General features: G+C 70.5%; 49 protein-coding genes and 2 pseudogenes (1 of these 51 cut by a window edge). 27 read left to right on the top strand and 24 right to left on the bottom strand.

The window, feature by feature from the left end; all coding sequences use genetic code 11:
• Positions 1–99: 99 nt before the first annotated feature.
• The 6 genes and pseudogenes from AC3A57_RS21400 to sufT form a co-directional block, all read right to left on the bottom strand.
• A pseudogene (locus AC3A57_RS21400) lies at positions 100–1,404 on the bottom strand (M12 family metallo-peptidase); the annotation flags it as partial.
• A gap of 387 nt (positions 1,405–1,791) precedes the next feature.
• Positions 1,792–2,385, bottom strand: a complete 594-nt coding sequence (locus AC3A57_RS21405; RefSeq protein WP_487580747.1) for a hypothetical protein — start codon at positions 2,383–2,385, stop codon at positions 1,792–1,794.
• A gap of 179 nt (positions 2,386–2,564) precedes the next feature.
• A complete protein-coding gene (locus AC3A57_RS21410) occupies positions 2,565–4,340 on the bottom strand; it encodes a S8 family serine peptidase (protein WP_487580748.1) in 1,776 nt (591 codons plus the stop codon).
• 517 nt (positions 4,341–4,857) lie between these two features.
• Entirely contained in the window at positions 4,858–6,633 is a 1,776-nt protein-coding gene (locus AC3A57_RS21415) for a S8 family peptidase (RefSeq protein ID WP_487580749.1), read from the bottom strand.
• A gap of 503 nt (positions 6,634–7,136) precedes the next feature.
• On the bottom strand, positions 7,137–8,924 hold the full coding sequence (locus AC3A57_RS21420) for a S8 family peptidase (RefSeq protein WP_487580750.1): 1,788 nt from the start codon (positions 8,922–8,924) through the stop codon (positions 7,137–7,139).
• Positions 8,925–9,309: 385 nt separating this feature from the next.
• Positions 9,310–9,861, bottom strand: a complete 552-nt coding sequence (gene sufT, locus AC3A57_RS21425; RefSeq protein ID WP_064750028.1) for a putative Fe-S cluster assembly protein SufT — start codon at positions 9,859–9,861, stop codon at positions 9,310–9,312.
• A gap of 113 nt (positions 9,862–9,974) precedes the next feature.
• On the opposite strand from sufT, the gene AC3A57_RS21430 reads away from it, so the two are divergent.
• Complete coding sequence (locus AC3A57_RS21430; RefSeq protein WP_487580751.1) at positions 9,975–10,415, top strand: hypothetical protein; 441 nt, start codon at positions 9,975–9,977, stop codon at positions 10,413–10,415.
• A 645-nt stretch (positions 10,416–11,060) separates the two neighbouring features.
• Here the strand turns inward: AC3A57_RS21430 and pdxR are convergent.
• Positions 11,061–12,506, bottom strand: a complete 1,446-nt coding sequence (gene pdxR, locus AC3A57_RS21435) for a MocR-like pyridoxine biosynthesis transcription factor PdxR (protein WP_487580752.1) — start codon at positions 12,504–12,506, stop codon at positions 11,061–11,063.
• 284 nt (positions 12,507–12,790) lie between these two features.
• Between pdxR and AC3A57_RS21440 the strand changes: the two genes are divergently transcribed.
• Positions 12,791–13,657: a helix-turn-helix domain-containing protein gene (locus tag AC3A57_RS21440; RefSeq protein ID WP_487580753.1), complete on the top strand. Its 867-nt coding sequence runs from the start codon at positions 12,791–12,793 to the stop codon at positions 13,655–13,657.
• Positions 13,658–13,756: 99 nt separating this feature from the next.
• The gene (locus tag AC3A57_RS21445) at positions 13,757–14,263 is read left to right on the top strand and encodes a hypothetical protein (RefSeq protein WP_487580754.1); all 507 of its coding nucleotides are present in this window, start codon (positions 13,757–13,759) and stop codon (positions 14,261–14,263) included.
• Between the two features lie 84 nt (positions 14,264–14,347).
• Here the strand turns inward: AC3A57_RS21445 and AC3A57_RS21450 are convergent, their stop codons facing one another.
• Both AC3A57_RS21450 and AC3A57_RS21455 read right to left on the bottom strand, forming a co-directional pair.
• A complete protein-coding gene (locus AC3A57_RS21450; RefSeq protein WP_487580755.1) occupies positions 14,348–15,781 on the bottom strand; it encodes an NAD(P)(+) transhydrogenase (Re/Si-specific) subunit beta in 1,434 nt (477 codons plus the stop codon).
• Positions 15,778–16,074, bottom strand: a complete 297-nt coding sequence (locus AC3A57_RS21455) for an NAD(P) transhydrogenase subunit alpha part 2 (RefSeq protein ID WP_221671548.1) — start codon at positions 16,072–16,074, stop codon at positions 15,778–15,780. The genes AC3A57_RS21450 and AC3A57_RS21455 overlap by 4 nt, the downstream gene beginning before the upstream one ends.
• A 224-nt stretch (positions 16,075–16,298) precedes the next feature.
• Between AC3A57_RS21455 and AC3A57_RS21460 the strand changes: the two genes are divergently transcribed.
• From AC3A57_RS21460 to AC3A57_RS21470, 3 genes are read left to right on the top strand one after another with little or no spacing between them, the layout of a single operon-like run.
• Positions 16,299–16,925 carry an RNA polymerase sigma factor gene (locus AC3A57_RS21460; protein WP_487580756.1) on the top strand — a complete coding sequence of 209 codons (627 nt, stop codon included), beginning with the start codon at positions 16,299–16,301 and terminating at the stop codon, positions 16,923–16,925.
• On the top strand, positions 16,922–17,341 hold the full coding sequence (locus AC3A57_RS21465; RefSeq protein WP_487580757.1) for a hypothetical protein: 420 nt from the start codon (positions 16,922–16,924) through the stop codon (positions 17,339–17,341). The genes AC3A57_RS21460 and AC3A57_RS21465 overlap by 4 nt, the downstream gene beginning before the upstream one ends.
• Before the next feature lie 6 nt (positions 17,342–17,347).
• Complete coding sequence (locus AC3A57_RS21470; protein WP_487580758.1) at positions 17,348–17,806, top strand: DUF3106 domain-containing protein; 459 nt, start codon at positions 17,348–17,350, stop codon at positions 17,804–17,806.
• 303 nt (positions 17,807–18,109) lie between these two features.
• Here the strand turns inward: AC3A57_RS21470 and AC3A57_RS21475 are convergent, their stop codons facing one another.
• Both AC3A57_RS21475 and AC3A57_RS21480 read right to left on the bottom strand, forming a co-directional pair.
• Positions 18,110–19,228 carry an NAD(P) transhydrogenase subunit alpha gene (locus AC3A57_RS21475; RefSeq protein WP_487580759.1) on the bottom strand — a complete coding sequence of 373 codons (1,119 nt, stop codon included), beginning with the start codon at positions 19,226–19,228 and terminating at the stop codon, positions 18,110–18,112.
• Positions 19,229–19,441: 213 nt separating this feature from the next.
• The gene (locus AC3A57_RS21480) at positions 19,442–21,688 is read right to left on the bottom strand and encodes a DUF1631 family protein (protein WP_487580760.1); all 2,247 of its coding nucleotides are present in this window, start codon (positions 21,686–21,688) and stop codon (positions 19,442–19,444) included.
• A gap of 180 nt (positions 21,689–21,868) precedes the next feature.
• Here AC3A57_RS21480 and AC3A57_RS21485 point away from each other — a divergent pair, with 180 nt between their 5' ends.
• The 3 genes from AC3A57_RS21485 to AC3A57_RS21495 all read left to right on the top strand — a co-directional run bounded on the left by AC3A57_RS21485 (position 21,869) and on the right by AC3A57_RS21495 (position 24,048).
• Positions 21,869–22,453: a nitroreductase family protein gene (locus tag AC3A57_RS21485; RefSeq protein ID WP_487580761.1), complete on the top strand. Its 585-nt coding sequence runs from the start codon at positions 21,869–21,871 to the stop codon at positions 22,451–22,453.
• 23 nt (positions 22,454–22,476) lie between these two features.
• Positions 22,477–23,406: a 5'-3' exonuclease gene (locus AC3A57_RS21490; protein WP_487580762.1), complete on the top strand. Its 930-nt coding sequence runs from the start codon at positions 22,477–22,479 to the stop codon at positions 23,404–23,406.
• A gap of 144 nt (positions 23,407–23,550) precedes the next feature.
• Positions 23,551–24,048, top strand: coding sequence for an NUDIX hydrolase (locus AC3A57_RS21495; protein WP_487580808.1), 498 nt, complete (start codon positions 23,551–23,553; stop codon positions 24,046–24,048).
• Positions 24,049–24,434: 386 nt separating this feature from the next.
• Here the strand turns inward: AC3A57_RS21495 and pip are convergent, their stop codons facing one another.
• Both pip and prmC read right to left on the bottom strand, forming a co-directional pair.
• Positions 24,435–25,376: a prolyl aminopeptidase gene (gene pip, locus AC3A57_RS21500; protein ID WP_221671541.1), complete on the bottom strand. Its 942-nt coding sequence runs from the start codon at positions 25,374–25,376 to the stop codon at positions 24,435–24,437.
• A 106-nt stretch (positions 25,377–25,482) separates the two neighbouring features.
• The gene (prmC, locus tag AC3A57_RS21505; protein WP_487580763.1) at positions 25,483–26,367 is read right to left on the bottom strand and encodes a peptide chain release factor N(5)-glutamine methyltransferase; all 885 of its coding nucleotides are present in this window, start codon (positions 26,365–26,367) and stop codon (positions 25,483–25,485) included.
• A 411-nt stretch (positions 26,368–26,778) separates the two neighbouring features.
• Between prmC and AC3A57_RS21510 the strand changes: the two genes are divergently transcribed.
• The gene (locus AC3A57_RS21510) at positions 26,779–28,383 is read left to right on the top strand and encodes a PKD domain-containing protein (RefSeq protein ID WP_487580764.1); all 1,605 of its coding nucleotides are present in this window, start codon (positions 26,779–26,781) and stop codon (positions 28,381–28,383) included.
• Between the two features lie 876 nt (positions 28,384–29,259).
• Here the strand turns inward: AC3A57_RS21510 and ahpD are convergent.
• Entirely contained in the window at positions 29,260–29,787 is a 528-nt protein-coding gene (gene ahpD / locus AC3A57_RS21515) for an alkylhydroperoxidase, AhpD family (protein WP_487580765.1), read from the bottom strand.
• Positions 29,788–30,136: 349 nt separating this feature from the next.
• Complete coding sequence (locus AC3A57_RS21520) at positions 30,137–30,676, bottom strand: peroxiredoxin (RefSeq protein ID WP_487580766.1); 540 nt, start codon at positions 30,674–30,676, stop codon at positions 30,137–30,139.
• A 150-nt stretch (positions 30,677–30,826) separates the two neighbouring features.
• On the opposite strand from AC3A57_RS21520, the gene AC3A57_RS21525 reads away from it, so the two are divergent.
• Complete coding sequence (locus tag AC3A57_RS21525; protein WP_487580767.1) at positions 30,827–31,771, top strand: LysR substrate-binding domain-containing protein; 945 nt, start codon at positions 30,827–30,829, stop codon at positions 31,769–31,771.
• Complete coding sequence (locus AC3A57_RS21530; RefSeq protein WP_487580768.1) at positions 31,768–32,412, top strand: hypothetical protein; 645 nt, start codon at positions 31,768–31,770, stop codon at positions 32,410–32,412. The genes AC3A57_RS21525 and AC3A57_RS21530 overlap by 4 nt, the downstream gene beginning before the upstream one ends.
• 77 nt (positions 32,413–32,489) lie before the next feature.
• On the opposite strand, the gene msrA is transcribed toward AC3A57_RS21530, so the two are convergent.
• The 4 genes from msrA to AC3A57_RS21550 form a co-directional block, all read right to left on the bottom strand.
• Positions 32,490–33,140, bottom strand: a complete 651-nt coding sequence (gene msrA / locus AC3A57_RS21535; RefSeq protein ID WP_487580809.1) for a peptide-methionine (S)-S-oxide reductase MsrA — start codon at positions 33,138–33,140, stop codon at positions 32,490–32,492.
• A gap of 183 nt (positions 33,141–33,323) precedes the next feature.
• Positions 33,324–33,854 (bottom strand): adenine phosphoribosyltransferase, encoded by a 531-nt coding sequence (locus tag AC3A57_RS21540; protein ID WP_487580769.1) that lies wholly within the window; start codon positions 33,852–33,854, stop codon positions 33,324–33,326.
• A gap of 27 nt (positions 33,855–33,881) precedes the next feature.
• Positions 33,882–34,826 carry a DMT family transporter gene (locus AC3A57_RS21545; RefSeq protein WP_487580770.1) on the bottom strand — a complete coding sequence of 315 codons (945 nt, stop codon included), beginning with the start codon at positions 34,824–34,826 and terminating at the stop codon, positions 33,882–33,884.
• Between the two features lie 216 nt (positions 34,827–35,042).
• A complete protein-coding gene (locus AC3A57_RS21550; RefSeq protein ID WP_487580771.1) occupies positions 35,043–35,309 on the bottom strand; it encodes a putative signal transducing protein in 267 nt (88 codons plus the stop codon).
• 233 nt (positions 35,310–35,542) lie between these two features.
• On the opposite strand from AC3A57_RS21550, the gene AC3A57_RS21555 reads away from it, so the two are divergent.
• The 6 genes from AC3A57_RS21555 (at position 35,543) to AC3A57_RS21580 (ending at position 42,493) form a co-directional block, all read left to right on the top strand.
• Entirely contained in the window at positions 35,543–37,312 is a 1,770-nt protein-coding gene (locus AC3A57_RS21555; RefSeq protein ID WP_487580772.1) for a glutamine--tRNA ligase/YqeY domain fusion protein, read from the top strand.
• Complete coding sequence (locus AC3A57_RS21560) at positions 37,309–37,884, top strand: nucleoside deaminase (RefSeq protein ID WP_487580773.1); 576 nt, start codon at positions 37,309–37,311, stop codon at positions 37,882–37,884. The genes AC3A57_RS21555 and AC3A57_RS21560 overlap by 4 nt, the downstream gene beginning before the upstream one ends.
• Positions 37,885–38,062: 178 nt before the next feature.
• Positions 38,063–39,133 carry a 23S rRNA (cytidine(2498)-2'-O)-methyltransferase RlmM gene (rlmM, locus tag AC3A57_RS21565; protein ID WP_487580774.1) on the top strand — a complete coding sequence of 357 codons (1,071 nt, stop codon included), beginning with the start codon at positions 38,063–38,065 and terminating at the stop codon, positions 39,131–39,133.
• 46 nt (positions 39,134–39,179) lie between these two features.
• The gene (locus AC3A57_RS21570; RefSeq protein WP_487580775.1) at positions 39,180–39,662 is read left to right on the top strand and encodes a hypothetical protein; all 483 of its coding nucleotides are present in this window, start codon (positions 39,180–39,182) and stop codon (positions 39,660–39,662) included.
• Between the two features lie 206 nt (positions 39,663–39,868).
• Positions 39,869–40,540 (top strand): hypothetical protein, encoded by a 672-nt coding sequence (locus tag AC3A57_RS21575; protein ID WP_487580776.1) that lies wholly within the window; start codon positions 39,869–39,871, stop codon positions 40,538–40,540.
• Between the two features lie 645 nt (positions 40,541–41,185).
• Positions 41,186–42,493, top strand: a complete 1,308-nt coding sequence (locus AC3A57_RS21580) for an MFS transporter (protein WP_487580777.1) — start codon at positions 41,186–41,188, stop codon at positions 42,491–42,493.
• A 28-nt stretch (positions 42,494–42,521) separates the two neighbouring features.
• Here the strand turns inward: AC3A57_RS21580 and AC3A57_RS21585 are convergent, their stop codons facing one another.
• The 4 genes from AC3A57_RS21585 to ubiH all read right to left on the bottom strand — a co-directional run bounded on the left by AC3A57_RS21585 (position 42,522) and on the right by ubiH (position 45,842).
• Entirely contained in the window at positions 42,522–42,872 is a 351-nt protein-coding gene (locus tag AC3A57_RS21585) for a hypothetical protein (protein ID WP_487580778.1), read from the bottom strand.
• A gap of 71 nt (positions 42,873–42,943) precedes the next feature.
• The gene (locus tag AC3A57_RS21590; protein WP_487580779.1) at positions 42,944–43,291 is read right to left on the bottom strand and encodes a hypothetical protein; all 348 of its coding nucleotides are present in this window, start codon (positions 43,289–43,291) and stop codon (positions 42,944–42,946) included.
• Positions 43,292–43,356: 65 nt separating this feature from the next.
• Positions 43,357–44,556: a UbiH/UbiF family hydroxylase gene (locus AC3A57_RS21595; RefSeq protein ID WP_221671524.1), complete on the bottom strand. Its 1,200-nt coding sequence runs from the start codon at positions 44,554–44,556 to the stop codon at positions 43,357–43,359.
• Positions 44,553–45,842, bottom strand: coding sequence for a 2-octaprenyl-6-methoxyphenyl hydroxylase (gene ubiH, locus AC3A57_RS21600; RefSeq protein WP_487580780.1), 1,290 nt, complete (start codon positions 45,840–45,842; stop codon positions 44,553–44,555). Before ubiH ends, AC3A57_RS21595 begins: the two co-directional genes overlap by 4 nt.
• Positions 45,843–46,074: 232 nt before the next feature.
• Between ubiH and AC3A57_RS21605 the strand changes: the two genes are divergently transcribed.
• Genes AC3A57_RS21605 through AC3A57_RS21615 form a run of 3 tightly spaced genes read left to right on the top strand, consistent with a single transcriptional unit; the run spans position 46,075 to position 48,176 of the window.
• The gene (locus AC3A57_RS21605) at positions 46,075–46,668 is read left to right on the top strand and encodes a hypothetical protein (protein WP_487580781.1); all 594 of its coding nucleotides are present in this window, start codon (positions 46,075–46,077) and stop codon (positions 46,666–46,668) included.
• A 13-nt stretch (positions 46,669–46,681) separates the two neighbouring features.
• Positions 46,682–47,236 carry a cob(I)yrinic acid a,c-diamide adenosyltransferase gene (locus tag AC3A57_RS21610; RefSeq protein ID WP_221671521.1) on the top strand — a complete coding sequence of 185 codons (555 nt, stop codon included), beginning with the start codon at positions 46,682–46,684 and terminating at the stop codon, positions 47,234–47,236.
• A 7-nt stretch (positions 47,237–47,243) separates the two neighbouring features.
• Positions 47,244–48,176, top strand: a complete 933-nt coding sequence (locus tag AC3A57_RS21615) for a histone deacetylase family protein (protein WP_487580782.1) — start codon at positions 47,244–47,246, stop codon at positions 48,174–48,176.
• A 263-nt stretch (positions 48,177–48,439) separates the two neighbouring features.
• Here AC3A57_RS21615 and msrB read toward each other — a convergent pair whose 3' ends face one another.
• Positions 48,440–48,865 carry a peptide-methionine (R)-S-oxide reductase MsrB gene (gene msrB / locus AC3A57_RS21620; protein ID WP_487580783.1) on the bottom strand — a complete coding sequence of 142 codons (426 nt, stop codon included), beginning with the start codon at positions 48,863–48,865 and terminating at the stop codon, positions 48,440–48,442.
• Between the two features lie 131 nt (positions 48,866–48,996).
• On the opposite strand from msrB, the gene lptD reads away from it, so the two are divergent.
• The 6 genes and pseudogenes from lptD to AC3A57_RS21650 all read left to right on the top strand — a co-directional run.
• Entirely contained in the window at positions 48,997–51,546 is a 2,550-nt protein-coding gene (gene lptD / locus AC3A57_RS21625) for an LPS assembly protein LptD (RefSeq protein WP_487580784.1), read from the top strand.
• Positions 51,543–52,938 (top strand): annotated as a pseudogene (locus tag AC3A57_RS21630) (peptidylprolyl isomerase); the annotation flags it as partial. The gene lptD and the pseudogene AC3A57_RS21630, both read left to right, overlap by 4 nt.
• Complete coding sequence (gene pdxA / locus AC3A57_RS21635) at positions 52,927–53,916, top strand: 4-hydroxythreonine-4-phosphate dehydrogenase PdxA (protein WP_487580810.1); 990 nt, start codon at positions 52,927–52,929, stop codon at positions 53,914–53,916. The pseudogene AC3A57_RS21630 and the gene pdxA, both read left to right, overlap by 12 nt.
• Positions 53,913–54,752, top strand: a complete 840-nt coding sequence (rsmA, locus tag AC3A57_RS21640; RefSeq protein ID WP_221671515.1) for a 16S rRNA (adenine(1518)-N(6)/adenine(1519)-N(6))-dimethyltransferase RsmA — start codon at positions 53,913–53,915, stop codon at positions 54,750–54,752. The genes pdxA and rsmA overlap by 4 nt, the downstream gene beginning before the upstream one ends.
• 224 nt (positions 54,753–54,976) lie before the next feature.
• A complete protein-coding gene (apaG, locus tag AC3A57_RS21645; RefSeq protein WP_221671514.1) occupies positions 54,977–55,360 on the top strand; it encodes a Co2+/Mg2+ efflux protein ApaG in 384 nt (127 codons plus the stop codon).
• Between the two features lie 13 nt (positions 55,361–55,373).
• A protein-coding gene (locus AC3A57_RS21650; protein WP_221671513.1) for a symmetrical bis(5'-nucleosyl)-tetraphosphatase crosses the window boundary here: on the top strand, positions 55,374–56,023 show its 5' portion. The gene runs 220 nt beyond the window's last position; the window shows 650 of its 870 coding nt (coding positions 1–650); its start codon is at positions 55,374–55,376; its stop codon lies beyond the right edge, outside the window.

Below are 56,023 nucleotides of genomic sequence, written 5' to 3' on the forward strand. Positions count from 1 at the left end.
GCCGTCGCTGTCGGTCGAGCTGTCGGTGAACGCCACGGTCAGGCCGCTGGCCGACGAGCTGAAGTTGGCCACCGGCGCGGCGTTGCCGCCCGGCGCGCCGCGGAACGCGGCCATCGTCGCCTTGGTCTGCACCAGCACGCGCTGGTTGTGGTTGCGGTCGGTGGTGCCCATCGCCGCGCCGTTGTAGGTCACGTCCGGGTTCGACCAGTAATTCAGGCGCGGGCAACCGCCGCTGCAGTTGTAGGCCATGATCGTGCGCCACTTGCTGCCGGTGGCGGGCTCGTAGCGGTAGCCGTGGCCGTAGGCGTAGGGGGTGTTGGTCGGGTCGGCGGCCGGATCGTGGCGGGCCGACAGCAGGTGGCCGATCTCGTGGGCGAAGCTGTAGTAGCCAGTGGCGCAGTCGTAGTGGACGGTGGCGAAGGCGGTGTCGGCGGTCGAGCCGATCGAATGGGCCAGGCCGCAGTTGCCGCCGTCGTCGATGACCAGCACGTTGACGTCGGCGGCGTTGGCGTCGCGGCTGGCGTGGATGTCGTCCATGTAGCCGTCGTTGGGGTCGGCGAAGCGCTCTTCGTCGGTGAAGTGGCCGTCGCCTGCCGAGGTGTACTCGACGGTGCGGTAGTTGGCCAGTTCGAGCTGGATGCCGACGTTGGAGTTGGCGTAGCCCTGGTTGCTTTCGGCCACGGCCAGTTCGACCAGGGCCTGCATGTCGCCGCCGTAAGCGGTAACGGCCTGGTTGGTCGCGACGACCTGCACGCGGATGGTCGCGGTCGCGCCTGGGTCGACCGCGGCCGCGCCGATGCCGCCGGAGGCGCTGCGCGCGGCCGGCGCGGCGTCCATCGCGATCTGCGGCAGGTCCGAATCGAGGAAGCCGCGCGGGTGGTCCGGCGGCATGCGGCTTTCGTCGACCTCGACCACCGCGTGGTTGCCGTCGGCGAGCGGGCGGATCCGGTACAGCTGGCCGTCGATGCGCACGTTGCCGGTGACGCCGTTGCCGCGCCGAACCAGGGCGACCGAGTTGCGTTCGTCGTGGCGCACTTCGCGCGCGTCGCGCGCCGCGGCCTTGGCGGTCTCGCGCACGTGGCCCAGCCACACCGTGCTGCCGCGACCGGTGTCGCGGGCCTGGTCGAGCACCGCATTGACCCGGTGCGCGCCGAGCTGCAGTTCGATCTCGCGGGTCGCGACGCTGACCACGGCGGCGTTGGCGCGCTTGAGCTGCATCGCCGCGGTGGCCGGCGCGGCGGCCAGGCCCTGGGCGCGGGTCAGGCCGGCGCGCGGCGTCGGCGCGTCGCCGACGAACAAGGGCTGGGCGGCGAACGCCGGCGCGGCGGCCAGGGCGGCGGCCAGCGCGGTCAGGCGGACGGCGAGAACGGCGCGCGATGCGCGACGCGGAGAACGAGTGGACATCTGTGTAACCCCCGATGGATGAAGGCCGCGATGGCGGCCGAAGCGGCGAACGCCGGCGCGTCGGCGACGCTTGCTGCGAACGCGCGTCGTCGTGTCCGGGCGATGGCGGCGCGAGTTCGTCGTCTCGGCCGCGATACGACGCTAGCGGCTGCGCGAATCTCCAGGCAACGGCGTTCGCCGCGTTTGATGCGGCGCGTTCGTGACTGTGGTCATGCATCGGAAAACTGCTGCGGCAGGCGACGAACGCGCCATCCCGAACCGGTCCATTCCGAGCGATTGCGCGGAATTTTCCGCCGATTCCCTGCGTCGCCCAGACAACGAAAAACCCCGGCCGGAGCCGGGGTTTCTTGAGATCTCCAACCCGCGCGGTCGCGGGCTGCGGCGCGACTATTTGTCGCTCTTCTCGATCACTTCCGGATTGCGCACGTCGGGCCCCTGAATGGCCGGGCCGCGGATGATCGGATCCAGCGCGATGTGATTGTCGGGTTCGATGAACTGCACGTCCGGATCGGCCGCGAACGCCTGCATCAGCCGCCGCGCGCCCTCGGCGTCGAGCGCGGGCTCGACCGCGAACACATCGGCGTTGATGCCCATGCGATGTTTCCAGGTCAGCTTCAGCGCCTTGCCGGGCAGCGTGCCCGCAGTCCGGTTAAGCCGCGCCTGCACCAGGCCCTGCTGTTTCAGCGGAGCGCTGCTGTCGCGGTACTTGACGATGAACTGGCCGAACGGACCGGCGCCGACAGGCGCGCCGACCTGGGCCGGCGCGCGCTCGGCGGGTGCGGCGTCGGTGGGCGGAGGCGTTCCGGCGGCCATGCAGGCGCTTACCGCGAACGCACTGAACAAGGCCGTGGCCGCCAGCCACGGCGCGCGGGAGGAAATCGGCATACGGGCGTCTCCTGAGGCGAATGGGTCGGGCGATTCATGACAACGCACCAAGCGGGCGAACGGGGTCGGCGGCCGGAGGATGGCGATTCGGACCATCGACTCGATGGCGCCAACGATCTAAGAACCCTGCGCCCCAACCGCGGCTGAAGCGCCCGGGACCGCGGCCTGAGCTTAACCGAGCGCGCGGTCGATGCGGCGCAAAGACAAACCCCGGCCGAAGCCGGGGCTTGGGTCGCGCCGCCGTCCAGGCAGCGGCGCGGTTCGGGCGGTGCGGCTTAGAACGTGATGCTCCAGGTGTCGATGCGGCCGACGTCGCCGCCGGCGTTGTCGTTCACGCGCAGCTTCCAGGTGCCGTTCAGCGCTTCGGTCGACAGGTTCTTGGTGAAGGTGCCGATGACGTTGTCGGTCGAGGAGCCGGTACGGTTGTGGATGTTGTACAGCGAGCCGTCCGGCGCGACCAGGTCCACCTTCAGGTCGCCCTTGTAGGTGTGGTAGATCGTCACCGAGATGCTGGCGGTGCTCGGCGCGTTGCCGCTGCGGCCGGACACGGCGATCGAGCTCTCGACCGTGGCGTTGTCGCGGATGCTGACGTCGGTGCCGTTGGTGTAGGTCTGGGTGCCGCCGCCCGGGGTGCCGCCGCGCACCGCGTCGACCGCGGCCTTGGCGTTGACGATGCCCGAACCGCAACCGCCCGAGCAGGCGCCCGGCAGCGCGCGCGCGGTGCTCTTGAGGATGCTCTCGATCTCGGCCGGCGTCTTAGGCGTGGTCGCCGCCGACTGCATCAGCGCGACCACGCCGGCCACGTGCGGCGAGGCCATCGAGGTGCCGCTCATGTAGACGTACTGCTCGGCGCCCTGGGTGGTGGCGCCGCCGTTGTGGGTCGAGGCGATCTGGTCGCCCGGCGCCGAGACGTCGATGCCGGTGCCGTAGTTGGAGTAGCTGGCCTTGGCGCCGGTCTCGGTGGTCGCGGCGACCGCGATCACGTTGGCGCAGTTGGCCGGGGTCGAGGTCGAGACGTTGGCGCTTTCGTTGCCGGCGGCCACCACCACGGTGGTGCCGCGGCCGACCGCGCCGTTGATCGCGTTCTGATAGCTGCTCGGGCAAGCGCCGCCGCCGCCGAGGCTGAGGTTGATGACCTCGGCCGGGTTGGCGTTGGCCGGCACGCCGGACACGGTGCCGCCGGAGGCCCACACGATCGCGTCGGAGATGTCGGAGTCGTAGCCGCCGCAGCGGCCGAGCACGCGCACCGGAACGACCTTGGCGTTGAACGCGGTGCCGGCCACGCCCTTGGCGTTGTTGGTCACCGCGGCGACGGTGCCGGCGACGTGGGTACCGTGCCAGCTGGAATCGCTGGCGCCGACGTCGTAGCCCGGCTGGTCGCACTCGGTCTCGTTGTTCCAGTCGCCTTCGTCGTTCGGGTTGGAGTCGCGGCCGTTGCCGTCGCGCGAGACGAAGGTGTCGGTGATGAAGTCGTAGCCCGGCAGGATGTTGGCGTTCAGATCGCTGTGCGGGGTGATGCCGGTGTCGAGCACCGCGACCACCGCGCCGGTGCCGGTGGCGACGTCCCAGGCTTGGTCGGCGCGGAGGCCGCCGTTGGCGCCGTTGAAGCCGTACTGGACGCCGTAGTGGGTGTCGTTCGGGGTCAGCAGGCGGTGCCGGCGCACGTCGACTTCGACGAAGTCCACGTTCGGGTCGGCGGCGATCTGGCGCATCAGCGATTCGGCTTCGGCGCGGTCCAGGGCGCGGTCGGCGCGGACCACGTCGGCGCCGATCGCGGTGCGGCGCAGGTGCTTGAGGCCCAGCGCGGCGCCCTTGGCCTTGGCGCCGGAGGCGCTGGCGGCGGTGCTCAGCGCGCGCTGCACGTTGGCGGTGCTTTGGCGCTCGACGCTGCCGTCGCGGTACTTGACGATGAAACGGTCGAACTTGGCGGCGGTCTGCAGGCCGCTGAGGTTGACGCGCTCGGCAGCGAAGGCCGAGCCGGCGGCGGTCGACGCCAGCACCAGGGCGGTGGCGGCGGCGAGGACATGGATGCGGTTGGAACGGACGGACATCTGAGGAAACCCCCGAACAGGAAAGCCGCGATCGCGGCGGATGACGTCCGGTGAGCCGGCGGCGGCGACGAGGAGCCGCGGCGCCCGGACTGATCGCGGACGCGCCCCTCATCGGCCGTTGCCGATGCGCATCCACGATTCACGCTAACGATTGCAGCGGCGGGTCGACAAGATGGCGGCGGCGCGATTTCGCCTGTTCAAGAGTGAGGTCAATCACGCATTCGGAATGTGCCCGTCACAACGCAAATGACTCTAATCCCCCTACCTTGCCGGATAAAATGCGGCATACGTCGAATATCTCGGCGTCGTTCGCAACATGATCTGCGAACCCGACCGGGCGCGCTGCGGAAGCCTCAGGCGTCCGACAAGTCGCAAGTCCCGGCGCCTTTCGATAGTCGATATATATCGAAACCGACCGAGGTCGCCGGCCCGCCGCGCATCGGCGCCGCCAATGCGAACCCCGGCCGCAGCCGGGGCTCGCGGGCGACGCATGCGGCCGTCCCTGGCCGCGCAGCGATCAGAAGGTGACGCTCCAGGTGTCGATGCGGCCGGTGTCCTGCGCCGCGTTGTCGTTGACCCGCAGCTTCCAGGTGCCGTTGAGCGGCTCGCTCGACAGGTTCACGGTGTAGGTGCCGATGACGTTGTCGGTGGAGGAACCGGTGCGGTTGTGCAGGTTGTAGATCGAACCGTCCGGAGCGACCAGGTCCACCTTCAGGTCGCCCTTGTAGGTGTGGTAGATGGTCACCGACACCGAGGCGTTGCTCGGCGCGTTGCCGGTCCGGCCGGACACCGCGATCGGGCTGTCGACGGTGGCGTTGTCGTTGATCGTGTAGTCGGTGCCGTTGGTGTAGGTCTGCGCGCCCGGGGTACCGCCGCCGCCGAGCGAATCCAGCGCCGCCTTGGCGTTGACGATGCCCACGCCGATCGGCTGGTCCGGGGTCTGCGGGAACGGCCGCGCGGTGTTCTTGAGGATGGTCTCGATCTGCGCCGGAGTCTTCGGCGTGGCCGAGGCGGCCTGCAGCAGCGCGACCACGCCGGCGACGTGCGGCGTCGCCATCGAGGTGCCGCCGTAGGAGGCGTAGCTTTCCGCGCCCGGGGTGGTGCTGCCGGCGTTGAGCGTGGACAGGATGTTCGAGCCCGGAGCGGCGATGTCGACCACGCTGCCGTAGTTCGACTTCTGCGTGCTGCTCCACACCGAGCGCGCGCCGGCGCTGTCGACCGCGCCGACGGTGATCACGCTGTTGCAGTTGGCCGGACGCGAGTTGGAGGCGTTGCCGTTGTTGTTGCCGGCGGCGACGACCACGGTGGTGCCGCGCGAGACGGCGCCGTCGATCGCGGCCTGGTAGGTCGAACCGCAGGTGCCGCTGCCGCCCAGGCTCATGTTGATCACTTCGGCCGGGTTGGCGTTGGCCGGCACGCCGGACACGCTGCCGCCGGAGGCCCAGGTGATGGCGTCGGCGATGTCGGCCAGCGAGCCGCCGCACTTGGCCAGCACGCGCACCGGCACGACCTTGGCGTTGTAGGCGGTGCCGGCCACGCCCTTGGCGTTGTTGGTCACCGCCGCGACGGTGCCGGCGACGTGGGTGCCGTGCCAGCTCGACGGGCTGTCGTAGGTGCGGCCGCATTCGCCGGCGTTGAACCAGTCGCCTTCGTCGGCCGGGTTGGAATCGCGGCCGTTGCCGTCGCGCGCGGCGGTAGCGTCGCTGACGAAGTCGTAGCCGGGCAGGATGTTGGCGTTGAGGTCGCTGTGGCTGGTGATGCCGGTATCGATCACCGCCACCACTACGCCGGTGCCGGTGCTGATGTCCCAGGCAGTGGTGGCGTTGATGCCGGCGTCGGCGTCGGTGTAGCCCCACTGCTCGCCGAAGCGGGTGTCGTTCGGGGTGCCCAGCGGATACATGCGCGCGTTCGGCTCGACGTACTCGACGTTCGGATCGGCGGCGATCTGGCGCATCAGGGCCTCGGCCTCGACGCGGTCGAGCTTGCGCCCGGCGCGGACCAGGTCCGAGCCCAGGGCGGTGCGGCGCAGGTGCTTCAGGCCGAGCGCCTTGCCCTTGCCGGCGAAGCCGGTCGCGGCCGTGCTCAGCGCGCTCTGCAGGCTCGCCGCGCTTTGGCGCTGGGCGCTGCCTTCGCGGTACTTGACGATGAACTCGTCCTGGGTCTCGTTGGCCAGGGCGGCCAGGTTGATGCGTTCGGCGGCGAACGCCGAGCCGGCGGCGGTGGAGCCGAGCACCAGGGCGGTGGCGGCGGCCAAGGCGTGAATGCGGTTGCTACGACGGGTACGAACGGACATCTGAACTAACCCCCGAAACAGGAAAGCCGCGGTCGCGGCGAATGTCGTCCGGTGCGTCGGCGGCCCCTGCGGTACGCGGCGCCCGGACTGGTCGTGAACGCCCTAGCGGCCGGGGCCGATACGCGTCCTCGATTCACGCTAACGATTGCGCGGCGATGTCAGCAAGACGTCGTGCCGGCGACTTTGCCCGTTCAAAGGTGAAACCAATCACGCATTGAGAAGTGTCTTTACGTGTCCTGCGCTCAACGCAAATGACCAAAAACCCCCTACCCCGGCCGAAATATGCGATGAATTTCATGAATTCATGCGGAGTTCGCCGGTCCGTCGGCGCCCGCGCTCCGGTCGCCCGTACTCGTCGCAGCGATACCGTATCGACGCGGATGGCGAGCTTGCTCCATAGCTTTCGTTTATCGGCAACGGGCGCGCACCGGACAGCGAACCCCGGCCGCGGCCGGGGTTCGCGGAACGAAGGGCGCGGCCGCTCTTCCGGCCGCGCCGCGCGGTCAGAACTTGATGCTCCAGCTGTCGATCCGGCCGGTGTCGTTGTCCCAGTTGTCGTTGACCCGTAGCTTCCAGGTGCCGTTCAAAGCCTCGGTCGACAGATCGCGGGTGTAGGTGGCGATGACGTTGTCGCTGGCGTCGTTGCTGTTGTAGTTGAGCAGGTTGTAGACCGAGCCGTCGGGCGCGACCAGGTCGACCTTCAGATCGCCGCGGTAGGTGTGGTAGATCGTCACCGACACCGAAGCGTTGCTCGGCGCGTTGCCGGTCCGGCCGGACACCGCGATCGGGCTTTCGGCGGTGGCGTTGTCGTTGATCGCGTAGTCGGTGCCGTTGGTATAGGTCTGCGCGCCCGGGGTGGTGCCGCCGCCGAGCGCGTCCAGCGCCGCCTTGGCGTTGACGATGCCGGCGCCGATCGGCTGGTCGGGCGTCTGCGGGAACGCGCGCACGCTGTTCTTCAACAGCGTTTCGATTTCCGCCGGCGTCTTCGGAGTGGCCGCCTTGGCCTGCAGCAGCGCGACCACGCCGGCGACGTGCGGCGTCGCCATCGAAGTGCCGCCGTAGGAGGCGTAGCTTTCGGTGCTCGGCGTGGTGCTGCCGCTGTTGAGCGTGGACAGGATGTTCGAACCCGGCGCGGCGACGTCGACGACGCTTCCGTAGTTGGACTTCTGGCTGCTGCTCCACACCGAACGCGCGCCGGCGCTGTCGACCGCACCGACCGTGATCACGTTGCTGCAGCTGGCCGGCTGGCTGTTGGCGGCGTTGCCGTTGTTGTTGCCGGCGGCGACGACCACGGTGGTGCCGCGCGACACCGCGCCGTTGATCGCGCTCTGATAGGTCGAGCTGCAGCTGCCGCCGCCGCCCAGGCTCATGTTGATGACCTCGGCCGGATTGGCGTTGGCCGGCACGCCGGAGACGGTGCCGCCGGACGCCCAAGTGATCGCGTCGGCGATGTCGGCCAGGGTGCCGCCGCACTTGGCCAGCACGCGCACCGGCACGATCTTGGCGTTGTAGGCGGTGCCGGCCACGCCCTTGGCGTTGTTGGTCACCGCCGCGACGGTGCCGGCGACGTGGGTGCCGTGCCAGCTCGACGGGCTGTTGTAGTTGCGGCCGCACTCGCCGGCGTTGAACCAGTCGCCCTGGTCGGCCGGGTTGGAGTCGCGGCCGTTGCCGTCGCGCGCGGCGGTGGCGTCGCTGACGAAGTCGTAGCCGGGCAGCACGTTGCCGTCGAGGTCGCTATGGCTGGTGATGCCGGTATCCAGCACCGCCACGACCACGCCGGTGCCGGTGCTGATGTCCCAGGCGGCGGGCGCGTTGATGCCCGCGTCGGCGTCGCTATAGCCCCACTGCTCGCCGTAGCGGGTGTCGTTCGGCGTCGCCAGCGGGTACATGCGCGCGTTCGGCTCGACGTACTCGACGTTCGGATCGGCGGCGATCTGGCGCATCAGCGCCGCGGCTTCGGCGCGGTCGAGCTTGCGCCCGGCGCGGATCAGTTCCGAACCGGTGGCGATGCGGCGCAGATGCTTGAGGCCGAGCGCCTTGCCGTTGGCGGAGAATCCGGCCGACGCGGCGCTCAGCGAACGCTCCAGGCCGGCCGCGCTCGCGCGTTGCGCGCTGCCGTCGCGGTATTTGACGATGAACTCGTCCTGCACGTCCTCGCTTGCCGCGGACAGCGGCGCGGGTTCGGCGGCGGACGCGGACCAGGCCGCGCAGGACAGCGCGGCGGCGGTGGCGATGACGAGCGCGCGCTTGCGCAAAACCTGCGAAGGCGCGGACGTGATGCGATTGGACATGATGGAAAACCCCCAAAGCGAATGCCGCCGATGCGGCGTAAGCGCGAAGGACTTTCGAACCGCGTGCGGTCCGCGACGAACTCGCGCCGTGCGTGCGGACTCGTCGGTCCGCGCGGCACACGCTACGAGCGCGCAGTCGGCGCTCACAAGGCACAAGAAAGGGGCTTATGCGGACATACCCGTGCGTCCGATCACGTATCGACACCATACGTAACGGCATTGCGACGCAACCGCGGCATGCGCCTTCGAAACTAATGTGCTTTGTTGTATCGACGCATGCGGTCGCGCCGTCGCTCGGACGGCGCGACGCGCGCGGCTTTCGCCGCGGCGCAATGGACTCGATCGGGCGCTGCGCGTTCGCGTCGTGCCGGACGACGCGGGCAGCTCAGAGCATGCCGGTTTCCAGGCGCGCGGCCTCGGACATCATGTTGCGATTCCACGGCGGGTCGAACACCAGCTCGACATCGGCTTCGGCGACGGTCGGAATCATTTCCAGCTTGCTGCGCACGTCGTCGACCAGGATGTCGCCCATGCCGCAGGCCGGCGCGGTCAGGGTCATGCGCACCTCGACCGTGCGCTGGCCGTCGTCGCGATGCTTCACCGCCGCCTCGTAGACCAGGCCCAGCTCGACCACGTTGATCGGGATCTCCGGGTCGAAGCAGGTGCGCAGCTGCTGCCACACCAGGCGCTCGACCGCTTCGTCGTCGGCGCCCTCGGGCAGTTCCAGCGGTTCCGGCGGTTCCTTGCCGATCGCATCGGCGTCGCGGCCGTGGATGCGGAACAGATTGCCTTCGACGAACACCGTGTAGCTGCCGCCCAGGGCCTGGGTGATATAGCCCACGCTGCCGGCCGGCAGGGTCACCTGCTCGCCTTGGGGCACCATGACGACGGCGCAATCGCGCTCGAAACGGACGGGTTCGCTGCTGCGGGAGTACATGCCGGAAAGATGGGGACGCCGTGCCGCAGCACAAGAAGGCCTATTCTACCGGCCCCGGCCGGCTATGCTGTAGGGCTTGCCCCGCCCACAGTGTTCCGCCGATGACCGTCGCCGTGCCGACCGAACCCCGCATCCCTCGCCAGAGCGAACGCCCGCAGCGCCGGACGACGCCGTTCTCGTGGCTGTTGCTGGTCCTGGGCACGGTCGGCTTCGCCGCGTTCTGGGTCCTGTTGGCGGTGGCCTGGGACCGCCAGTGCAGCTGGATGGCGGTGCTGGGCGCGCTGGATATCGCCTGGATGCTGCGCCTGGGCGCCTGGCGCCCCGGCCCGCGGCGCGCCGCCCTGGGCCTGGCGGCGAGCGCGCTGATCGTGCTGATCGCCAACTGGGGCATCGCCGCGACCCAGTACGGCGGCATGCTCGGCTTCGACGCCCTGGAGTCCGCCACCCGGCTCGGCCCGAACTTCGCCTGGACCCTGTTCCAGTTGGCCAACACCGGCACCGACCTGATCTGGCTGGGCCTGGCCGCGGTGGCGGCGGTGGTGGCGTCGCGCTGAGCCGGGCGACGCCGACGGCCGCCAACAACGCAAGACCGGAGCACCGCGGTCCCGGCTTGTGACCGCAGGAAATCCCTTTACGCCGCCCCTACCCCTGAAGCGACAGCAGCGCCCACCGTTGCCGTTGCCGTTGCGGCGAGGAGCTTGGCGCGGGACCGAACTCGCGAGCAGACCTGCAGCCCCGAAGGGCGGCCCGCGGGGAGGCGGGCCGTGCGCAGCCAGGCCAGGGACGGCCTGTGCGGAGCAGCCCGGCGCAAACCCCGTCCCATAGTGGCTCTTGATCCGAAACAGCCATGGCGTTTTCTTTGGGTTACCTTTGACCGAAGGAAATCCCGTGGGACTTTGTCGCCTTGGACAAAGAAAGTAACCCGGCCGCTCGCGGACGGAAGCTTTGGCTCTTAAGGCCCTGAGGCTTTCAAAGCCTTCGAAAAACAGACGGCGCGAGGCCGCAACAACGCAGTCGCGGCTTGTGATCGAAGGAAATCCCTGTGGGGCGCCGCTCCTACCCGCCGCGACGTTTTCGAGCTTCGATCCATGACGACGGCGGTGGGTCTTCTGCGCGTCCCTTGGTCGCGGCTTACGCCGCTCCTACAGGGGCGCAGGACAAAGACGCGGCGAAGTCGATGGCGGCACGGCTGCAGCGCTTCAATCGGGGAAATCCATCTCCGCCAGGCAGTTGGCGAACAAGCGCGCGGCCTCCTCGATCTCGGCCACCGACAAGGCGCCGTAGCCCAACAGCAGCCCCGCCCGATCCGGCGGCTCGAAGTAATACGGCGCGATCGAATACAGGCCCAGCCCGCGCCGCTGCGCCGCGGCGATGAACGCATCGCCCTGCGCCGCATCGCGGCCGCGCAGCCACACCAGCAAGTGCATGCCGGCATGCGAATCGTCGATGTCCAGGGCGTCGCCGCAGGAACGCCGCAAGGCCCCGAGCAAGGCGTCGCGGCGCTGCTTGAGGGTCTTGGCGGTGCGGCGCAGATGGCGCTCGAAACCGCCATCGGCGAGGAAATGCGCCAACGCCGCCTGCTCGATCGCCGGCGAGCCGAAATCGTCGACCCACTTGGCGCTGACGAAGTCGTCGCGCAGCCCCGGCGGGGCGACGATATAGCCCAGCCGCAGCGACGGAAACAGCACCTTGGAGAAGGTGCCGGTGTAGATCACCCGGCGGCTGTCGTCGAGCCCGCACAAGGCCGCGTGCGGCTGCGCGTCGTAGCGGAATTCGCCGTCGTAATCGTCCTCGAAGATCCAGCAATCGTGGCGGCAGGCGTAGTCGAGCAGCGCGCGCCGCCGCGCCAGCGACATCAGCGCGCCGGTCGGGAACTGGTGCGACGGGGTCACGCAGATCAGCCGCGGCGGACGCTCGGGCAGCAGGTCGGTGCACAGGCCCTCGCGATCGACCGGCACCGGCACCAGCCGCGCGCCGTGGATCTGCAAGGCCTCGCGCACGGCGAAGTACTGCGGTTCCTCGATCGCGACCTCGTCGCCTTCGTCGAGCAGCACGCGCGCGGTCAGGCTGACCGCCTGCTGGGTGCCGGTCACCACGATCACGTCCTCCGGCCGCGCCTGTACCCCGCGCCGCAACGACAGGTATTCGCACACCGCCGCGCGCAGCATCGGCAGGCCCTGCGCGGTGGGATAGTTCGGCGGGGTGTAGGCGGCGGCGTGCGACAGCGCGCGCGCCCAGGCCGAGGTCAGCAACGGGTTGGTGAACGGCACGCCGTACTGGAAGCTGTGCAACACCCCGGGCACGCCGCGGCCGGGCATCGCGGCGTGGTCGTGGTAGCGGCGCAGGCGGCGGGCGTAAGCGCTTTGCGGCGGAACCCTTTGCGGCGGCTCGCTGCGCGGCTGCACCGGCGCCCCCGGCATGACCACGTAGCTGCCCGAGCCGACCCGGGCCTGCATGAAGCCCTCGGCGCGCAGTTGTTCGTAGGCGGCCAGCACGGTGTTGCGCGACAGGTCCAGCTGCTGCGCCAGCAATCGGCTCGGCGGGTAGCGCAGCCCGGCCGGCAGGCGGCCGCCGAGGACCGCGTCCTTGAGCGAGCGGACCAATTGGCCGTGCAGGGGCCCGCGACCGTCCAGCGGCAGGTACATGTGCGCGGCTCCGATTGGCCCCTCGCGGGCCGTCCAGGCGTCCGATAGTGCCAAGCCATTGTTCCGCCGGCGAGACCGGCGCGGCGATTCGGTCCGGCCCTGCACAAACCGGGCCAGCCTGTCGCACCAGGCTTCGCGACCCAGGTGGCTGAATCGGCCCCGGTAACGGTAACGGCAATTGGCTCCTTCCAGTTCCGGTCGATTGGCCCTCCAGCCGCGGCGGCCGGCTGGCTAGCGTAGGAGCCATCGCCGGGTCACCGCTGCGCCACCAGGACGAGGGACGCATGAACCTGCACCACCACCGGATCCACTTCGCCGAACACCTGGACCTGACCGCCGCGCGGCCGGGCCTGCACCTGATCCGCGCCTCCGGCCGCGCGGTGCAACTGGAACTGCCGGCCGGCTGGCTGTCGCTGTGGCTGCCGCTGCGCGGCCCGCTGCGCCTGGAGACCGCCGACAGCAGCTGGGAGTTGGCGCCCGGGCATCTGCAGGTGTGGCGCGACGGCCGCCTGCGCAGCAGCGCGAGGGTGCCGTGCTGGTGGCTGTGCCTGTCCGGCCCGGAGGCCGCCTGGCGCCCGCATCTGCCGGCCCCGGCCGAGGGCGCGGCGCTGGAGCCGCTGCCCTGGGAAGGCGTCGCGCCGCGCGACGCCCAGCGCCTGCTGGTGCGGCTGGCGCGGCGACTGCAGCCGGACGGCGAACGCAACGCCGGCGCGCTGCTGCGCACCCTGTGCGCGCTGCTGCTGGAGCAACAGCGCGAACTGCTCGCGCGCCTGCCGCGCTGCAGCGGCCGCACCCAGCGCCGGCGCCAGCAGACCCTGCTGCGGCTGCTGCGGGTGCAGCACCTGATCCGGCGCCATCCCGAGCTGCGCCTGGACCTGGGCCGGCTGGCGCGCTGCGCCAGCTACTCGCCCTGCCACCTGATCCGGATCTACCGCGAAGTGTTCGACGAGACCCCGACCGAGTTCGCCTCGCGGCTGCGCTCGGACCGGGCCTGGCGGATGGTCCGCGACACCCGCATGCCGGTGTGCGAGATCACCGAGGCGCTGGGCTTCGAGAGCCAGAGCGCGTTCTGCCGCGCGTTCAAGAATTCCTTCGGCTTGACCGCGACCCAGGCGCGGCGGCTGGAGCGCGCTACGGCACGGGTGGCCTGAGCCGCATTGCCGAGATCATGGGCGCCGCCGTATCCGCTGCGCCGTCGTCGACGCAGCGCCGGCCTTCGTCCGTCCGCCGCCCTCTCACCGAGCCTCGCCATGACCGACGTCTCCCGTTCGCCCCGTTCCGCTCCGCCGTCGCGCCTGCTCTTGTGGACCCTGGCCGGCGGCCTGATCGCCGCCACGCTCGACATCGTCTACGCCATTTCGTACTGGGGCCTGAGCGCGGGCGTGCCCGCGCAGCGCGTGCTGCACAGCGTCGCCTCGGGCCTGCTCGGCCGCGAGGCCGCGCTCGCCGGCGGCGCGCCGACCGCCGCGCTGGGGCTGTTCCTGCACTGCTTCATCGCCCTGGCCATGGCCGCGGTCTACGCGGTGGCCGCGGTGCGCCTGCGCTGGATGCGCCAGCATCCATGGATCGCCTCGACCCTGTACGGCCTGTGGCTGTTCGTGGCGATGAATTTCATCGTCGTGCCGCTGTCGCGCGCCGGGGGCAAGGGCCTGCCGGACGACATGACCTGGATCGTGCTCAGCGTGCTGGTGCACGTGATCTGCGTGGCCTGGCCGATCGCCTGGGCGGTGGGAGTTGGAATGAAGACGAGGAAATAGCGTGGAGGAGTGAGGAGTGAGTGGAAGCCAAAGCCCGCGAACGCGCTTTCGCTCACTCCTCGCTTCTATGCGCTCGCTCCTGCCTCAATGCCCGCCGTCCAGCGCCTTCAACTCCGATACCAGGGCGCTGGCCATCTCGGCGCCGTCGCCGTACAGCATGCGGGTGTTGTCGGCGTAGAACAGGGCGTTTTCGATGCCGGCGAAACCGGTGCCCTTGCCGCGCTTGATGACGATGGTGTTGCGCGAATTGACCACGTCCAGGATCGGCATGCCGTAGATCGGCGAGGCCGGGTCGGTCTTGGCGACCGGGTTGACCACGTCGTTGGCGCCGATCACCAGCGACACGTCGGTAGTGGCGAACTCGGGGTTGATGTCGTCCATGTCGGCGATCAGGTCGTAAGGCACGCCGGCCTCGGCCAGCAGCACGTTCATATGCCCGGGCATGCGTCCGGCGACCGGGTGGATCGCGAACTTCACCTTGACCCCGCGCTCGATCAGCTTCTGGGTCAGCTCCCAGATCTTGTGCTGGGCCTGCGCCACCGCCAGGCCGTAGCCGGGCACGATCACCACCCGTTCGGCGAAGGCCATCATCGCGGCCACGTCGCCGGCCTCGATCGGCTTCTGGGTGCCGCTGATCTCCTGCGCCTGGCCGCCGCCGCCGAAGTTGGAGAACAGCACCCCGCTGATCGGCCGGTTCATCGCCTTGGCCATCAGCCGGGTCAGCAGCATGCCGGCCGCGCCGACCATGGTGCCGGCGATGATCAGGGCCTCGTTGCCGAGCACATAGCCTTCGAACGCCACCGCCAGGCCGGTGAAGGCGTTGTACAGCGAGATCACTACCGGCATGTCGGCGCCGCCGATCGGCAGGGTCATCAGCACGCCGAGGGCGAGCGCGACCACGAAGAAGGCGATGATGATCGGCACGTTGAGGGTCATGATCGCGGCCACGCCCAGCGCCACCATCGCCAGCGCGACCGCGGCGTTGAACACCTGCTGGCCGGGGAACACCACGCGCTTGTCGAGGCGGCCGTCGAGCTTGGCCCAGGCGATCACCGAGCCCGACAGCGAGACCGCGCCGATCGCCGCGCCGACCACCGCCAGCACCAGGGCCACGGTCGGGGTCTGCATGTCGATCACGCCGCGCTCGAGCTGCGCCTGCAACGGGTCGGCCGGCAGCCGTCCGGCCAGGCGCAGCAGTTCGACCGCGCCGATCGCCGCCGCCGAGCCGCCGCCCATGCCGTTGTACAGCGCGACCATCTGCGGCATGTCGGTGATCGCGACCTTTTTGCCCGAGACCCAGGCCAGGATCGTGCCGATGCCGAGCGCGAGCGCGATCAGCCCCAGGTTGTGCAGGCCGGGCAGGAAGAAGGTCGCGACGGTGGCGATGACCATGCCGGCGCCGGCCCAGCGGATGCCGCTGCGCGCGGTCACCGGCGAGGCCATGCGCTGCAGGCCCAGCAGGAACAAGGTGGCGGCGACGAGGTAGCTGGACTTGACCAGGATATCCAGCCCACTCATGCGCCACCCGCCTTCTTGCTCGACTTGAACATCTCCAGCATGCGCTCGGTCACCACATAGCCGCCGGCGGCGTTGCCGGCGCCGAGCAGCACGGCGATGAAGCCGATGGCTTTTTCCAGGGTGGTTTCGGCGTGGCCGAGGACGATGATCGCGCCGATCAGGACGATCCCGTGGATGAAGTTGGAACCCGACATCAGCGGGGTGTGCAGGATCACCGGCACCCGCGAGATGATCACGTGGCCGGCGATCGCGGCCAACATGAAGATATACAGCGCCACGAAACCGTCGTTCATCCGGACCTGTCCCCATGCGATGTCTTCCGCATCATAACCGGCCCTGAATGCAGCGCCAGCCTCGTCAACCGAACGGCGCTCGGCGCGTTTCCGGTTTCGTATGTGACGCCCATTGCGTCGCCCAGGATCCCGCGATGCCGACCCCACCCGCCGACCGCCGCGCCCGCCGTCCGCGCGCCTTCCGCTGAGGAGCCGCCCAGGTGCTGCAACCGCCAGGCGCCCGTATGCTGGAGCCCGTGAGCGTCGAAGCCGAGCCGCTGCCGGAGTCCGTCCCGCCCCCGTCGCACGGGCCCGAGGCCGACCCGCCCGGGACTGACCCGCATGGAGCCGCGTCCGCGCGCCCGCCGGCCAGCCTGGATGCGTTCCTGGCCGGGCTGGGCGCGCGCGCGTTCCGCTTCGCCGAGCTCGGCCTGCGCCACCGTGAGGACGCGCTGGACGCGGTCCAGGACGCGATGATGAAGATGCTCGGTTACCGCGACCGCCCGCCCGGCGAGTGGACCCCGTTGTTCTGGAGCATCCTGCGCAGCCGCATCGTCGACCTGCAGCGCCGGCGCACGTTCCGGCTGCGCTGGCTGGCCCCGGCGGTACGCGAGGACGACACCCCGCTGGACTGGGCCGACGACGGCCCCGACCCGCAGCGCACTCACGACGGCCGCGAAGCCTATGCGCGCCTGTCGCAGGCACTGGCCGCGCTGCCGCGGCGCCAGCGCGAGGCTTTCAGCCTGCGCGTGCTGGAAGAACTCGACGTCGCCACGACCGCGCGGGCGATGGGTTGCAGCGAAGGCGCGGTGAAGACCCATCTGTCGCGCGCGCGCGAAGCCTTGCAGCGGCAATTGGAGGAATGGCGATGAACCGCAGCACCCACACCGATACCACCGGCCCGGCGCCCGGCGCCGGCGACGAGCGCGACGCGCGTTTCGACGCGGCCATGCGCGCCCTGCACCGGCAGGCCCTGGAGCGGGTCGAACCGGCCACCCGCGCCCGCCTGCGCTCGATCCGCGGCGAGGCCGCGCGCGCGCCGGTACGGCGCGGCGGCCTGCTCGGCTGGGCCCTGGCCAGCGGCGGCGCGGCCGCGGTCGCCCTGGCCCTGGGCCTGCAGTTCGCCGCCGGCCCGGCGCCGCAGGCACCGGCCTCCGCCCCGACGCCGGCCGAGCTCCCGGCGGCCGGCTACGACGCCGACACCGCGGTCGCAGCGCTCGACGAAAATCCCGATCTTTATCTGTGGCTGGCGTCCAATGGCGACGTCCTGCCGAACCAGCCGGAGTAAACCGCCATGCCCCGCCTCGCCTTTCTTCGCCGCGCCGGTCTGGTCCTCGCCGGCATCGCCCTGCTCGCCGCCGCGCCGGCCTTCGCCGCCGACCCGCCGGCCGCGCCGCTGCCGGCCTGGGAGCAGCTGAGCCCGGCCCAGCGCGAGCAGCTGATCGCGCCGATGCGCGAACGCTGGAACAGCTCGCCGGAAGAGCGCCAGCGCATGCTCCAGCACGCCCGCCGCTGGCAGCAGATGAGCCCGGAGGAGCGCCGCAACGCGCGCCAGGGGTTGAAGCACTGGGAACACCTGAACCCGGATCAGCGCAAGCAGATGCGCGCGCTGTACGCCAAGATGCGGGTCCTCGACGAGGCCGGCCGGCGCGCGCTGATGGACCAGTGGCGCGGCATGAGCGAGGAGCAGCGCCGCGCCTGGGTCAAGGCCAACCCGCCGCCGTGGCGCCGCGACGGCGCACCGCGCGAGTGAGCGCCAACGGCCGCCGCGCGACGGAACGCCCTGGTAACGCGCCAGCTGAAAAAGCCGAGCCGCCCGTGGGCCCAGAGGCAAGATAATCCGGCGCATTCGGTCTGCGGCCGCAGCGCTCGCGCACACCGCGGCGGCGGTCGCGGCTCACGCCGCTCCTACAAAACGCCGGCCGCCACTCACGGCGACCGCCGGCTCCCTCGCCGACGCAAGCTTTGCCGTTCCCCCTTTGGAAAGGGGGCAGGGGAAATTTGCTCTTGCCCTGCCCTTGCCGCGCGGCGATGCCGCTTCGCGGCGAGAGGCGGCTCAGGCCGCCGCAGCGGCGGCCGAGGCCGGCGGCTGCGGCCACACGGTCTTGGCCAGCAACTCGTCGTTCCAGTCGTACTTCAGCGCGCCCTGGTCGACGAACAAGCTGACGAAGTTGAGCAGGTTGCGCGCATACATCTCGCTGGCGTGGACCGCACCGCTGCTGGCCAGGTTGAGCGGGCCGGCGATGGTCACCCCGTCGGCATCGACGGTCTCGCCGGGACGGGTGAGCTCGCAGTTGCCGCCGGTCTCGGCGGCCAGGTCGACCAGCACGCTGCCCGGCTTCATGCCGGCGATCATCGCCGCGGTAATGATCTTCGGCGCCGGCCGCCCGGGCACCGCCGCGGTGCAGACGATCACGTCGATGTTCTTCAGGTGTTCGCCCAGGCGGCGCTGCTGCTCGGCGCGCTCCTCGTCGGTGAGCTGGCGCGCATAGCCGCCCTCGCCCGCCGCGCTGACGCCGAGGTCGAGGAACTTGCCGCCCAGCGATTCGATCTGCTCGCGCGTCTCCGGACGCACGTCGAAGCCTTCGACCTGGGCGCCCAGGCGCTTGGCGGTCGCCACCGCCTGCAGCCCGGCGACGCCGGCGCCGACGATCAGCACCCTGGACGGGCGAATGGTGCCGGCGGCGGTGGTCAGCATCGGGAAGAAGCGCGGCGCCAGTTGGCCGGCGATCAGCACCGCCTTGTACCCGGCCATGCCGGCCTGCGAACTCAGCACGTCCATGGCCTGGGCGCGGGTGGTGCGCGGCAGGCGTTCGAGCGGGAAGGCCAGCAGCTTGCGCGCGACGATGGCCTCGCCGCGCGCGGCGTCGGCCTGCGGCGCGAGCAACCCGACCACCGCGGCGCCCTCGCGCAGCGCGGTCAGGCGGCCCGGGTCGGGCGCCTGCACGCACAAGATCACGTCGGCCTCGCCCAGCGCCGCGGACGCGTCGTCGGCCAGCTCCGCGCCGGCCTGGACATAGGCCTCGTCGGTGAAACTGGAAGCACGGCCTGCGCCGCGCTGGATCCGCACCCGCGCGCCGCGCGCGATCAGTTTCTTGCAGGTCTCCGGCGTCAGCGCCACGCGCTTCTCGCCGGTCGCGGTTTCGCTGGCAACGCCAATCGTGATGCCCGACATGCTTCGCTCCGTGCCCGGTTCGCCGCATCGTAGCGGATGCGGCCGGGCCCGCGCGATCCCGCCGGACGGACGGCGGCGCGGAAACGGCCGCGGGTCACGGCGGGGACGGGAAGTAGCGCATTGGAGCGAGAAAACAGCGGAGAGGAGTGAGGAACGAGTAGAAGCGCAGGCCGCTCTCGCTCACTCCTCACTCCTCTCCACTCGTTCCTGGCTTCAAATCACCCGATCCAGATGCCGCCGCACCTGCCGCATGGCCTCGTCGAAGGCGGTGCGCTCGGCGCCGACCACCAGCCGGCCGGACGCGGCCAGGACCGCCAGTTCCTCGGCCGAAGCGACCAGGGCGCGCACGCCGCGGCGGTTGACCAGCAGCAGGCGCGAGGTCAGCGGGCTGACCCAGGCGACCTTGACCGCGATGGTCTCGCCCTGGGTGTTGGTCAGGCGCAGCCAGTCGCCGGGTTCCAGCTCGCGCATGCGCTGGGCCAGCAAGGGATCGTGCGCGGTCTGGTCCATGCCGGCGGCCAGGTACAGCTTGCGCTCCTCGGCCACGTCCTCTTCGACCTCGGCCGCGCTCGGCTGCGGATGCTGCCGGCGGGTGTGGTCGGGGGTGGCCAGGGCGCGGACCAGCTCGGCCATCGCCTGCTGGGCGGCGTTGTCGTCCAAGCCCGAACTGGCCAGGCACTGCACGATCACCGGCTGCAGCGCCAGCAACTGGTCGGCCAACTCGCGGCCGCGGTTCTCCGCGGCCAGGCGGTCGGCCATGACCAACGCATCGCCCAGCGCCAGCGCCTGGGCGCGGCGCTTGGGATCTTCGTTCTCGCGCAGCAGCACCTGGACCACGTGATGGCGCCAGGGCGTGGCCAGGAACTCGGCCACCGCCGGGGTCAGCTCGGAGTCGCCGACCCGCTCGCGCACCGCGTGGTCGGCCTGGTTGCGTGCGGCGTTGAGGCGCTCGCGGCCGTAGGTGGCCTTGGCCGCGCGCTGCTCCTGCAGCTCGATCCGGCGCCGGTGCTGGGCCAGCAGCGCGTCGAGTTCGGCGTGGGCCAGCTCGAACACCGCCAGGTCTTCGTTGTAGTCGGACACGATGCGCTGCGAGATCGACGAGGCGCGCTCGAGCAGATCGCGGTCCTGCTGGGTCTCGCCGTCGTTGCCTTCGCAGGCCTCGGTGATGGCGTCCAGCAGGCGCCGCGCCGGGTGTTCGCGCTTGACGAACACCTCGTTGTCGGTCAGCGCGACCTTGACGTAGGGCATGACCAGCCGCGCATAGACGCGGCGCGCGCGGTCCTGCAGGGCGTGGTTGCGGAACAGCGAGTCGAACAGCAGCGCGACCAGGTCGATCGCGTCGTCTTCCTCGGCGCTGAAGCAGGTCTGGTCGGGATTGAAGCCGAGCCGGCGGGCGCCGTCGTAGAGCTGGTCGCGGATGGTTTCGCCGAGTCGGCCGGACACCGCCAGGGCGCGGGCGAAGGCGTCCGGCGGTTCGGGCTGCAGCAGCGAGACCATGCCGACCACTTCGTCCACGCGCAGCTCGCGGCGCGGCGCCATCGAGCGCTGCGGCATGTGCGCTTGCGGCAAGGCGCCGGTGTTGAGCATGCCCTCGCGCCAGGCGTGCAGCTGCGAGCGCAGCTGGGCCAGTTCGTTGGCCATCGCGGCGACTTCGGCCTGCGACACCGGCGCCTGCGCGCCGTAGTGGCCGCCGTAGCCGGCGGGGCCGCCGTGGCTGTCGCTGTAGCCGCCCATCGCGGCGCTGTAATCGGGCAGGGGCGCGGGGGGCTCGCGGTGCGGCACGGTGTCGAATACCTCATCGAGCGTGTTGCGCTCGCGGGCGCGATCGTCGGCCGCGCGCACCGGCGCGCTGGGCGCGGGGGCGCCGAAACCGACGCCGTAACCGGCGGTCGCAAGCAGATTATTGACCCGGCCATAGAGATCGCCGAGCAATCGCGCCAGTTCCTGTTCGTACTGGCGGAACAGGCGCAGGCGCAGGCTTTCGGTCACCGTGGCTTCGTTGTAGACCGCGGTGAAGGCGCGCACCAGGCGGTACGGGCCGAGCGGGTTGATCCCGATCGGCGTGCCCATCGCCTGCGACAGCATCTTGAGCCGGCCCTGGATCATCTCCAGCGGGCGCAGATAACGGTGATCCAGCGCCTCGGTCAGGCGCTCGCCGTCCAGGTCGAAGGCCAGTTGCTGATCGCCGACCAGTTGCAGCGGCGTGCCGCCGAGACCGCCGACCGCGGCGCCCGGGGCGCGGAACGCGTCGAAACCGAGCGCGACCTGCTGCCGAAACGCCATCACATGACTGGCCTGCTGCTGGCGCAGGACCCACAATGCAGCCTGATCTTCGAACTGGTGATTGCGTCCGTCGCCCTTCAGCGACTCGGCCTTGAGGGCTTCCTCGATCGGCAGGTACAGGCTGCCCGGCAGCCCCCCGAGTTGCTCGAGCGTCTGTCGTTTGATTTCTTCGAGCACGCGCACGGGATCGGTGCGCGTTGCCTGAGCGACGCCGTGCAAGTGGCCGGACACTTACGAGTTCCCCTGATGAGCTGGACGCTGCTGCGTCGATTTCCGACTGCAGAGGCAGGATAGTGCCAATATGCGTCCATTAATGTGTTGTCGTTCATTTTTGTGACCGGAGTCCCCTTGTCTCTTATGTCCCCCACCGCGCCCGACCTGCTCCACGCCCTCGATTTACGCCGCTCGGTGCCGGCCAAGCAACTGACCGAACCCGGTCCGGACGAATCGACGCTGCAGCGTATGTTGCGGTCGGCGGTGCGCGTGCCCGACCACGGCAAGCGCGTGCCGTTCCGGTTCCTGCTGCTGCAGGGCCAGGCCCGACACGAACTCGGCGAACGCGTCGCCCGGCGCGGCCAGGAACGCTTCCCCGACGCCGGCCCCGCCGCGATCGAAAAGGACCGCAGCCGCTTCTCGCATGCGCCGCTGGTGGTCGCGGTGATCGCCAAGCTCGGCCCGGACGAGAAGATCCCCGAGTTCGAACGCACCCTCACCGCCGGCTGCGTCTGCTTCGCCCTGCTCCAGGCCGCGCAGGCCTTCGGCTACGGCGCCGTCTGGCTGACCGGCTGGCCGGCCTACGACGAACAGGTCGCGCAATGGCTGGAACTGGAGGCCGACGAACGCATCGCCGGCTTCATCCACATCGGCACCGCGCGCCTGGACGCGCCGGAGCGCGAGCGTCCGGATCCGTCCGAACTGACCCGGACCTGGTCGCCGCGCTGAGCGGCGCGTGTTGGAATGAAGCGATGAACGCAACGCCGCGCCCCCCGCTCTACCTGGTCGACGCCAGCCTGTACGTGTTCCGCGCCTGGCATTCGATCCCCGACGAATTCCAGGACGCCGAAGGCTGGCCGACCAACGCCGTGCACGGCTTCGCCCGCTTCCTGCTCGAGCTGATCGAGCGCGAGCGGCCGCGCCACATCGCCATCGCCTTCGACGAGGCGCTGGACTCGTGCTTCCGCAATCGCCTGTACCCGGCCTACAAGGCCAACCGCGACCCGGCTCCGGACGCGCTCAAGCGCCAGTTCGGCCATTGCAAGGCGCTGTGCGCCGCGCTCGGCCTGGCGGTGCTGGCCGATGTCGAGTACGAGGCCGACGACCTGATCGGCAGCGCGCTGATCACGATGCGCGGCCAGGGCTACCGCGGGGTGATCGTGTCCGCAGACAAGGACCTGTCGCAGTTGCTCGACGTCCACGACGAGCAGTGGGACTTCGCCCGCGGCCAGCGCTGGGGCGCCGACGGCGTGCCGGCGCGGCACGGCGTGCTGGCGAGCCAGATCGCCGACTACCTGGCCCTGACCGGCGATGCGGTCGACAACATCCCCGGCGTGCCCGGGATCGGCGCCAAGACCGCGGCCGCCCTGCTCGGCCACTTCGGCAGCCTCGACGCGCTGCTGGCGCGGGTCGAGGAAGTGCCGTTCCTGCGCCTGCGCGGCGCCGCCAGCGCCGCGGCCAAGCTGCGCGCGCACCGCGAGCAGGCGCTGCTGTGCCGGCGGCTGACCACGATCGCGATCGACGCCCCGCTCGGCGGCGACCGCGGTCACTTCCTGCGCGATCCGGCCGACCCGGCCGGCCTGCTGGAACTGTGCGACCGCCTGCGTTTCGGACCGATGACCCGGCGCCGTTTGCACGAAGCGGTCGGACTCGACTTCGCGACGTCACAGGTTCCGTCATAACATCGTCTTTCCGCACGTATATGGCGACGCAATGACGCGAGGACCGCAATGACCCCAGCCGACCAAGGACGCGACCACCCCGAGCAGGCCCATGCCGGCGCCGGCGACGGCGCCGAAACGCTGTACCAGGGCCAGTGGCTGCGGATGATGCGGCGCGGCCATTGGGAATACGCCGAGCGCACCCACGGCAAGGGCATGGCGGTGATCATCATCGCGGTGACTCCCGACGACCGGGTGCTGTTCGTCGAACAGCAACGGGTGCCGCTGGGCGCGCGCACCATCGAGATGCCGGCCGGCCTGGTCGGCGACGATCACGATCACGACACCCTGGAATCGGCGGCGCGGCGCGAACTGGTCGAGGAGACCGGCTGGGAGCCGGCCAAGGTCGAAGTGCTGCTGATCGGCCCGACCTCGGCCGGAATGAGCAGCGAGCGCATCGCCTTCGTGCGCGCCACCGGCCTGCGCCGGGTCGGCGACGGCGGCGGCGTCGACGGCGAGGACATCGTCGTCCACGAAGTCCCGCGCGACCTCGCCCCGGCCTGGCTGATGCGCAAGCAGGACGAAGGCTACGAGCTCGACCTCAAACTCTGGGCCGGGCTGTGGATGATCGAACGCAATCCCGACGGCAGCGCGGCGGGCTGAAACGGACGGTTTCGCCCCGGACACGTCGGCGTTTCCTGTAGGAGCGGCGTGAGCCGCGACAGCCGAAGCGACGCGATACCACGCTGCGGCACGAAGCGCGGCGAGACCGAACGATGGCGGTCGCGGCTTGTGACCGGAGGAAAGCCCTGTGGGACGCCGCTTCTACCGACGATAGCTTCGGCTTCGGTCGCTGGCGACAGTCCTGGATTTTCTGCGCGTCCCGTGGTCGCGGCTTACGCCGCTCCTACAGGCGATAGCTTCCGGCTTCGATCGCCGACGACAGCCCTGGATCTTCTGCGCGTCCCGTGGTCGCGGCTTGTGACCGAAGCAAATCCCTGTGGGGCGCCGCTCCTACTGGGGAGCGACGCAAGCGCGACGGGTGCGGATCAGGCGAAGCGGTCGGTCGCGCGCACCAGCGCGTCGACGTTCTCGGCCTCGAACGCCGAATGCCCCGACGCCGGAGTGATCGTCAGCTCGGCCTTCGGCCAGGCCTGCTTGAGTTCCCAGGCGTTCTGCACCGGGCAGACCACGTCGTAGCGGCCGTGCACGATCACGCCCGGGATCTCGGCGATCTTGTGCGCGTCGCGCAGCAACTGATCCTCGACCTCGAAGAAGCCGCCGTTGACGAAGTAGTGGTTCTCGATCCGCGCGAACGCCAGGGCGAACTGCGCGTCCTCGTGGCCGCTGACGAAATCCTGGTCGACGTGCAGGAAGCTGGTCGCGCCTTCCCACACGCTCCAGGCGCGCGCGGCGTCGAGCCGAGTCTGCTCGTTGTCGCTGGTCAGGCGGCGATGGAAGGCGCTGATCAGGTCGTGGCGCTCGACCGGCGGAATCGCCTTGAGGTAATGCTCCCACGCATCCGGGAACAGGCGCGAGGCGCCCTCCTGGTAGAACCACTCCAGCTCCCAGCGGCGCAGCATGAAAATGCCGCGCAGGACCAGTTCGGTCGCCCGCTGCGGGTGGGCCTGCGCATAGGCCAGGGCCAGGGTCGAACCCCAGGAACCGCCGAACACCTGCCAACGTTCGATGCCCAGGTGCGCGCGCAGTTTTTCGATGTCGGCGACCAAGTCCCAGGTGCTGTTGTCGACCAGGTCGGCATGCGGCGTCGAGCGGCCGCTGCCGCGCTGGTCGAACAGCACGATGCGGTACTTGGCCGGGTCGTGGAAGCGGCGCATCTTCGGGCTGCAGCCCGCGCCGGGACCGCCGTGCAGCAGCACCACCGGCTTGCCGTCGGGATTGCCGCACTGCTCGTAGTACAGCGTGTGGCGGTCGTCGACCGGCAGGGTGCCGGTGTCGAAGGGTTCGATCTCGGGGTAGAGCGTGCGCATCGCAGGCCTCGCAGTCGTGAGGCCGACCAGTTTACCGGCGCGAGCCCGCCGCGTCGGCAACGCCGGCGTATGGCGCCGCCGGCGAATGCGGCGCCCAACCGCCGGCTCAGTCGCCCGCCGCCGGCATCCGCGCCAGGCTGACCCGATCGCGCCCTTCCAGATCGCGCTCGGTCATCGCATCGGCCAGGCCCGCGGCGGTCAGCAACGCGCGCACCGCCGGCCCCTGGTTCCAGCCGTGCTCGAGCAGCAGCCAACCGCCCGCTCGCAGATGCGCCGGCGCGGCGGCGGCGATGACGCGGATCGCATCCAGGCCGTCGGCGCCCGAGGCCAGCGCGCTGGCCGGCTCAAAGCGCAGGTCGCCCTGCTGCAGGTGCGGGTCGTCGGCCTCGATATAAGGCGGATTGCTGGCGATCAGGTCGAAGCGCTCGCCGGCCAGCGGCGCGAACCAGTCGCCCTCGCGGAACGCGACATTGCCCAGCCCCAGCGCGCGCGCGTTGGCCGCGGCGACCGCCAGCGCCGCAGCGCTGGCGTCGCTGGCGATCACCCGCGCCTGCGGCCGCTCGTAGGCCAGGGCCAGGGCGATCGCGCCGCTGCCGGTGCCCAGGTCGGCCACGCGGGCCGCCTGCCCGTCCGGCAACCGCGCCAGCGCCAGTTCGACCAGCAACTCGGTTTCCGGACGCGGAATCAGAGTCGCCGCGCTGACCTGCAGATCGAAGCGCCAGAAGCCGCGCCTGCCGATCAGGTACGCCACCGGCTCGCCCGCCTCGCGCCGCGCAAGCCAGTCGGCGAAACGCTGCGCCGCCTGGTCGGAGACCACATGGTCGTCGTGCGCGAACAGCCAGCCCCGGTTGCGGCCCAGCGCCTGGGCCAGCAGCAGCTCGGCCTCGGCCGGCTCGATGCGCGCGCGCGCCGCACGCAGCAGCGCGTCGACGCGGCGCGCGCCGGGGGCCGGCGGATGCGCCGCGGAACCGGTGTCGTCGGAAGAAGTCATCGGCGCATTGTAAGGGCCGCGCACGGCGCGACGCGCCGAAGCAACGCAGTTCCGTCCCTTCCCCCTACTGCGCGGCATCGCGCCTGCGCGCCCGCCGCCGAGCGCAGCGGCGGCTTTGCGCGCATCCGTGTTGCGACGCAACGCAGGCCGGCCGCGATCCGTGCGCGCGGTCGCCTTCGCCGGCCGATGTGCGTTTTCGCTCAGCGTGTTGATTGCTCGGGGAAAACTCCGGCGCACCCGGGTTTTTAAACGATTTGACCGGGTTTAAATCGATCCAAACGTTGACACCGCGAAATCGCCGCTCGCAATGTCGGCCGCGTCGCCGCCGTGGCGACAAGCAGCGCGAGCCTGCGCCGTCGTGCGCGCGATCGCGGCCTGCCCCGCCGCCGACCATCCATCCGGGGACCGCCCATGACTCAGCCGACCCAACGCTCGACTTCCGCCTTGCGCCGTTTCGTTCCGCGCCTGGCCGCCCTGGCCCTCGCCGTCGCCGCGCCGGGCGCGTTCGCCGCCGAGTCGGCGATCTTCGGCGGCGGCCCGTTCTATTCCGGCGGCCAGACCGTGATCAACGACCTCAAGGCTTCCGGCTTCACCACGGTGTTCCTGTGGAGCATCCACATCGAGGACAACGGCGACCTGGTCTACAACGACATTCCGATCGTCAAGAACGGCGCCTACACCGGCGCCGACGCGGACTGGCCGGCGCGACTGGCCTCGCTGAAGACCGCGCCGACCTCGGTCAAGCGGGTCGAGGTGTCGATCGGCGCCTGGGGCGTGCCGGATTTCGAACGCATGGCCAAGCTGGCCAACGGCACCGCCGTCGGCTGCGGCACCACCATCGTCTGCGGCACCGGCAGCGGCAGCATCCTCTACCGCAATTTCCAGGCGCTGAAGACCGCGACCGGCGCCGATGCGGTCAACTTCGACGACGAGAGCCACTACAACGTCGCCGACACCACCGCCTTCGGCCAGATGCTGGTCGGGCTGGGCTACAAGATCACCTTCGCGCCGTACACCAACCAGAGCTTCTGGAAAGGAGTCAAGGACAACCTGGGCAGCTCGGTCGACCGGATCTACCTGCAGGTCTACGACGGCGGCGCCGGTAACGACCCGGCCAACTGGAACGCCGCGATGGGCATGACCGTGATGCCCGGCCTGTGGACCAAGCACGGCACCGGCTGCACCGCCGGCGACAGTCCCACGCAAGTGCAGACCCGCATGTCCGGCTGGAAGACCAGCGCCGGGATCGGCGGCGGCTTCCTGTGGCTGTACGACGACATCCAGAAATGCTGGTCGCAGGGCACCAGCGCGCAGTACGCGGCGGCGATCAACAACGCGCTCAGCGGCAATACCGCACCGGTGGCCAACTTCGGCGTCAGCGTCAACGGCCTGACCGCCAGTTTCAGCGACGCCTCCAGCGACGCCGACGGCAGCATCGCCGCGCGCAGTTGGACCTTCGGCGACGGCGGCACCTCGACCGCGACCAACCCCAGCCGCACCTACGCCAGCGCCGGCAACTACACCGTCAGCCTGACCGTGACCGACAACGGCGGCGCGACCCACACCAAGAGCCAGACCGTCTCGGTCGGCGCCGGCAACGTCAACCTCGCGCTCAACAAGCCGGCCACCGGCTCGACCGCGTGCAACAGCAACGAAGGCCCGGCCAAGGCGGTCAACGGCAGCGTTTCCGGCGGCAACACCGACAAGTTCTGCTCGCTGGCCTCGCCGGCCTGGCTGCAGGTCGACCTGGGTTCGGCGCAGACGGTCAGCAGCTTCGTGGTCAAGCACGCCGGCGCCGGCGGCGAGTCGACCAGTTGGAACAGCAAGGCCTTCACCATCCAGACCTCCAGCAACGGCAGCACCTGGAGCACGCCGGTGTCGGTGAGCGCCAATACCGCCAGTTCCAGCACCCACTCGATCGGCGCCATCTCGGCGCGCTACATCAAGCTCAACGTCGCCACCCCGACCCAGAACGGCGATCCGGCGACCCGGATCTACGAGTTCGAGGTGCGTTGAGGGGACGGCGCCGGCGGATCGGGGGAGATCCGCCGGCGCCGAGATCGGCATCGTCCGCCGGACGGTCGAGGCGCGCGGTTGCAGGCGGTTGCGGCGCAAACGCGCGAGGACGCGGTCGCGGCTCGTGACCGAAGGAAATCCTTGTGGAGCGCCGCTCCTACCGTGGGGATTGCGGTCGTTGTTGTTGCCGTTGCTATGCGTCGCCGGACACTCGCGAGGGCTAACGAAGACCCGGAGGGCGGCGCGCAGGGATGCGCGCCGTTTTTCATCGGGACAGGGACGTCCCGTATGAAAAATCCCTGCGTCGGCATCGAACGCGCGGGCCTTTGATTCGAAGAAAAGCACTTTTCTTTGGTTACCTTTCTTTTGTTGCTTATGACAAAAGAAAGTAACCCGCCGCTTCAGCGGCGGAAGCTTTACGCGTTTGATCTTGCTTGAGCGAGACGGCGAAAGATCGTCGCAACGCGGTCGCGGCTTGCGGCGCTCCTAGAGAGGAAGGATTCACGCTGTTTCATCGTTGAAGCAAGAGCTGAAGCTTCCGTCCGCTGGCGCGGCCGGGTTACTTTCTTTTGCTAAGCCCAAAAGAAAGCTAACCAAAGAAAAGGGCTTTCCTTGACGAAGCTCCCCTGCGAGTTCGAAGCGCGCGCCGGGATTTTCCGATAAGACATCCCTGTCTTATCGGAAAACGCCGCACGTCCTGTGCGGCGCCCTCCGGGTCTCCACCGGTCTCGCGAGCTACAGGCTGCGCCAGGCAAGGGCCAAGGCGAAAGTGATGAGATGCTGGCGAGATCGGTCTGCGTGTCGTTCGGCCTCAAAAAAAAATCGCCGGCTTTCGCCGGCGATTCCAGGGAGGCGCCATGCTGCCGGATCAGACGATCACATCTGCTCCAGCGTCACCGCCACCGCGTGCACCACCGCGCCGATTTTCAGCGCGCTCTGCACGCCCTGGGCGTTGATCTCGTGCTTGCGGATCACCTTCTCGTGCGAGTCCATGCAGGCACCACAGCCGTTGATCGCCGACACCGCCAGCGAGGCGAGCTCGAACGACATCTTGTCGATGCCCGGATTGGCCATCACGTTCATGCGCAGGCCGGCGCGCAGCTGGCCGTACTCTTCGTTCTGGATCAGGTGGGTGGCGCGGTAGTAGATGTTGTTCATCGCCATCACCGCGGCCGCGGCCTTGGCGCCGGCGATCTCTTCCGGCGACAGCTTTTCGGCGGCGAAGGCTTCGACCGCCGCGGCCAGCGGCTTGTAGCGCGAGGCGATCGCCGAGGCCAGCGCGATGGCGCGGATCTGCTTGCCGTCCAAGCCCGGCGAACCGGCGTCGCTGAGCACGCTGTCGAGGTTGAGCTTGAGGTCCTTGGCGTAATCGGGAAGCGAATTGCGAAGATCGGAAAGGCTCATCGGGAACTCCTGAATGCTGCGGAAGGCGCCGGTCCGAAGGCCGCGCAGGCGTCGCCGCCTGGCGGGCGTGCGCGGGGCGCAGGGCTGGCTCGGAAACGACGGAAAGGAACGCTGCTGCGATTAGAGGCAGCCGGGGCGAACCCCGGCTGCAGGCATCCCGCACGGGAGGGAGGGAGGCCGGCCGAGCCGGCCCGCATGCGGGAATGGCCGAAGAAGACTGCGCTGCCGGCGGGGCCGCCAGCGCAGGGAGAACCAAGGGGGCGCCGGGTCACGGAATCCGGCGCCGCGGGAGATCGCTCTCCGGTCGGATCGCGACGGGCCGTCCGTTCGGGGGACGACCCGGCACGGATCAGGCGACCTTGAGGGTGTTCTCGCCCTGGTTCCAGTTGCACGGGCACAGCTCGTCGGTCTGCAGCGCGTCGAGCACGCGCAGCACTTCCTGCGGGTTGCGGCCGACCGAGCCGTCGGTGACGTAGACGAAGCGGATGATGCCTTCCGGATCGACCAGGAAGGTGGCGCGCTGGGCGACGCCGTCGTCGGTCAGGATGCCGAGCGCCGAGGTCAGGTCCTTCTTGATGTCGGCCAGCATCGGGAACGGCAGGTCGCGCAGGTCCTTGTGGTCCTTGCGCCAGGCCAGGTGGACGAACTCGCTGTCGGTCGACGCGGCCAGGACCTGGCAGTCGCGGTCGGCGAACTGCTGGTTCAGATCGCCGAAGCCCTTGATCTCGGTCGGGCAGACGAAGGTGAAGTCCTTCGGGTAGAAGAACACCAGCAGCCACTTGCCCTTGTAGGTGTCGTTGTCGATGTCGGCGAAGGCGCTATCGAGGTTCTCGATACCGACGGTGGCCTTGACCTTGAATTTCGGGAACTTTTCGCCGATCGAAAGCATGCTCGTGACTCCTGAGTCAGGGGATGGGTTGGGATGAGGGGGTGACGCCGAGGGGCACAACCTATGCCGGCTATGTTGCATGCCAGCATTTGATTACTGAAATGAATTGTTCCTATTATGCCGATAGCCATCCTCAATGGACAGCCGTCGATGAATCTACGTGACCTCAAATATCTGGTCGCCCTGGCCGATCACAAGCACTTCGGCCGGGCGGCCGCGGCCAGCTTCGTGAGCCAACCCACGCTTTCCACCCAGATCAAGAAGCTCGAGGACGAGTTGGGCGTGTCCCTGGTCGAGCGCGCGCCGCGCCGGGTCATGCTGACCCCGGTCGGGCGCGACATCGCCGAGCGCGCGCGCAAGGTGATCGCCGACGTCGAGCAGATGGGCGAGATCGCCCGCCGCAGCCAGGACCCGGAGGCCGGCACGGTGCGCCTGGGCCTGTTCCCGACCCTGGGCCCGTACCTGCTCCCGCACGTGGTGCCGGGGCTGCGCAAGCGCTTCCCGCGCCTGGAACTGCTGCTGGTCGAGGAGAAGACCGACCAGATCCTGGCCCGGCTGCGCGACGGCCGCCTCGACGCCGGCCTGCTGGCGCTGCCGATCCACGACGACCAGTTGCACGTCGAGCCGTTGTTCGACGAGCCCTTCCTGCTGGCGGTGCCGCAGCAGCATCCGATGGCGGCGCGCGACAGCCTGGAACTGCACGACCTGGACGACCAGCACCTGCTGCTGCTCGAGGAAGGCCACTGCCTGCGCGATCAGGCCCTGGACGTGTGCCGCCTGGCCGGCGCCGACGAGCGCGACGGCTTCCGCGCCACCAGCCTGGAGACGCTGCGGCAGATGGTCGCCGCCGGGGTCGGCATCACCCTGCTGCCGATGCTGGCGGTGCAGCCGCCGGTGCCGCCCTCGCCCGACGTGCATCTGCTGCGCTTCGACGGCGAGCCGCCGCACCGGCAGATCGGCATGCTGTGGCGGCGCAGTTCGGCGATGTCCGAGTTCCTGATGCAACTGGCCGACGAACTGCGCAAGCTGCCGCCCTCTCTGCTGCAACCGCCGCGCAGCCCCGGCGGACGCAAGCCGGTGCGCGAGGCGCGATGAGCCTGCGCGGCTGGATGGCGCTGGCGCTTTCGCTGAGCGCGGTCGGCTGGTGGTATTCGCCGCTGTCGCCGCGCGCCCTGCACTATCCGGCGCCGGCGGCGGGTGCGAGCGTGCGCTGCCCGATGCCGCCGCGAGTGGCCGATTACGCCCAGCCGCTGCAGACGCCGGTGCCGGCCGGCCTGCAGCCGTTCCGGCTCGAACCCGGCACGCTGACCCCGCTGGCCGGCTTCAGCATCGAAGGCCGGGTGCTGTCGCGGCGCGATTACCGCAACGGCCTCACCGCCGAGTTTTCGCCCACCGACCTGGGCCTGGGCTGGGGACGCATGCGCGAGGACGCGGTGCTGTCGAAATTGCGCTTCAGCCAGGAAGCGCGGTTCCTGACCTACCGTTTCGAAGGCCAGCCGCCGATTCCGCTGCAGGAGATGCAGCGCTCCAGCGCCAACCTGCACATCATCCCGGCCGATGCCGAAGTCGCGCGCGCGCTCAAGCGCACGCGCGCGGACCAGCGCGTGCGCGTGCACGGCTGGCTGGTGCAGGCCGACGCCCCGGGCGAATGGCGATGGCGCAGTTCGCTGACCCGCACCGACACCGGCGACGGCGCCTGCGAACTGGTCTACGCCTGCGCGATCGAACCGCTGTGAGCGCTGCGACTCCCGGCTAGCGCGAGGCCGCCGGGAGAGCCCCGCATCGCCGTCGCGCCGGCCGATCGGGCGGCGGCTCAGCCCAGGCCGATCGGGCAGCTCACGCCGGTGCCGCCGAGGCCGCAGTACCCCATCGGGTTCTTGGCCAGGTACTGCTGGTGATCGTCTTCGGCGTAGTAGAACTCCGGCGCCGGCGGCGCGGGAATGTCGGTGGTGATCTGGCCGTAGCCGGCGGCGCTCAGCCCGGCCTGGAACGCGTCGCGGCTGGCGAGCGCGGCGCGGTGCTGGGCTTCGTCCTCGCAATAGACGACCGAGCGGTACTGGGTGCCGGCGTCGTTGCCCTGGCGCATGCCCTGGGTCGGGTCGTGGTTTTCCCAGAACGTCTTGAGCAAGTCTTCGAACGCGATCCGGGCCGGGTCGTACACCACCAGCACGGTCTCGGCGTGGCCGGTCTGGCCGCTGCAGACTTCGCGGTAGGTCGGGTTGGGCGTGTAGCCGCCGGAATAGCCGACCGCGGTGGCGACCACTCCCGGCAGCGACCAGAACTTGCGCTCGGCGCCCCAGAAGCAGCCCATGCCGAACTGGACCCGGGCCAGGCCGACGAATTCGTCGCGCAGCTTGGCGCCGCTGACGTAGTGGACGTTATGCAGCGGCAGCGGCTCGTCGCGCCCCGGCAACGCGTCCTCGCGCTGCGGCAGGCGCTGCTTGAACGCACCGATCCCGGGAATGGACGTGCCGGCCATGGGTTGTCTCCGTCTGCGGTTGCGGCGTTCGTTCGCCGTGCGAGTGAGATGCGGGCCGGCGGGCGGGATTCAAGGAGCAGGAACGGGTGGGGAGAAAAGAGGAGCGAGGAGTGAGAGCAAACCGTCGCTTTCACTCGCTACTCGCTGCTCTCGACTCGTTCCTTGCTTTCAGTAGTGCAACAAGGCGTGCACCGGCGCCGGGCCCGGCCAGCGCCGGCGGCCGCCGAGGGCGTCGAGTTCGATCAGCACGCTGGCGCCGACCAGCGCCGCATCCAAGCGCTCGACCAGCTCGCGCGCCGCGGCCAGGGTGCCGCCGGTGGCGAGCACGTCGTCGACGATCAGGGTGCGTTCGCCCGGCTTGAGCGCGTCGCTGCGCGCCTGCAGGGCGTCGCGGCCGTATTCCAGCTCGTACTCCACCGCCACCAGCGGCGGCGGCAGCTTGCCCGGCTTGCGCAGCGGCACGAAGCCGGCGTGCAGCTTCTGCGCCAGCGCGGCGCCGAAGATGAAGCCGCGCGATTCGATCCCGCACACCGCCTGCACCCCGCTGCCCTGCCAGGGTTCGGCCAGCGCGTCGATGCAGCGGGCGAAGCCGCCGGCGTCGGCCAGCAGCGGGGTCACGTCGCGAAAGGTCACGCCGGGCTTGGGGAAGTCGGCGACGCTGCGGATCAGGGAGGAAATCGAAGCCAGGGAATCGCTCATGGTTGCACCGTAAGAAAGTCGAGGCGCTCAGGCCGGGTCGCGGCGGGACGAGAACAGCGGCTGATCGCCGCGCGCCAGGCCGAGGAAGATGCCGGCCAGGGACAGGGCCAGGCCGACCAGTTCGATCGCGCCGAGCCGCTTGCCGAACAGCAGCACGTCCCAGACGTAGGCCAGCAGCGGCTGCAGCAGCAGGCACAGGCCGACGATGCCGGCCGGCAGCAACGGCATCGCCCGGCCGATCACCAGCCAGCCCAGCACCTGGGCGATCGCGGCGTAGGCGAACAGGATCAGCCAGTCGTGCGCGCCGCTCGGCCACAGGTTCTCGCCGCCGAACGGCACCGGCGCCAGCAGCATGATCGCGCAGCCCAGGCACAGCCACCATTGCAGGGCCTCGTTCGGGGTGCGCCCGCGGCGCGCCTGGGCGGCGCGGAAGGCGAGCAGGAAGCCGCCGTAAGCCAGCGCCGCGCCGAGGCCGTAGACCACGCCGAGGCGGAAACGCGTGTCCATCCCGCCCCAGCCCGGCGCCAGCAACAGGCCCAGGCCGAGCAGGCCCATGACCAGGCCGGTCCACAGCCGCCAACTGGTGTGTTCGCCCAGCCACAGCGCGCCGACGCCGGCGAGCACGAATACCTGGAAGTTCGCCAGCAGGGTCGACAGGCCGACGCCGACGTAGAGGATGCTGCGATGCCACAGCCAAAGATCCAGAGCCAGGAAGGCCGCGCCGAGCATGACCAGACCCAGCGTGCGCGCGTCCGGGCGCCAGTCGCGCAGGCGCCCGCGTTGCCACGGCCGCCCGACCACCGCGAACAGGATCAGCGCCGCCAGCGCCATGCGCCAGAACGCCGACGCGGCCGGCCCGATCTGCACCCAGCGCACGAACACCGCCGAGCTGCTGATCACCGAGGCGCCGAACAGCATCTGCAGCAACGGGGTGCGCAGCGAATCGATCGAAGAGACGGCCGGCGCGCTCATGCGCTGCGCCCGCGGCGGGTCGAGAGACGGTGAGACATGGCAGGCAACTCCGTTCGGGTCGGATCGTCGCGCACCGGCTGCGGCGAACGCGGCGGGTGCGGGACGCGGCGCCCGGCGGGGCCGCGGCGCGCGATCGATAGGGCGATGGGACGGCCGGCCCGCGCAGTCGCAGCGGCGGCCGATGAGCGTTGTTGCGGGCGGCGGTGCTGCGGCCGATCAGGCCGGCAGCCAGCCCGGCGGCGTCGGCTCCGGTTCCGGCCGTTCCGGCGGCGGTTCGCCGAAGGACAAGCGCTCGACCACCTCGCGCGCCTGCGGCCAGGCCGCTTCCGGCACGCAAACCTGAACCGCGCCGAACGGCGGCAGCTCGCCGACCCCGCCGAGCAGGGCCTCGCCCTTCAGGAACACCGGGATCCCGGCGGCCTCCAGGGCATGGCGGACCAGATGGGCATCGATCAGGTGGGCGGCTTCGTAGACGACTTGCATCGTCGGCGTCCTTCGGCGCGTAAGGCCTGGCGGGTCTGGGCCCAGCATACGCCGCCTGGCGCGCCGCGGGCGTGGCGACGCGCGCCCGGCCCGAACCGCCCGAACCGGCAAGCCGCCGCCGAGCGGCGACGACGCCGCGGACCGCCGTCCGCCGCCGTCGCGCCCCCGGCCGCAGGCAAGGACTGCCGCCAGCGGCTAAACTCCCGTTTCTCCCTTTCCCACTGCCGTGACGCATGTCCGCCGATCCTGCCCGCTCCGCTCCCGAACTCCCGTCCGACACCGCCGCCGCTGGCGCGGTCAAGCAGGATTTCATCCGCCAGATCGTTCGCGACGACCTGGCCAGCGGCAAGCACCAAGCGATCCGGACCCGCTTCCCGCCCGAGCCCAACGGCTACCTGCACATCGGCCACGCCAAGGCGATCTGCCTGGACTTCGGCATCGCCAACGAGTTCGGCGGGCTGTGCAACCTGCGCTTCGACGACACCAACCCGGCCAAGGAAGACCCCGAGTACGTCGCCGCGATCCAGGAGGACGTGCGCTGGCTGGGCTTCGAGTGGGCGCAGCTGCGCCACGCCTCGGACTACTTCGAGGTGTTCTACCTGGCCGCGCAGAAGCTGATCCGCCAGGGCGACGCCTTCGTCTGCGACCTCAGCGCCGAGGAAGTGCGCGCCTACCGCGGCAGCCTCAACGAGCCGGGCCGGAACTCGCCCTACCGCGAGCGCAGCGTCGAGGAGAACCTGGACCTGTTCGCGCGCATGCGCGCCGGCGAGTTCGCCGACGGCGCGCGCACCCTGCGCGCCAAGATCGACATGGCCTCGGGCAACATCAACCTGCGCGACCCGGCGCTGTACCGGATCAAGAAGGTCGCCCACCAGAACACCGGCGATGCCTGGCCGATCTATCCGATGTACGACTTCGCCCACTCGCTCAGCGATTCCTGCGAAGGCATCACCCATTCGCTGTGCACGCTGGAATTCGAAGACCACCGTCCGCTGTACGACTGGTGCGTGGGCAGGGTCGACCTGCCGAATTCGCCCGAGCTGCTGGCGCCGCTGCTGGCCAAGGGCTATCCGAACGAGGCCGCGATCCCGCGCCAGATCGAGTTCTCGCGCGCCAACCTCAACTACACCGTGATGAGCAAGCGCAAGCTCATGGTGCTGGTCCAGGAAGGCCTGGTCGACGGCTGGGACGACCCGCGCATGCCGACCCTGCAGGGCATCCGCCGCCGCGGCTACACCCCGGCCGCGCTGCGCCTGTTCGCCGAGCGCCTGGGCGTGAGCAAGCAGAACTCGCTGATCGACTACTCGGTGCTGGAAGGCTGCCTGCGCGAAGACCTCGACGCGGCCGCGGCGCGGCGCATGGCGGTGGTCGACCCGCTCAAGCTGGTCATCACCAACCTGCCCGACTCGCACGAAGAGTCGCTGAGCTTCTCCAACCACCCCAAGGACGAGAGCTTCGGCAGCCGCCGGGTGCCGTTCTCGAACCAGTTGTGGATCGAGCGCGAGGACTTCGAGGAAGTGCCGCCGAAGGGCTTCAAGCGCCTGATTCCGGGCGGCGAAGTGCGCCTGCGCGGCGCCGGCATCCTGCGCTGCGACGAAGTGATCAAGGACGAGTCCGGCCAGATCGTCGAACTGCGCGGCAGCCTGGACCCGGAGTCGCGCCCCGGCATGGCCGGCGCCGACCGCAAGATCAAGGGCACCATCCACTGGGTCAGCGCGCGCCACGCGGTCGAGGCGGAAATCCGCCTGTACGACCGCCTGTTCGACGTCGCCGCGCCGGACGACGACAGCGACGGCAAGACCTACCAGGACCATCTCAATCCGAACTCGCGCCGCAGCGTGGTCGGCTACGTCGAGCCGGCCGCGGCCGCCGCGGCGCCGGAGCAGTCGTTCCAGTTCGAGCGGGTCGGCTACTTCGTCGCCGACCGCCGCGACCACAGCGCGCAGCGCCCGGTGTTCAACCGCAGCGTGACCCTGCGCGACACCTGGAGCGCGCAGGCATGAGCCCGAAGATCGCCCACCGGCTGATGGCCGACGTGCGCCTGGTCCTGCCGGACTGGGTCGACGCGGCGGTCGACCGCCAGCGCGCCTACCACGACGACGAGGACAAGGTCGCGTTGGCGATCGAGCTGTCGCGGCGCAATGTCGAGGCCGGCACCGGCGGTCCGTTCGGCGCGGCGATCTTCGACGGCAACGGCTACGTGGTCGGGGTCGGGGTGAACCGGGTCGTGCCGCAGAACTGCTCGGTCGCGCACGCCGAAATGATGGCCTTCATGTGCGCCCAGTCGGCGGTGAGCGCGTTCCGGCTCAACGAGATCGGGCCGATGACCCTGGCCACCTCGGCCCAGCCCTGCTGCATGTGCTACGGCGCCAGCTTCTGGGCCGGCATCGACCGGATGCTGATCGGCGCGCGCTCGGAAGACGTGATGCGCCTGACCGAGTTCGACGAAGGCCCGCTGCCGGCCGACTGGATCGGCGAGTTGGAGCGGCGCGGCATCGCCGTACGCCGCGACCTGCACCGCGATGCCGCCTGCGAAGTGCTGCGCCATTACGGCGAAAGCGGCGTGGCGTACTGACGCGACTGCATGTACGAGCGGCGCGAACCGCGCCAGCCGAAGCGGTTGTCGCCAGCGCCGCCACCGAAGCGCGATTGGCCGCCCCGCAGTCTTCGGCCAGCCCGCTTCCGCTAATCGCTTCGGTTGTCGCGGCTCACGCCGCTCCTACAAATTCTTCAACTACCGCGCGAATCCGACCATGACCGACTCCGCCCTGTTCTGCTGGTGCCGCGCCGGTTTCGAGCCCGAACTCGCCGTCGAACTCAACGAGCGCGCCGCGGTCGCCGGCCATCCCGGCTACGCCCGCACCGAACGCAACAGCGGCTACGTCGAATTCATGGTCGAAGACGCCGCCGCGCTGTCGCGCGCGCTGCCGTGGTCGAAGCTGATCTTCGCCCGGCAGAAGCTGGTGCGCCTGGCCGATCTGCGCGGGCTGCCGGCCAGCGACCGGATCGCGCCGATGCTGGCCGCGCTGGAGGCGATCGCCGGCAGCGGCCTGAACGTGTCGATGTTCGGCGAACTGTGGGTCGAGCACCCCGATTCCGACGCCGGCAAGCCGCTCGCCGGGCTCGCGCGCAGCTTCGGCAACGCGCTGCGTCCGGCGCTGCGCAAGGCCGGCTGGCTCAGCCGCGAAGACGATCCGCGCCGGCCGCGCCTGCACGTGGCCTTCCTGGCCGGCGATCATGCGGTGCTGGCGATGTCCGATCCGCACGACAGCTCGCCCTGGCCGCTCGGCATCCCGCGCCTGCGCATGCATCCCGACGCCCCCAGCCGCTCGGCGCTGAAGCTCGAAGAAGCGCTGCTGACCCTGCTCGACGCCGACGAGCGCGAGCGCCGGGTGCGCGACAACATGCAGGCCGCCGACCTCGGCGCCGCGCCCGGCGGCTGGACCTGGGTGCTGATGCGCAACGGCATGAAGGTGACCTCGGTCGACAACGGCCCGCTGCGCCAGGCCCTGCTCGACAGCGGCCGGGTCGATCACCTGCGCGCCGACGGTTTTTCCTGGCAGCCCAAGCGCACCCTGGACTGGATGGTCTGCGACATGGTCGAACAGCCGGTGCGGGTCGCCGAGCGGATGGCGGCCTGGTTCCGCGAGGGTTGGTGCCGGCAGGCGATCTTCAATCTCAAGCTGCCGATGAAGAAACGCTGGGAAGAGACCCGGCTGTGCCTGGAGACCTTCGAGTACCAGGCGCACCGGCCGCTGATCGTGCGCGCGCGCCAGCTGTATCACGATCGCGAAGAGATCACCGTGTTCGCCGCGCCGAAGTAAGCCGGCGCCATCGCCGCCACGCGGCCCGTCCAAGGAAAGGATCGCCATGCACCGAAATCGTCACGCCCGCGCCCGTATGCGCGCCGCCGCGCTGGTCCTGGCCTGCGCGAGCGCCGCGGCTTCGGCCGCACCGCCGCCCCGCCCGGCCTGGAACGAAGCGGCGGTGATCCGGCAGGCCACCGGCGGCCGCCTCACCGGCACCCGCGGCGAGTATTACGACGACAGTTGCGAAGAGCGCATCGGCTACACCGCCCAGGTCGTCGACCTCAACGGCGACGGCCTCCCCGAGGTGTTCACCGAACTGGAGTCCGAATGTCTCGGCGGCCGCATCGGCGTATCGCTGGAGCTGTACGTCCGCGACGCGCACGGCCGCTGGCAGGCGCAGTTCGGTTTTCCGGCCGGCTACAACATCCTGCCAAGCAAACACCTGGGCTATCCCGACCTGGAACTGACCGGACCGGGCATGTGCGCGCCGGTATGGCGCTGGAACGGCAAGCGCTACGCGCTGCACAAGCCCTGCCCGCGCTGAGCGCGGCGGCGGCTTCGCCGTTGCGCGCGATGCAGCGCCGCTTCATCGATGTGCACAGCGGATCAAGACGCGACAACGCTAGCATTGCGCGCAGCCGGGGCGTTCGCATTCAGCGCCGGTTGCGCGAATTTATCCGCGGTTGACTCGCGCCGGTTTAGCGTCGTCTCGTCCCCACACGCGAGGCTGCGGCCATGAAGCGATACGCGATGAAGCGAAACGCCCTGTTGACCCTGGCGATGGCGGCGGTTGTGACCGGCGCGGCGAGCGCGCAGGTGCCGTCGAAGGTGCAGGCCAAACACGATGCGGTCGAAAAGGCCGACGTCGCCGCGACCGATGCGCGCGCGGCGCGCGACAGCGCCAGCACCGCGCAGGCGGCGGCGCAGGCCGCCGCGGCGACCCGCGACCAGGGCGCGCTCAGCGCGCGCGGCGCGATCGCCGCGCAGGCCACCGCGCAACAGGCCAAGCGCTCGGCCGCCGACGCCCAGGCCGCGGCGCACCAGGCGATCCGCGCCGCCGACGAGGCGCGCTCGGCGCAGGCCGCGGCGGTCGACGGCAGCAATCCGCAGGGCGCCGCCGAACTGGCGCGCGCGGCGATGATCGAGGCGCGCACCGCCAATGCGGTCGCGGTCGACGCCAGCGGCGTGGCCCGCGCCGCCGCCGCGGCCACCGCCGAGGCCAATCAATTGCCGGCCACGGTGATCGCGCCGCCGTCGGACGGCCGCAACGTCGATTTCGTCGCCGTCGACGCCAATGCCGACGGCAGCATCAGCCGCGAGGAAGCGCGCGCGCACACCGCGCTGAGCGCCAACTTCCTCGCCGTGGACGTGAATGCCGACGGCCGCATCAGCAGCGGCGAGATCGCCGGCTGGCGCCGCTGACCGGCCACGAGCGACGAAGCCAAGACCGTCGCCGATCAATACACAGCACCGCGAACGCTCCCGCCCGGGAGCGTTCGTTTGTTCCCCGGCCGCAACGGCGCAGGGCGCGGGAGCCATGGCGCTGAAGGCTCTGGATCCCCGCTATCGCGGGGATGACGGCCGAGAGGCGCGCTCGCTCCCGATCCCGCAGAAAAACCAATCGCGCCACGAAGCCCTCCCACCGTCGTTCCGGCGAACGCGGGAATCGCGGGAATCACGGGGCTTCATCCTGGCAAGGCTCCAGGCATGACGCCGAAGTCCCCGGATCCCCGCTTCCGCGGGGATGGCGGCAGATAACGACGTCGCTGGCACCGCGCCTCCTCCCACCGTCGTTGCCGCGCAAGCGGGCTCCGCCTGACCTCGGCGTAGCCCAATACCCAGGGCTTCATCCAGGTATGGCGCTGAAGTCTCTGGCCGCCCGCTTTCACGGGCAGGTTCGCGGGCAGGAGCGCAAGCCAGGCGTGGCGCTTCGCGGCGACCAACCTCCGTCGCCCGCGGACATCGTGCGCAGCCGCTAGTACTTTCGACCGCACCGGCCGCGCACCGCGGTTGCGCCCGCGACGCAATGCGGCATAGTGCCTTGCCCCTTCGCTGCCCCGCCGTCGCATGACCGCCACGCCGATCGCCCTCGACGCCGCTCCCCGCCCGCTCGACCGGCGCGACGCGCGCACCCTGCTGCTGTCGGCCCTGGGAGGCGCGCTGGAGTTCTACGACTTCGTCATCTTCGTCTTCCTGACCGCGCCCCTGCGCCAGTTGTTCTTCCCGCCGGGCATGCCGGGCTGGCTGGGCGAGTTGCAGGTGTACGGGATCTTCGCCGCCGGCTACCTGGTGCGGCCGATCGGCGGCATCGTCATGGCCCACTTCGGCGACCGCTCCGGGCGCAAGCGCATGTTCGCCCTGAGCGTGTTCCTGATGGCGGTGCCGACCCTGTGCATCGGCCTGCTGCCGACCTACGCCCAGATCGGCGTCGCCGCGCCCTTGCTGCTGCTGTTCCTGCGCATCGTCCAGGGCATCGCGATCGGCGGCGAAGTGCCGGGCGCCTGGACCTTCGTCGCCGAGCACGCGCCGCCGGGCCGGGTCGGCTTCGCCTGCGCCAGCCTTACCGCCGGCCTCACCGCCGGGATCCTGATCGGCTCGCTGATCTCCGCCGCGATCAACACCTGGTTCGCCCCGGCCCAGGTGCTGGATTGGGCCTGGCGCATCCCGTTCCTGATCGGCGGCGTGTTCGGCTTCCTGGCCGTGTACCTGCGCCGCTGGCTCAGCGAGACGCCGGTGTTCGCGGCGATGCGCGAAAGCCGCCAGCTGGTGCGCGAACTGCCGCTCAAGCAGGTGCTGCGCGACCATCGCGCCGGCGTGGTCCTGTCGATGCTGGTCACCTGGCTGCTGACCGCGGCGATCGTGGTGATCGTGCTGATGACCCCGACCCTGGTGCAGAGCCAGTTCGGCATCGCTCCGCAACGCGCCTTCCTCGGCAACAGCCTGGCCGCGTTCTGCCTGACATTGAGCGCGATCGGCGGCGGCCTGCTGGTCGACCGCCTCGGCCGCGGCCGCGCCCTGTTGATCGGCTCGCTCGGCGTGCTGGCGTCGAGCTATGCGCTGTACTACGACCTCGCCCACGGCGGGGCGAACTTCCTCGCTCTATATGCGCTGGCCGGCACCTGCGTCGGCGTGGTCGGGGTGATCCCGGCGGTGATGGTGGCTGCGTTCCCGCCGGCGGTGCGCTTCTCCGGGCTGTCGTTTTCCTACAACGTCGCCTATGCCGTGTTCGGTGCCTTGACTCCGCCGCTGATCGGCCTGCTGACACCCAAGCTCGGCGGCATGACCCCGGCCTATTACGTGATGGCGGTGGCGGCGATGGGCGTGCTGGTCGCGACGTATCTGCTGCGCACCCGGCGCGCGTTCCACGAGCACTGAGGCATCGCGCCCTGCTCGGCGGCTACGCTCAGCAGCGCACGACCAGGACCAGGAACAGCGCCGCCGCGGCCAGCGCCCACACCGCGATCATCGCCAGCAAGACCGCCAGCCGGCCGATGCCGCGGCGCATGCGCGGCGCCGACGCGAGCGCGCGCCACACCCGAACCGCGCCGCAGGCGGCCGCCGCGACGACCGCCGCGAACAGGCCCCACCACAAGATCAGCGCGCCGGGCGAATGGCTCTCCAGGCCGCCCCGGCACAGGCTCATCGCCTGCGCCGCCAGCGGCGCGGCCGCGGCCATGCCGGCGGCGATACGGCAGCGCAGCGGTGCCCGCGCAGCCTGCGACATCGAACGCGCCGGAGTTTCGGCTTGCCCCATCCGGCGTCCCTGGGCCTGCGATCGCGCAACGGCAACCGCGTCCGCCCGCGCACGGCCGCGCCGCAGCCGCCTCAGCACGGCAGTACGAAGAACACGAGGAACACCGCCAGCCCCAGTAACCAGACCGCGAACATCAGCGCGACGCCGAGCAACAGCGCCAACGCGCGCCATCCCGCGGAGCGCCGCCGGCTCAGGCGCCAGCCCAACACCGGCATGCTCAGGCCGAGCAGCACGAACAGGCCCAGCACGCCCCAGCCCAAGCCGAGAAACAGCGGCGACTTCTCGCCGGCCTCGGGCGGGCACTGCTTCATCGCCGCCGCCAGGCCGGGCCAGGCGGCCAGCGCGATGGCGACGGCGTGGCCGCCCGCCGCGCGCAGGCAATCTGCGCGCCGCAGCTCGTAGGGTTTCGCTTCCTGCATGGTCCAGCTCCCTTGCCGTTTGGCGGCGTTCGGCGCGGCGGGCTGCCGCCGCGCAACGGCGGCGGCTACAGGCCCGCGGCGCGTTTCCAGAAATAGTGGGTCAGCGGCGGCAGCTTGCCGGCCAGGCCGAGCAGGGGCCCGCGCAACAGCGTCGCGGCGAGTTCGTCGTTGGAGAACAGCTTGTTCAAGCCGTCGAAGCCGTAAGCCGCCAGCGCGTTCTCGCTGCGCCGCTGGCGCGCCCAGCGCGCCAGCCGGTGCGGCGACCCCGGGTCGGCGCCGCGCCGCTGCGCCTGGCGGAACAGCGCGCGCAGGCCGGCGACATCGCGCAGGCCCAGGTTGACCCCCTGCCCGGCCAGCGGATGGACCACGTGCGCGGCGTCGCCGGCGACGACCACGCGGCCGGCGAAGTAACGCTGCACCAGTTGTCGCCGCAACGGGAACGCCGCGCGCGCCGAGACCGCGGTCAACGCGCCGAGGCGGCCGTCGAAAGCGCGCTCGAGTTCGGCCAGGAAGGCCGCGTCGTCGACCGCGAGCAGGCGCTCGGCTTCGCGCTCGGGCAAGGTCCAGACGATCGAGCTGCGCCGGTCGCGCGCGCCGGGCTCGCCGACCGCCGGCAGGAAGGCGATCGGCCCGCTAGGCAGGAAGCGCTGCCAGCAGGTGGCCTGATGGCTCAGCTCGCTGTCGACGTAGGCGACCAGGCCGCGCTGATGGTAGTCGTGGCCCTCGGCTTCGATGCCGGCCAGGCGGCGCAGCTGCGAGTCGGCGCCGTCGGCGGCGACCAGCAGGCGCGCGCGCAGGCGGCGGCCGCCGTCGAGCAGCATGCCGACGCTGTCGGCGGGGTCGCGCTCCAGCGCCTCGATCCGGTTCGGGCAATACAGCTGCACGCCGGCCGCCGGCAGCGCCGCCCACAGGCGATCGACCAGCAGGCCGTGTTCGACGATCCAGCCCAGTTCGCGCCGGCCGAAGGCATCGGCGTCGAAATGCAGTTCGCCGCCGCCGGCCGCGTCCCAGACCCGCATGCCGCGGTAAGGCTGCGCGCGGGCCTCGCGCACCGCCGGCCACACGCCCAGGTCGTCGAGCAGCGCGGCGTTGTCCGGAGCGAAGGCGTACACGCGCAGGTCGGGACGGTCGGCCTGCCAGCGCGGCGGTTCGCGCGCCTCGACCAGGGCCACCTCGAAACCGTCGCGGGCGAAGGCCAGCGCGGCGGCGGCGCCGACCACGCCGGCGCCGACCACGACCACGTCGAGCAATTCGCGTCGGCTCATGCGCGGCCTCCGGCCGGGCGCGGCGCATCGACCGCGTCGCCGCGGCACAAGGCCGGCACTTCGCCGCGGTACCCCATCGCGCCGCCGACCAGGAACGACTGCGCGGTCGCGACCCGGTCGACCGCGAACAGGCCGAGGCTGCGCAGCGGCCGCAGCAGGCCGCTGTCGTTGGCGCTGAGCCGGGCCAGGCCGTCGGAGAACGCGACCGTGCGCTCGCGGTCCGGCAGGCGCCGGGCGGCATAACGCTGCAGCAGGTCGTCCGCGCCGCAGTCGCTTGCGCCGCCCGCGGCCAGTTCAGTCTCGATCAGTTCGGCCAGGGTCATCGCATCGCGCAGGCCGAGGTTGAAGCCTTGCGCGCCGATCGGGTGGATGGTCTGGGCGGCGTTGCCGACCAGCACCGCGCGCGCCGCGGTCAGGCGCGCGGCCAACACCCGGATCGCCGGGTACAGGCTGCGCGCGCCGCAATCGAGGAAGCGGCCGCAACGCCAGCCGAAGGCCTGCTGGGCCCGATCGAGGAAGCCGGCTTGGTCGAGCGCGGCGACCGCCTCGGCGCGCTCGCTGGCGACGCTGTGGATCAGGCCGTAGTGGCGGTCGCCGCGCGGCAGCAGCGCGGTCGGGCCCTCGTCGGTCAGGCGCTCGTAGGCGGTGCCGTCCGGGCCGCGCTCGCCGCGCAGCCGGGTCACGAACAGGGTCTGGCCGTAGTCGTGCTCTTCGGCGCCGATATTCAGCGCCGCGCGCACCGCGCTGCGGGTGCCGTCGGCGGCGACCAGCAGGCGCGCGCGCAGCACTCGCTCGCCGGCGCCGTCGGCGACCCGCACGCCGCGCCAGCCGTCGCCGGCCTCGGCCAGGCCGGTGAAGCGCACCGGCCGGTAGCGGTGCAGGCGCGGCAGTTCGGCCAGGCGCGCTTCCAGCGCTTCGCCGAAATCGCGCGCGACCACGATCCGGCCGAACTCCTCGCGGCCGTAGCGCGAGGCTTCGAGCACGGCGCGGCCGAAGTCGCCCTTGCGGCTGATGTGGATGCGCCGGATCGCGCCGGTCGGCGCGCGCAGCTTGGCCAGCACGCCGAGCGCCCCGAGGGCGTTGAGGGTGGCCTCGGCGAAGCTGAGGTTGCGCTCGTCGAACACCGCCGGCAGCGCGCCGGGTGGCGCGGCTTCGATCAGGCCGACGTCGAGACCGAGCCGGTCCAGGGCGATGGCGAGGCTGGCGCCGACCAGGCCGCCGCCGACGATGAGCACGTCGTGGCTGGCGTAGACGGCGGCGGGCGGCGTCGAAGCGTCTGCATTCATCCGCTCATGATACGGCCGGCCCCGCGCAGCGTCTGTCCGCGTCGTGGCGCGCGGCCCGGTGCTGCGACCCCGTGCCGCAGCGCCGGCAGCCCCGGCCCGGTGCCGGCGGGACGCTTGGAATCAACCACTTAGCGTCTGCTCGCCGCGCGCGCCGGCCGAAACCGGCACTTTCGCCGCAGGTTCCTTAGAATGGCGGGATTGGCGCGCCAGTCCGGCGTCAGGAGCCATCGTCATGCAGCCCAACACCCAACGCAGCCTCATCTTCGTCCTGCTCGCCGTGCTGATGGCGGCCACGCGCGTGAACCACTTCACGCCGATCCCGGACGCCTCGTGGGCGGTGTTCTTCATCGGCGGCTTCTACCTGCGCTCGTGGACCCGTTGGGCGTTCCCGGCGCTGATGGCGCTGGCGGTAGCGGTCGACTACGCGGTGATCACCCGCCAGGGCCTGAGCTTCTGGGATCACTACTGCGTCTCGGCCGCGTACTGGTTCCTGGTCCCGGCCTATTTCGCGATGTGGGCCGGCGGCCTGTGGGTCGCGCGCAACTACGCCCGCCGCTGGAGCACCCTGGCGCTGGCCGCGGTCGCCCTGCTGGCCTCGACCGCAGTCTGCCAACTGCTGAGCCAGGGCAGCTTCTACTGGCTGTCGGCCTCGGTCGCCGACAAGAGCGTCGCCGGCTGGGCCGCCAACTACGTCGAATGGCTGCTGCCCTACCTGCGCACCGCCGCCACCTACGTCGGCATCGCCGCGCTGGTGCAGGCGATCGCCGCCGGCGCGGCCAAGTCCAAGGCCGGCGCGATCGGCGCGGACGACGCGCACAAGCGCTGAGTCCGTCGCGACGATGGGCAACCGTCTCTCGAAGATCTACACCCGCACCGGCGACGACGGCAGCACCGGCCTCGGCGACGGCAACCGGATCGGCAAGGACTCGGCTCGGGTCGGCGCCTACGGCACGGTCGACGAAGCCAATTCCTGCATCGGCCTGGTCCTGGCCGCGGAACTGCCGCAGACCATCCGCGAACAGTTGGTGGCGATCCAGCACCAACTGTTCGACCTCGGCGGCGAGCTGTGCATTCCCGGCCACTCGGCGATCTTCGACGCCGACATCGACCGGCTCGAGCAATGGCTCGACGCGCACAACGACGAACTGCCGCCGCTGAAGGATTTCATCCTGCCCGGCGGCGGCGAAGCGGCGGCGCGTTGCCACATCGCCCGCACCGTGGTCCGCCGCGCCGAACGCGAGACCGTCGCCCTGGCCCGGGTCGAAGACGTGCGGCCGCAGGCGGTGCGCTATCTCAACCGCCTCTCCGACCTGCTGTTCGTGCTGGCCCGCGTGCTGGCCCGCGCCAGCGGCCACGGCGAGGTGCTGTGGAACCACGAGCGCCGCAAGGGCTGACCGCGCGATGCGCGTCTACACCCACCCGGCCTGCACCCGCCACGACCCCGGCCCGGGGCATGCCGAGCGGCCGCTGCGCCTGGTCGCGGTGACCGAGGCCCTGCGCGAGGCCTTTCCCGAACTGGATTGGCGCGAGGCGCCCAGCGCCAGCCGCGGCCAGTTGCTGCGCGCCCACGGCGACGCCCTGCTGGCCCTGGTGCTGGACACCGCGGTCGACGGGCCGATGGCGCTGGACCCCGACACCGTGCTCGCGCCGGGCTCGGCCGAAGCCGCCTTGCGCGCCGCCGGCGCCGGCGTGGCCGCGGTCGACGCGGTGCTCAAGGGCGAGGAGCGGCGGGTGTTCTGCGCGGTGCGTCCGCCCGGCCACCATGCCACCTACGACACGGCGATGGGCTTCTGCCTGTTCAACAACATCGCCGTCGCCGCCGCCCATGCCTGCGACAAGCACAACCTGGCCCGGATCGCGGTGATCGATTTCGACGTCCATCACGGCAACGGCACCCAGGCGATCTTCGATGCCGACCCGCGGGTGATGTACGTCAGCTCGCACCAGATGCCGCTGTACCCGGACACCGGCTACGCCCATGAGCGCGGGATCGGCAACATCGTCAACGCGCCGCTGCCGCCGGGCACCGGCAGCGAAGGCTTCCGCAAGGTCTGGCGCGAGCGCCTGCTGCCGACCGTCGACGGGTTCCGCCCGCAGTTGGTGCTGATCTCGGCCGGCTTCGACGCCCACCGCCGCGACCCGTTGGCCCAGGTCGAGCTGGACGGCGAGGATTTCGCCTGGATCACCCGCGAACTGGTCGCGATCGCCGAGCGCCACGCCGGCGGCCGGGTGGTATCGATGCTCGAAGGCGGCTACGACCTGGCCGCGCTGCGCGAGAGCGCGGTGGCGCACGTGGGGGCGCTGATGGCCGGTGCTCCAGCAGGAGCGGCGTAAGCGACCGCCCGGAGCCCGGCCAAACCAAGCGCCGGGCCTCGATGAGACGCCGGGCTACTGCCCGCCGCTGCTGAACGGCACGGCCGCCTGTCCGCCAGGAAACCGCCGGTTCGTCGCTGCCGAAGCCGCCTGGCCGAACTAGCGGGCTACGCACAGGCCGCGCCTTACCGCGCTGCGCGACGACGGTGTGTCGGCCGGAAGGCCGACGATTCGTCGCCGCCGAAGAGCCTGGCCGGAGGGCCGGGCTTCGGCAGGGCCGCGCATTACCTATCTTCGGTTCCCTCGAACCCCAACGCCGCCGAATTGATGCAATAGCGCAGCCCGGTCGGCCGCGGGCCGTCGGGGAACACATGTCCCAGATGCGAGGCGCAGCGCGCGCACTTGACCTCGATCCGACGCATACCGTGACTCTCGTCGGCGTGCTCGCTGACCGCCTGGGGGCTGAGCGGCTGCCAATAGCTGGGCCAACCGCTGCCGGAGTCGTACTTGGCTTCGGACGAGAACAAGGGCTCGCCGCAGGCCACGCAGGTGTAGGTGCCGGCCTGCTTGTGGTTCCAGTAGCGGCCGGTGAAGGCGCGTTCGGTGGCCGAACAGCGGCAGACCGCGTACTGCTCCGGGCTCAGCTGTTCGCGCCATTCAGCTTCGCTCTTGGCGACCGGGGCCGGGTCGGGACGGGAAGACGGGCTCATGGGCTCCTCCGGGTTGGGCCTGCGGCGTTGCGGGAAAATGAACGCCGATGCCGCTTAAATGGCGCTCGCGTTGCCCGCTTGCAAGGGATACGGCAAGCTAACCGCCGTTTTTCCGTCCATCGGATGGTCGCGTGCGCAAACCCCTCCGCCTGCTCCCGTTGTCGCTGTGCATCGCCATCGCCCTGCCCGCGTACGCGGCGGACGACAACGAGAACTGGGGGCTGTGTCCGCTGGTCGACGCGGTGCCGTCCTTCGACGACGCCCCGGCGCCGACCGGCACCGTCGAGCAGCGCGCCGAGCAACCCACCGACATCGACGGCGGCACCCTGCAGCGCGCCGGGGCCAACGAGAACATCGTGGTCCAGGACAATGTGCGGCTGAGCCGCGGCGACCAGTTCCTGGGCACCGACAAGCTCACCTACAACCAGGAATCGGGCAAGTACACCGCCGAGGGCCACGTCCGCTACCAGGACTCGAGCATGCGTCTGGTGGCCGAGCGCGCCGAGGGCGACCAGAACGCCGACCAGCACCGCATCGACGAAGTCGATTACCAGCTGACCGCGCGCCGCGGCAACGGCGGCGCCGAGCGGATCGAACTCAACGGCGCCAAGGGCTCGCTGCACGGCTCGACCTATTCGACCTGCGCGCCGAACCAGCGCGCCTGGGAACTGCGCGCCCACCGCATCGACATCGACACCGCCGAAGGCATGGGCGTGGCGCGCAGCGCCACCCTGCGGATCGGCAAGGTGCCGGTGCTGTACGTGCCCTGGTTCGTGTTCCCGGTCGACGACCGCCGCCGCACCGGCCTGCTGTACCCGAACATCTCGATGTCGGGCAAGAACGGCTTCGACTGGCGCCAGCCGATCTACCTCAACCTGGCGCCGAACTACGACGCCACCTTGTACCCGCGCTACATGGCGCGCCGCGGCGGCTCGATCGGCGGCGAGTTCCGCTGGCTGTACGAGAACGGCTCCGGCGAGGTCTCGGCCAACTGGATGCCGCACGACGACCTGCCCAACAAGGACCCGGACCGCTATACCGACTACCGCCGCAACGACCCCAGCGGCCGCCTGTTCGAGATCCCCAAGGACCGGCGCCCGGTGAACAACCGCGGCGAGTTCGCGCTCAAGGCCAGCCACCGCCTCGACGGCACCTGGTACGCCGGCGCCAACCTGGCCTGGGTCAGCGACAAGTACTACCTGCAGGACTTCAGCAACAGCCTGTACGGCCAGTCGGCGATCTCGCTGCGCAGCGAAATCGGCCTGTACGGCCGCGGCCGCTACTGGGACGCCAGCTTCACCGCCGACCACAACCAGCTGGCCGACTTCACCCTGCAGGAAAACTCGCTGGCCTACGACCGCCTGCCGCGCGCGACCTTCCACTGGGCGCAGCCGTGGAACCGCTGGGTCGAGACCGGCGTCGACACCGAGGCGGTGCGCTTCCAGCACGAGGACATGAAGTTCACCCCGGGCGATCCGGCCGCGCCGGCCGGCCTGCGCCGCGAGATCCCCGGCGGCAGCCGCTTCGACGTCAAGCCCTATGTCAGCTTCCCGCTGGAGGGCGCGTCCTGGTACATCCGGCCCAAGCTGGCCTACCGCTACACCGCCTACGAACTCGACGCCAACCTGGCGCGCCAGCTTGCGGTGCAGCGCGCGACCGAAGTCACCGGCGGCGCGACTCCGAGCGAGCCGCTGATCCAGAGCTTCTACAACCGCTCGCCGCACCGCGCCCTGCCGATCACCTCGATCGACGCCGGCATGTACTTCGACCGCCACACCGAAATCCGCGGCGAAAGCTACCTGCACACCCTGGAACCGCGGGTGTTCTACCTGCGCGCGCCGTACCGCGAACAGGACGGCCTGCCGCTGTTCGACACCAATCCGATGTCGTTCAGCTGGGGCGCGCTGTTCCGCGACAACCGCTATTCCGGCGCCGACCGCCAGACCGACGCCAACCAGCTCACCACCGCCCTGACCACCCGCCTGATCAGCGAGGCCGACGGCCGCGAGCGCCTGGCGGCGAGCATCGGCCAGATCCAGTACTTCGACGACATCCGGGTCACCGCCGGCGCCGAGCAGCCGATCAAGCAGGGCAAGTCGGCCTGGGTGGCCGACGTCAGCGTCTCGCCGAGCGACCGCTGGACCATCAACGCCACCTACCAGTGGGACCCGCGCCTGCGCAGCGAGGACGTGGCCAGCCTGCGCGCCCGCTACCTGTTCGGCAATTCCGGGGTGGTCAATTTCGCCTACCGCTACCGCCGCAACCTGGCGGTGTCGCCGAACGCACGCCGCGAGGACCGCGACCAGTACGAGCAGGCCGATTTCTCCTTCCTGTACCCGATCAACGACAACTGGAGCGTGGTCGGCCGCTACTACTACTCGCTCAAGGACAAGCGCCCGCTCGAGCAGATCGCCGGCGTGCAGTGGGAGAGCTGCTGCCTGGCGGTGCGCGCGATCGCCCGCCGCTACCAGCGCAACCGTTCCGAAGACCTCAACAGCTCCTTTCAGGTGGAGTTCGAACTCAAGGGTCTAGGCTCGGCCGGCCAGAACACGGAGCGCGTTTTGCGCCGTGCTATTCTCGGCTACAACCGCGACGACCTGTACCTGACGCCGCCGTCTCCCACGGTCAGCCGCGAAAACCGCGGCGCCGACGCCGACTCGACCCTCGACCCGACCCTATGAACAAAATTTTCGCGCGCCGCCCGCTCCTAGCGAGCCCGGTTTTGGCAAGTCTGCTGGCCGTCGGCGCGTGCTTCGGCGGGGCCGCCTACGCCCAGGACGCCCAGCCGATCGATCGGATCGCGGCGGTGGTGGACGAGGACGTGATCCTCAAGACCGAGCTCGACCGCGCCCTGGCCAACATCCTCAACCAGTACGCCGGGCGCAGCGAGCAGCTGCCGCCGCGCGACGTGCTGGAGCGGCAGATGCTGGAGCGCCTGATCCTGGTCAAGATCCAGGTCGCCCAGGCCCTGGGCACCGGCGTGCGGGTCGGCGACGCCGAGATCGAACAGGCCATCGCCGGCATCGCCAACTCCAACCGCATCAGCGTCGACCAGCTGCGCCAGCAGGTGGTCCGCGACGGCAGCTCGTTCGCCGATTTCCGCAGCTCGGTCCGCGACGAACTGCTGATCCAGCGCCTGCGCCAGCGTTTCGCCCAGACCCGGGTCTCGGTCAGCGACGCCGAAATCGACGCTGCCCTGGCCACCCAGGCCAACTCCGGCACCCAGTACCACCTGGCCCACATCCTGATCGCCCTGCCCGACGGCGCCACTCCGGAGCAGATCGCGACCGCGCAGAAGAAGGTCGACGGCGTCAAGGCGCTGATCGACAAGGGCGAGATGGACTTCAACGCCGCCGCCGTGCGCTATTCCGACAGCCCCAACGCGCTGGAAGGCGGCGACCTGGGCTGGCGCGGCATCGACGAGATCCCGGCCGCGTTCGCCGAGCTGATGCGCAAGATGACCCCGGGCCAGGTCACCGAGCCGCTGCGCGGCGCCAGCGGCTTCCAGCTGCTGAAGCTGGTCGAAGTGCGCGACGCCTCGCAGAGCGGGCCGAAGATGGTCACCCAGTACCACGCCCGCCACATCCTGATCCGCACCAACGACCAGACCAGCGACGCCCAGGCCAAGGCCAAGGCCGACACCCTGCGCGCCCGCCTCGCCGGCGGCGCCAAGTTCGAGGACGTGGTCAAGGAGAGCTCGGAAGACCTGACCTCGCAGACCAAGGGCGGCGACCTGGGCTGGTTCATGCAGGACGAGTTCGGCCCCGAATTCGGCGGCGCGGTCGCCGCGCTGGCCGACAACGAAATCTCCGCTCCGGTCCGCACCCAGGCCGGTTACCACATCGTCCAGCGCCTGGGCACCCGCCAGAGCGACGTGTCCGACCAGAGCAAGCGCGCCCAGGTCCAGGAGACCATCGGCCGACGCAAGCTGGAGGAAGAGTGGAACCGCTTCCTGCGCGAGAAGCGCGGCGAAGCCTATGTCGACTTCCGGGTCGGCAAGGGCTCGGAACAGAACAACCCGCCGGCCGAGCCGGCCAAGCCCGCCACCTCCGGCGGCTGACGTGACCCCGCCCCGGCTCGCGCTGGTGCCGGGCGAGCCGGCCGGCGTCGGGCCGGAGCTGTGCGTGCGGCTGCTGCAGCAGCCGCGCGATTACGACCTGATCGCCTACGCCGACCCGCGCAGCCTGCGCGCCGCGGCCGAAGCCCTCGCCCTGCCCCTGACCCTGCTGCCGCCGGACCGCCCCTCGCGGGCGCCGGGCGAGCTGGCGGTGGTCGAGATCCCCCATCCCGTGCTTCCGGCCTTCGGCACGCCCGAGCCGGGCAACGCCGCGGCCGTGGTCCAGGCCCTGCGCGACGCCGCCCAGGCCTGCCTGGACGGGCGCCTGGACGGGATCGTCACCGGCCCGGTGCACAAGGCCGCGATCAACCAGGGCGGCATCGCCTACACCGGCACCACCGAGCTGCTGGCCGAACAGGCCGGCTGCGAGGTGGTGATGATGCTGGCCAACGCCGTCGTCCGGGTCGCCCTGGCTACCACCCACCTGCCCCTGCGCCAGGTCGCCGACGCGATCCGGGCCGAGCCGTTGGCGCGCACCCTGCGCATCCTCGATGCCGCCCTGCGCCGCGATTTCGGCCTGGCCCGGCCGGCCATCGCCGTGCTCGGCCTGAACCCGCACGCCGGCGAGGCCGGACACCTGGGGCGGGAGGAGATCGAGGTCATCGAGCCGCTGCTGGAACAGTTGCGCGGCGAAGGACTGAATCTGATCGGCCCGCTGCCGGCCGACACCGCCTTCCTGCCGGCCAAGCTGCGCGGCTACGACGCGGTGCTGGCCATGTACCACGACCAGGGCCTGCCGGTGCTCAAATACAGCGGCTTCGAACACGCCGTGAACCTGACCCTGGGCCTACCCTATCCGCGCGTCGCGGTCGATCACGGCACCGCGCTCGACCTGGCCGGCCGCGGCCTGGCCGACCCGTCCAGCCTGATCGCCGCCGCCACCGCCTGCGCGCGCATCGCGCGCACCCGCCGCCAGACCGGAGCCACGCCATGACCGGCACGGCCAAGACCCATGCCAAGGGCTTCAAGCCCGAAGCCAAGAAGCACCTCGGCCAGCACTTCCTGCACGACGCCGGCATCATCGGCATGATCGTGCACGCGGTGGACCCCAAGCCCGGCGACCGCCTGGTCGAGATCGGCCCCGGCCAGGGCGCGATCACCTTCCCGCTGCTCGACCGCCACGGCGAGCTGACCGTGATCGAGTTCGACCGCGACCTGATCTTCCCGCTGACCGAGGGCGCGCGCGCCCACGGCACCCTGGAGGTCATCCACCGCGACGTGCTCACGGTGGATTTCAGCGCCCTGGCCCACAACGGCGGGCCGATCCGGCTGGTCGGCAACCTGCCCTACAACCTGTCCTCGCCGATCCTGTTCCATGCCCTGGAACACGCCGCGGCGATCGTCGACATGCACTTCATGCTGCAGAAGGAAGTGGTCGACCGCATGGCCGCCGCGCCGGGCAGCAAGGTCTTCGGCCGGCTCAGCGTGATGCTGCAGGCCTATTGCCAGGTGATCGCCCTGTTCGACGTGCCGCCGGCCGCGTTCCGGCCGCCGCCGAAGGTCGATTCGGCGGTGGTGCGGATGATTCCGCACCCGCCGGAAAAGATCGGCATCGCCGACCATGCGCTGTTCGCGCGGGTGGTCCGCGACGCCTTCGGCCAGCGCCGCAAGACCCTGCGCAACGCCCTGTCGCAGGTCTGCGACGGCGCCGCGATCGAAGCCGCCGGGCTGCGCCCGGACGCGCGCGCCGAGCAGATCGAGGTCGCCGATTTCGTCCGCCTGGCCAACTCGCTCGCCGCCAGCGGCGCGGCCCTGGCCGAACCGGGCTGAGCGGCGCGTTCTCACAACGCGAGGACGCCGCCGTTTTTCCAGTCGAACGGCCGCGGCCGCGCGGGACGCGCGGCGACGCTGTCTATCGGCCGCAGCGACGCACATAATGCGGCGCCGCCGCAGGCGCGCTATTTTCCGAACCGGCAAACCGCCCGGTCCCGCCCGCCGCGTCGGCGCCGGCGAACTCATTACCGCTTCATCCTTGCTTTGCTTACACTGCCGCCATGGAACACCGTCACGACTACGCCTTCGACATCGACGTCGCCACCCGCTATCTGGACGACCAGTCCGAGCCGGATCAGGACCGTTATGTCTTCGCCTACACCATCCACATCCGCAATGCCGGCAAGGTGCCGGCGCGGCTGGTGTCGCGGCACTGGGTGATCACCGACGCCAACGGCAAGGTGCAGGAAGTGCGCGGCGACGGCGTGGTCGGCGAACAGCCGTGGCTGCGTCCGGGCGACGATTACGAGTACACCTCCGGCGCGGTGCTGGAAACCAGCCTGGGGACGATGGAAGGCAGCTACGCGATGGTCGCCGACGACGGCACCCGTTTCGACGCGCCGATTCCGGCGTTCACGCTCACCGTTCCGCGCACCCTGCACTGAGCGCGGATCGTCTATGAGCGTTTGGGCTATCGGCGACCTGCAAGGCTGCTACGACGCGACCCAGCGGCTGCTGGAGCGGATCGCTTTCGATCCGGCGCGCGACACGCTGTGGTTCTGCGGCGACCTGGTCAACCGCGGCGGCCAGTCGCTTGAGACCTTGCGCCTGGTGCACTCGCTGCGCCAGAACAGCATCGTCGTGCTCGGCAACCACGACCTGTCGCTGCTGGCGATCGGCGAGCGCACCGAGGAAGAACAGCGCAAGGTCAACCCCGACCTGCAGCGCATCGTCCTGGCCGAGGACCGCAACGAACTGCTGGGCTGGCTGCGCAGCCAGAAGCTGGTCCACGCCGACCGCAAGCTCGGCTGGATGATGGTCCACGCCGGCCTGGCGCCGAAGTGGACCACCGGCATGGCCGAACGCCATGCGCGCGAGGTCGAGGAGCGCCTGCACGGCGACCAGTACCGGCGCCTGCTGAAGAACATGTACGGCGATCGCCCGGCCTGGAATCCCAAGCTGGCCGGGATCGACCGCCATCGCGCGATCATCAACGTCTTCACCCGCCTGCGTTACTGCACGCCGCGCGGCCGGATCGCGTTCGAGGACAAGGGCAGCCCCGGCACCCAGCCGGTCGGCCTTTACCCCTGGTACGAAGTGCCGGGCCG

This window comes from Lysobacter sp. Soil_C_15 (assembly GCF_057657315.1).

Bases quoted from the DNA above. Each gene is read 5' to 3' on its own strand.
- AC3A57_RS21405 (WP_487580747.1), bottom strand. From the start codon at position 2,385: ATGGTCCGAATCGCCATCCTCCGGCCGCCGACCCCGTTCGCCCGCTTG.
- AC3A57_RS21410 (WP_487580748.1), bottom strand. From the start codon at position 4,340: ATGTCCGTCCGTTCCAACCGCATCCATGTCCTCGCCGCCGCCACCGCC.
- AC3A57_RS21415 (WP_487580749.1), bottom strand. From the start codon at position 6,633: ATGTCCGTTCGTACCCGTCGTAGCAACCGCATTCACGCCTTGGCCGCC.
- AC3A57_RS21420 (WP_487580750.1), bottom strand. From the start codon at position 8,924: ATGTCCAATCGCATCACGTCCGCGCCTTCGCAGGTTTTGCGCAAGCGC.
- sufT (WP_064750028.1), bottom strand. From the start codon at position 9,861: ATGTACTCCCGCAGCAGCGAACCCGTCCGTTTCGAGCGCGATTGCGCC.
- pdxR (WP_487580752.1), bottom strand. From the start codon at position 12,506: ATGTACCTGCCGCTGGACGGTCGCGGGCCCCTGCACGGCCAATTGGTC.
- AC3A57_RS21440 (WP_487580753.1), top strand. From the start codon at position 12,791: ATGAACCTGCACCACCACCGGATCCACTTCGCCGAACACCTGGACCTG.
- AC3A57_RS21445 (WP_487580754.1), top strand. From the start codon at position 13,757: ATGACCGACGTCTCCCGTTCGCCCCGTTCCGCTCCGCCGTCGCGCCTG.
- AC3A57_RS21450 (WP_487580755.1), bottom strand. From the start codon at position 15,781: ATGAGTGGGCTGGATATCCTGGTCAAGTCCAGCTACCTCGTCGCCGCC.
- AC3A57_RS21455 (WP_221671548.1), bottom strand. From the start codon at position 16,074: ATGAACGACGGTTTCGTGGCGCTGTATATCTTCATGTTGGCCGCGATC.
- AC3A57_RS21460 (WP_487580756.1), top strand. From the start codon at position 16,299: ATGCTGGAGCCCGTGAGCGTCGAAGCCGAGCCGCTGCCGGAGTCCGTC.
- AC3A57_RS21465 (WP_487580757.1), top strand. From the start codon at position 16,922: ATGAACCGCAGCACCCACACCGATACCACCGGCCCGGCGCCCGGCGCC.
- AC3A57_RS21470 (WP_487580758.1), top strand. From the start codon at position 17,348: ATGCCCCGCCTCGCCTTTCTTCGCCGCGCCGGTCTGGTCCTCGCCGGC.
- AC3A57_RS21475 (WP_487580759.1), bottom strand. From the start codon at position 19,228: ATGTCGGGCATCACGATTGGCGTTGCCAGCGAAACCGCGACCGGCGAG.
- AC3A57_RS21485 (WP_487580761.1), top strand. From the start codon at position 21,869: ATGTCCCCCACCGCGCCCGACCTGCTCCACGCCCTCGATTTACGCCGC.
- AC3A57_RS21490 (WP_487580762.1), top strand. From the start codon at position 22,477: ATGAACGCAACGCCGCGCCCCCCGCTCTACCTGGTCGACGCCAGCCTG.
- AC3A57_RS21495 (WP_487580808.1), top strand. From the start codon at position 23,551: ATGATGCGGCGCGGCCATTGGGAATACGCCGAGCGCACCCACGGCAAG.
- pip (WP_221671541.1), bottom strand. From the start codon at position 25,376: ATGCGCACGCTCTACCCCGAGATCGAACCCTTCGACACCGGCACCCTG.
- prmC (WP_487580763.1), bottom strand. From the start codon at position 26,367: ATGACTTCTTCCGACGACACCGGTTCCGCGGCGCATCCGCCGGCCCCC.
- AC3A57_RS21510 (WP_487580764.1), top strand. From the start codon at position 26,779: ATGACTCAGCCGACCCAACGCTCGACTTCCGCCTTGCGCCGTTTCGTT.
- ahpD (WP_487580765.1), bottom strand. From the start codon at position 29,787: ATGAGCCTTTCCGATCTTCGCAATTCGCTTCCCGATTACGCCAAGGAC.
- AC3A57_RS21520 (WP_487580766.1), bottom strand. From the start codon at position 30,676: ATGCTTTCGATCGGCGAAAAGTTCCCGAAATTCAAGGTCAAGGCCACC.
- AC3A57_RS21525 (WP_487580767.1), top strand. From the start codon at position 30,827: ATGAATCTACGTGACCTCAAATATCTGGTCGCCCTGGCCGATCACAAG.
- AC3A57_RS21530 (WP_487580768.1), top strand. From the start codon at position 31,768: ATGAGCCTGCGCGGCTGGATGGCGCTGGCGCTTTCGCTGAGCGCGGTC.
- AC3A57_RS21540 (WP_487580769.1), bottom strand. From the start codon at position 33,854: ATGAGCGATTCCCTGGCTTCGATTTCCTCCCTGATCCGCAGCGTCGCC.
- AC3A57_RS21545 (WP_487580770.1), bottom strand. From the start codon at position 34,826: ATGAGCGCGCCGGCCGTCTCTTCGATCGATTCGCTGCGCACCCCGTTG.
- AC3A57_RS21550 (WP_487580771.1), bottom strand. From the start codon at position 35,309: ATGCAAGTCGTCTACGAAGCCGCCCACCTGATCGATGCCCATCTGGTC.
- AC3A57_RS21555 (WP_487580772.1), top strand. From the start codon at position 35,543: ATGTCCGCCGATCCTGCCCGCTCCGCTCCCGAACTCCCGTCCGACACC.
- AC3A57_RS21560 (WP_487580773.1), top strand. From the start codon at position 37,309: ATGAGCCCGAAGATCGCCCACCGGCTGATGGCCGACGTGCGCCTGGTC.
- rlmM (WP_487580774.1), top strand. From the start codon at position 38,063: ATGACCGACTCCGCCCTGTTCTGCTGGTGCCGCGCCGGTTTCGAGCCC.
- AC3A57_RS21570 (WP_487580775.1), top strand. From the start codon at position 39,180: ATGCACCGAAATCGTCACGCCCGCGCCCGTATGCGCGCCGCCGCGCTG.
- AC3A57_RS21575 (WP_487580776.1), top strand. From the start codon at position 39,869: ATGAAGCGAAACGCCCTGTTGACCCTGGCGATGGCGGCGGTTGTGACC.
- AC3A57_RS21580 (WP_487580777.1), top strand. From the start codon at position 41,186: ATGACCGCCACGCCGATCGCCCTCGACGCCGCTCCCCGCCCGCTCGAC.
- AC3A57_RS21585 (WP_487580778.1), bottom strand. From the start codon at position 42,872: ATGGGGCAAGCCGAAACTCCGGCGCGTTCGATGTCGCAGGCTGCGCGG.
- AC3A57_RS21590 (WP_487580779.1), bottom strand. From the start codon at position 43,291: ATGCAGGAAGCGAAACCCTACGAGCTGCGGCGCGCAGATTGCCTGCGC.
- AC3A57_RS21595 (WP_221671524.1), bottom strand. From the start codon at position 44,556: ATGAGCCGACGCGAATTGCTCGACGTGGTCGTGGTCGGCGCCGGCGTG.
- ubiH (WP_487580780.1), bottom strand. From the start codon at position 45,842: ATGAATGCAGACGCTTCGACGCCGCCCGCCGCCGTCTACGCCAGCCAC.
- AC3A57_RS21605 (WP_487580781.1), top strand. From the start codon at position 46,075: ATGCAGCCCAACACCCAACGCAGCCTCATCTTCGTCCTGCTCGCCGTG.
- AC3A57_RS21610 (WP_221671521.1), top strand. From the start codon at position 46,682: ATGGGCAACCGTCTCTCGAAGATCTACACCCGCACCGGCGACGACGGC.
- AC3A57_RS21615 (WP_487580782.1), top strand. From the start codon at position 47,244: ATGCGCGTCTACACCCACCCGGCCTGCACCCGCCACGACCCCGGCCCG.
- msrB (WP_487580783.1), bottom strand. From the start codon at position 48,865: ATGAGCCCGTCTTCCCGTCCCGACCCGGCCCCGGTCGCCAAGAGCGAA.
- rsmA (WP_221671515.1), top strand. From the start codon at position 53,913: ATGACCGGCACGGCCAAGACCCATGCCAAGGGCTTCAAGCCCGAAGCC.
- apaG (WP_221671514.1), top strand. From the start codon at position 54,977: ATGGAACACCGTCACGACTACGCCTTCGACATCGACGTCGCCACCCGC.